The following is a 57671-nucleotide window of genomic DNA, read 5'->3' on the forward strand; positions in this document are numbered from 1 at the left end:
TTTTAAATTAATGGATGCCAGAGTTCTACTTTAGTACCTTCTTCATAAACGCTAGTATAAATTAATCCGTATTCTTTACCAAAAGACAAGCGAATTCGTTCATTAACATTAAAAATACCAAACCCTGCGGCGGCTGGTTCAACATGGTTGTTGTCAAGTAATTCTCGTATTTCTTTCAGTTTTTCTTTTGTTATACCAATACCATTATCTACTACACTAAAATATAATTTCTCCTCTTTTACACTACCAGTAATAATGATTTTACCGCCTCCCCGCCTAGCATTAATACCATGGTAAATTGCATTCTCGACGAGCGGCTGCAGGATTAACTTCAAAACTCTATAATGTATTATTTCCTCATCATAATGTATCTCGTAGGTCAATTTGTCTTCGTAACGAGCTTTTTGAATCGCCAAGTAACTGCCTACATGCTCCAATTCTTCATGGACTTGAATCATTTCTTTCCCTTTACTAAGACCAATACGAAACAGATTTGCTAGTGCACCTAGAATCTTAACTACATCTTGCGCCCCATGTTCTTGGGCCATCCACTGGATTGTATATAAGGTATTGTACAAAAAATGGGGCTTAATTTGTGCTTGTAAGGTTTTTAATTCTGCCTCGCGTTTTCGTCGTTGTTCTACATACACCATATCTATTAAATTACTGATTTCTTTTATCATATTGTTAAAACTATTACCAAGCTGACCAATTTCATCATTGTAACGACTATTAAAACGTACGCTTAAATCTCCTTCCTCCGCTCTTTTCATTAACATACGCAACTTACTTAGGGGTTTTGCGATGGATGCGGTAAAAAAGAAAGCGGCGATGACTGCCAGCACTAACGTAATGATTCCAATCATAATTGAATAGTGGCGAAGGTTTGTCACTTCTTGTAATGTTTCATTTAAAGAAAAGACACCAATCGTTTTCCAGTTCGTATAGGTTGAATCTTTATAAATAATCTGAAACTCACTACCTTGAATGGTTTTGACAATGCTATTGTTGTAATCAGTGAGCCATTCATTTTTGACTCGATACACAATGGGATTGATAGGAGCATATACAATACCGCCATTTGCATCCATAATATAAAGGAATCCATTTTTTCCTAGAGTAATGGCTTCAATCACTTGTTTGATTTTTTCTAATTTGAGATCAATTAGAATGACACCTAGTCGTCTACCTGTAAGAGGATCCATAACGGCCTTAGCAATAGAAACAACTTCATCACCACTATAATTTAAGGTTGCTTTGATATTACGACCAATGGGCTTACTGAACAGGTGTATCACCTTTGGTGATGCAAAGGCTCGTTTATACCATGACTCCTCCGTAAGAGGGTCACGAGAAATCCGATCCATTCCGTTGCTAATATAAAAATTGTTATCATTGACCACTAATATTCCTGCAACCTCTTGATGTACATCTGAATAAGTTTTGAGTACTCGCCTGGATTCTTGAATCATATCTTCACTATCGTTTTCATCATTTTGGTGTTTCATAAAGGCGATAATCTGAGGATCATCGGATAGATAGTAAATTATATTTTCCATATCGTGAATGTAAAATTCTACGTTACGAGTTACCTGCTCGATCATTTGACCCGTGTGAACCGTGGCCTGATCTTCTATTGACTTACTATAAATTACGTTTCCTAGTACTCCCAAGGTAACAGTGGGCAATAAAATTAAGGTAAAGAAATATAGCAGTAGTTTAAAACGAAGGTTTTCTCCCTTTAAGAAGGTACGGAAAGCTCCCAATATTGCACCATCCTAGGATTATTTTTCTGAATTATCTTACTTTCATTATACACAATATAACATAATAAATGGTAAATATTTCATTGGAGCAAAAAAATAATCTGTAGAACAATTGGGTTCTACAGATACTTTTTACTTGTTTTTTATGGTCCTATAAAATGCTTCTAAATTTACACCTTAAACTTTTCTACCGAGCCTTTTAATTGATGGGCCATAGCGCTGGTTTCTTCTGCACTAGCAGCTACCGTCTGCATTGCAGCCGATTGTTGCTGAGAAGAAGCGGCGATTTCCTCACCGTGAGCTGCAACGCTTTCAATCATTGTTGCAAGAGCATCGATTAATTTTATAATTTGTTCAGAACTTGCAACTTCTGAAGAAGTTACTTTGCCAATTTCCTGTGTTTCCATTACTGTTTTCTTTACCTCTAGCAAAATGCTATCCAAGGCTTTCCCGGCTGCATTAACGGTAGAAACTCCAGATTCAACCTCTACCACATTTTGGGCCATTGCGGCGACAGCTAAATTTGTTTTTTCAGTAACCACATTCACTAGGGAAGTAATCTCTTGTGCCCCTTGGTCTGACTGCTCTGCTAATTTTCGAACTTCTTCTGCAACTACAGCAAACCCTCGTCCATGTTCCCCTGCCCGAGCCGCCTCAATAGCAGCGTTAAGAGCTAAAAGATTGGTTTGTTTTGCTAAGTTAGTGATCGTATTCGTGATCTGAGAGATCTGCTGAGAGTAGGTGTTAAGTTCGCCAATGATTTGACTTGAATGCTGGGTCTGCTCTTTTATATTATCCATGCGCGTAACAGAATCTGTTACTCTATGTCGCCCATCTTCCGCGGCGACCAGTGTAGTTTCTGAATTTTCCACTGTATTATCAGCCTTAGATTTTGCAATTTGTATCAGACTAGATAACTCAACCAGCGCTTGTGATGCCTCTAACATGGACCGATTTCCTAAATCCGCTTCTTGCGCTAATTGTTGCATATTAGCAGATACTTCTTCACTAGAAGAGGTTACCTCTTCTGTTGATGCCGCCATTTCTTGCGAAGCAGCAGCCAATTGCTCGGACGCCGAACGAATATTACTAATCATCTCTACAAAATGTTTATGCATCTCTTGTAAAGACCCTGCCAGTTGCCCTATTTCATCTGAACTTGTTACCTCAATATCACCGCGTAAATCACCCTGTGCATATTGATGTGCAATGGCAGTAAGTTTTGTGATCGGCCGACGAATCATATTCGTTAATGTAATCGCAATAATGATACCTAACACTAAGACAAGCACACTAATAACCGTAGAGGTGGTCATTACACTCTTACCATTTGCAATACTTTGCGCAACAAGACCTTTTGATAACTCAACATTGATCGCGGCAAAACCGTCTAAGGCTTTTTCAATCGCTGCCGCTTGCGGTGCTACCCGTTTTGCGAATTCTACTAATTTCACTTTATACTCTTGCGCCGCAGAATAATTTCCTGCAGCTAGCAATGTGTTGTATTGTTTTGCATTAGGCACAAACTCAGATAAAACTGCATTTTTATATTTAGTGGTTTCATCAATAACATTTTGTACCTCTGCCTTTTTGTCCGGTCTAGCAAGAGCCAATAAATCCTTTTCTAATTTTATAACCTTCTCAAAGTCACTATCAATTTTACCTAGGTATGCATCATCACCGTAGGCAACATAGGCACGAAGGCCTGATACAGTTACTTTATATTGATAGGCAATGTCGTTAGCAAGGGTCATTCGAACATTTGCTTGCTCAATTTTTTCTAAATCATCTTTGGCATTTCCTAGTGAAATTAAGGAATTGATAGCCATAATCAAAATTAAGGCTATCACCACACCAAAGCTAGCTGCAATTTTAGTACCTATTTTAAGTTGTAATTTCACTTTATTTCATCACCTTTATATTATTTAATGGAGCATAATTCCCAAACCTGTGGCATCATCACGACATTCTCCACTAGTAACAATTTTTTCACACATTTCAAGTAAGCTCTCGAAATTGAGTTCCTGTTCTAACGGTTGTTTAAACCGCTCAAATAAGCCATCTGTTAAAAATAGGAAACCTTCACCTGGCTGAAAAGAATACGTATCTTGATCAAAAGTTTCTCCTTCTTTAATTCCTAAGAAAATTCCAGGAGCCTTTGTTATTTGCGCCTTTTGATTCTTGATACTTATAAAATAATTAATTCCTCCCGCCGAATAGGTAAGAGTATTACACGTAAAATCAAATTCAAATAAAAACACACCGGCAAATTCTCCGCCCGTAAAAAAGGGCATAACTTCCTTATTCATCCAGGCTAGCTTATCTTTTACGGATTTCTTTTTATCGACTACTCTTAAGAAAAGATATTTTAAAAGGTTCGTTTGAAACGCTGCTGCGAGTCCGTGTCCCATAACATCAATTACAATGCCATACAATTTTTGTGATTCTTCCTGAAACACGTAATCATATAAATCTCCGCTAATATAATTAGCGGGTTGGTAGATAGAAAAAGTACGAAATAAATGATTGTCTGTATCCCTTGGCAGCAATCTACGCTGCACCTTACCTGCCAGTTGAATTTCTTCGCGCATTTTACCATTCGATGTTAGATTTCGTACCACAGCGGCAAAAACAAACTTTCCATGTAAACTCATATAACGCGAGCTTATTTCTACTTTAAAAATAGAACCGTCCTTCTTAATATGATTGGCAGTAAAAACATAGCCATCTTTTTGTTTCTTAGCTAAATCCAGATTTTCCTGTATCAACCTGGCCGAATTGTGGCTAATATCTTTAACGAATTTTGTAAGACACTCTTCCTCTGAATATTGATACATATCTAATGCCTTGCGATTCATAAAAAGAATTTTTCCATTTTCAAAATCTATTAGTATAAAAGGATCATTAATCATATTTAACAGGTCAATGCGTTGGCAATAACCACAGCTCTCACCGAAAATATTCGAATGCAAAAAACTCACGTGTCCATCCCCTCATCTACGGTTGCATGGTAAAGACTTTGTTTAGTCTTGTTAGTTCAAAGAGTTCTTTCACGATACCTTTGGCACCTACCAGAACTACACCACCCTCTTTTTGTAATGCTTTTTTCTGTATAGCAACAAGGACACCTAAGCCCGAACTATCAATATACTCCACCTCATGGAGCTTAATGATAAATTGTTTGTGTCCCGACTCCATAAAGGCAAGCAACTTTTCTCTTAAAATTGCAGCATCTTCTACATACAAACTACCTACTAAATTAACCGTAACTTCTTCCCTGTTAGTATTCGTGCTAATTTCCATACTATTATCCCCTTTCGAAATCGCGTTTTTAAGCTTATATTTTTTAAAAAGATCTATACTGTATTAATTTTTTTCACAAATGTGACTTCATTTCCTAGATCATTTAACCAATAAGAGTCCACATAATGTTTTATTAAATTAATTCCTCTACCATCTTCTTGCCACAGCTCCGTTGTCTTGGACTCCTTTGAAACTAAAAATCCTTCGCCTTCATCGCGAATCGTAATTTTCATTTCATTCGGTAGTTTCACCATAGAAAGATGTACTTTTTTAGAAGCATCTTGTTTATTACCATGAAAAATTGCATTATTAACACCTTCATTAATTGCAAGAAATAGGCGAAGAGCATCCTCTCCGCAGTGTCGATCCAACTCTTTTTTGATCGAATCCCTCAAAGTCGCAAACTCTGCAAGTGAGGAAAAAGAGTACATTACTTTAACCTCCTCTAGTAAGATTATTATTTTTATTTAATAAGAATAAACCTATTACATCTCATATTTGTGCGTCTTACAGTACAAGGGTATAAACATTGTTAATGTGGCATACTATCGCAACACCGTTTTACACTTTACTAAATTTCGCCATTAAATTACCTTTTCCTTCATTCATTAGCAAATACTTACAAACCAAAAAATTTCTAACCTATTTCATTACTTGCAGATCCATAATTTTTATTGCAATTAATTATAGTTGTATACCACATTTGACCTTGCCTTGCAAAAATTCCCTTGGTAAAATGGTAAGTGAAACTATTTACAGGAGACGAACCATTATGAAAAAAAGCATCTTCAGGAAAATAACATCTAGTTTTCTCGTCGCTTTTATTCTTTTACTGTCTAATTTCACAAATTTGGGTAAGGTAGAAGCAGCCAGTACTATGCAAACTTTGCTATACGGTGGTTTGGCCTTTGCCTATATTAATGGACAGTTAAACAATCTAAACGATAATCACCAGAAGGATTTATTACAGCAAACTCAGCGTCAAACTGGCGTTTATGAAAATGAGGCAATGACGACTAAGGTGGATAGTATCGCTAACAGACTTATGTCAAATGGAATTGTAAAAGAGCACTATGCCGTATATGTTACGCCTGATAAATCTTTTAATGCCTTTTGTACTTTAGGACATATAGTTGCAGTCAATCGAGGGGCCGTAGAATTATTAAATGAAGATGAATTAGCTGCTGTTTTGGGCCATGAAATGTCTCATGGCGAGCACAAAGACCCGGTTGAAGGAACTAAAAAAGCAGTGGGAATTGGTGTCTTGGTCGACTTATATATACAAAACAATCCGAATACAACCAGCACCGTACTGAGTAGTGCCGCAGGCAACTATGTAAATAATGAAGTCATTACCATGCAACAGGAATGGAATGCAGATAATGCAGGATTTGCGAATGCAGTGGCTGCGGGTTATAACCCAGGAGGAGGCGCTGCCTCCATGGTTGTACTCCGTGCCAAACTGGGCGAGCTCTGGCATGAAGGATTAAGTAAAGTGATTAATCCTAATAATCATCCAAAAACTAGTGACCGAATTAATAATTTTGCCAAACATATGACAGACTTTAGTGGCGGAGTAGTTACGGTAAAAAAAGATAAAACAGTACAACTTAAAGGCCAAGATATTGTCACTCCAACAAAGGCCTTTGGACTGATGGCTGAAGAAAGAGCGTATTTAGTTGCTGGAAATCTTGCTAAAGTATACCATAACAATGCTCTTAGCACTGCCTATGTAGACAGCGACGGTGCAGTTTATATTGGTGATCAACGGATTATGACCCCTGCGGATAATGATGAAAGCGGCCAAGATATCGCAGACAGAATTAATCGAATTACAGGTCAGTAGAATTACTTACATAGCAAAATAAAAATAGAACACAAAGTGGGCACTTAAATCCCTTCTTTGTGTTCTATTTTTCATATTGGAAATTACTTTTCACTACTTCTGCATTAGTGCCTTCTTAACCAGTTACTTTAGGGCACATGGCGTTACTTATTTACAATATTAACAGGTGTATTTTCTAAGAATTTTGCTAGGTTATCAACTGCAATATCCATCAGTCTTGATCTGGATTCTTTAGGTGCCCAAGCAATATGTGGTGTAATAATGCAATTTTTAGCCGTAAGTAGAGGATTATCTGCTTTAATTGGTTCCGTTGACACAACATCAAGAGCTGCTGCATATACTTTACCGCTATTTAAGGCTTCTGCCAAATCTTCTTCCACAACGAGTGGACCACGAGATGTATTGATAAGGATGACGCCATCTTTCATTTTCGCAATATTGCTTTTGTTAACAATTCCTTTTGTGCTGTCAAATAAAGGACAATGTAGTGATATAACATCCGAGTTAGCCAAGAGTTCATCAAGGCTTACATATTGCAGCGTATCGCTTTTCAAAGCGTCAATTTCATAGGAATCAAAGGCTAATACTTTCATGCCTAGTGCTTGGGCAATTTTAGCTGTAGCTTGCCCTATTCTACCAAAACCGATAATACCTAACGTTTTACCCGCAAGCTCGATGAGAGGATAATTCCAATAGCACCAATCTGGGCAATTGGTCCAATCACCATTCATAACACTTTTGCTGTGTTCCCCAATATGATGACATACTTCGAGGAGCAGTGCTATGGTAATTTGAGATACGGCTGTTGTTCCATAGGTTGGAATATTGGCTACAGGAATACCTTTTTCCTTAGCAATATCTACATCAACAACATTATAGCCCGTTGCTAATACACCAATAAACTTTATGCCTGAACAAGCAGCAAATATTTCTTTATTAATCACCGTTTTATTAGTGAAAACGATTTCTGCATCCCCAATTCTTTCAATCGTTTTCTCGGCAGGAGTTCTATCATAAACAGCTACATCACCTAATGCTTTTAATCCGTCCCAGCTCAAGTCACCAGGGTTTAAAGTATAACCATCTAATACAACTATTTTCATATTAACACTCCATTATTATTGTTTACAGTAAAGCCTCCCATCAAAAGATAAGGAGCCTTACTATTTTTTATCGTTTTACTTCAATTTTAGCCATTTTCTCGTGGTATTTCACTAAGCTACCATGATCGGCATCGCCCATACCTCTGCTTTGAGGGTTTGGGCTGCCGTTAGTGGAATTAATACGCCAAATTCATAAAAGGCTTTAGTATAGTCATCGAGATAGATTGTTATTAAGTACTTCCAATATATCCATAGCGTTCGGTGGACAGCCTACTACCGATTGGGTACATTTATTGGTACAACGTCCAATTCCAATGCCCTCCAATTCCTGCCCTTGAAAATCTTGTCCTATATAAATAGGTTTACATATAGATTTTAACATATCTATATCATCCAGACGTTGTAAGGCATGAACCAAACTACCATAGCAAGCCGAGCAGGCACTTTTGGCAATTACCTTTTTTGTCAAATGTCTTACTTGATTTGAGGTTTTAAATTCACTGTTTCTTTTGAGTCCTACATCATATTCTTGTATGTTTGCCATGGCAAGATTACTCGAACCTACTCCCATACCCTCAGCAATGCCAATATATTCAATATCTTCTTTCGTATATCCCAACAAGGACGCGGCATAAGTATCCAATAATACTGGATCTTTCCCTATAATAATTCGATCCATCTGTACAGGGTTACCGCCTTCTTCAAAAGTAAGATCACCTGCCATGCCATCAACAATAATAAGGCCCATGGGAATTGCCTTTGCTAAGTAACCAATTGGTTTCGTAAGGCCAAGAGTATGGAACCTTCTCTTTTCTTTATCAGGAATACAGCCCTTTAAATTTTTTAAGGCACAAGTCATCAATGTCTGGCAGTGAGCTTTCAACACTGGAATGTTAATCAAAAAGTCAACTTGCAATGGCCTTTGACAAACATGCAACTCTAGATCTCCTACTTGCCTTACTACAGAAGAATCATCTTTTAAATCATAAAGAGGTACATTGTACTTCTGGGCAAGATCTTCATAACCGCATACTTTAAAGGCCCGTTTCGTACTATCCCCTACCCAGGAGCCTTCCATGATACTAATGTTCTTACACCCATGATTCTGCAAATATTGAATTACGCCTTCCACAATAGACGGAGAGGTCGTTGCCCCTTCTTTGGCAGGCTTCGCGACAACCAAATTTGGCTTTATACCAATATGCATATCCACATTCAGGTCCTTGATAAGCTGAATGCTCTCCAGCATTTCATAAATCATTTTACGGCAATCACTGCCATAAATAACGTGAATTTCATTTCTCTTCATTGTTTTTCTCCCTTTGGTTTTTAACAATGTATCATATTTTTCTGTAAATTTCCATGATTAATTATAATTGCTCCTGCTGTCTGAATTTGATTAACTTAATTAGCTGCAGTCGAAGTGCCACCGGAAGTTGTACCTCTTTTGAAAAAATAAAGATCGCAACCTCAATATAAGGAAGCGACCATTTCATCATCAGCTATTTATTTACTAATGGTTAGTCTAAGTGCATCAATGGAAGTTTTCACTCCTGCTAGTGGTGTCATAGTCATGTCCTCCATCTCTAGAGATACATAATCGTCGTAGGCTGCCATACGGCAAACTGAAAAGAATTCTTTCCACCATAGCAAGTCGTGGCCGCATCCTACTGCTACATAATTCCACGAACGCTCCGCAAAGCGGTCAATCGTTTTCGTGTCTAGTACGCCATTTGCCCCCACCAATCTGCGCTCCAGCCTAGAATCTTTGCCATGAATATGATAAAGTGCTTCATCTAATACACGTACAGCCTCAATAGGGTCTCCTCCCATCCAGAACATATGCCCCGGGTCCAAATTCATACCAATCATCTTACCAACTTCGCCCCTGAGTCTGATGAGGGTTTCGGGATTGTAAACCAGCTGGCAGCCGTGATTTTCCAAGGCAATACGCTCAATACCACAGCTTTCTGCATCCTTTACTAACTTGTGCCATGCAGGAATAGCCACGTCCTCCCACTGATATTTGAGCACATCCTGTGTTTCGGGCGGCCAGCTTGTTGTCACCCATACAGGTGTGCTATCCCCCTTGCATCCCACTGGCAGGCCGCTCATCATAATAATTTTTTTAATTCCTAACATTTCAGCAAGCTGAAATGTCTTTTGGGTAACAACCATATCTTTTTCATATGCCAAGGGATTGCCTGAACAGTTCAGTGCGATCAGCTCAATATCTCGCTTTTTTAAGGCATCCATATATTTATCTCTAGCTATTTTACTGGTGATAAGCTCGTCAAGGTTTAGATGGGGTGCTTTTGACCAGTTGCCTGTTGGAATTTCCAAAGCCTGAACTCCAAGACTCTGAACCATGTCTAACATTTCCTCAAAGTTCATATATCCCAGTGAATCAGGTATATAAGATAGCTTCATCGGCAGCTTCTCCTTTATTTACTATAAAATTGTGGACACTCAGGCATTTCAATCGGCACAATGGTACCCTTTTCTCTGGCCTCAGTACAAGCATCCGCTGTAATACATGCAGCATATCCATCCCATGCAGTGGGTCCTGTTACCATACCCTGTTTTACCCCATCGATCCACTGCTGAAATTCTATGTCGTATGCTTCAATAAATCGATCTGACCAGTCAGAAAAAATTTCATAGGAAAGTGCCCCTTGCGAGCGCATCACAATAGCAGCAGGATCTGGGAGACGAACCGTACCCGTTTCACCTACTACTTCGCACTGAACATCATAACCATACTGACAATTAACAAAGGATTCTATATCGATCCGAACCCCACTCTGTGTTTCCAATAGCACAATCTGTGGATCACGCAAACCATCTGCTGCAAGACGGGAACTTCTCGGTATCAATACTTGAGCAGTCTTATATTCTTCGCCCAATAGCCAGCGCAATACATCAATTTCATGAATAACAGAATTCTTAATACTCATTTCTGTAGTATGTTTAGGTCCAGGAATACGATTTCTATGCACACAATGAAGCAGCAATGGCTCACCAATTTTGTCGTCTTCAATAGCAGATTTAATTTGTCTGTAGCCTCTATCAAAACGTCTCATAAAACCAACCTGTACCAGCTGCTTGCCTTCGGCAATTTCAGCTTCTATAATTTTTTTACAATCTTCTGCCGAAGTAGCCAACGGCTTTTCGCATAAGACAAATTTTCTGGCCTTAATAGCAGTAAGTACATATTGGGCATGCGTTGGATCCCAAGATGCAATAACAATAGCATCTACCTCTGGTGCTGCAATAACTTCTTCACCAGTTACATAAACCTTTGCATTATATTGGTCGGCAATTTTCTTAGCACGATCTATATTTATGTCAGATAACGCTACAACTTTTGCTCCCGTAATGACATCCGTGAGTCTGCGGATATGATCCTCTCCAATGGCTCCAGTTCCAATTACGCCAATACGCAAATCCATAACAGTACCCCTCCTAGATTTACATAAATGAAACAACCAATATGGCAATATCGCTTTTTATTCTAATTTTTTTCTATTGCTACACACGGAATTTATTTACCGCGTTACTTAACTGCTCTGCCAATTTTGCCAGTTCCTGACTAGCTATTGCAATTTGTTCCATAGAAGCAGACTGTTCTTCACTTGCTGCCGAAAAACCTCATATGTATGAATATTGTCAACAACGCTTTTTGATTCCACGGAAAAGTTATGATAAGCAAAGCCAATATAAGAACCTAAAGCTTAAAGCTCTAATAATTCTCTAGCTACTTTCATAGAAGTTCGCGTAGGAAGAAGTTCAAAACCTACAACTCCATCATAACCAAGCTGCCTGAATCGCTCCATTACATTTTTATAATTTATTTCTCCAGTGCCCGGTTCATTTCTGCCTGGAACATCGGCTATATGTATATAACCGATTAATTTTATATATCTAGTTATGGAATCAATGATATTCCCCTCATTTATTTGCATATGATAGACATCATATAAAATCTTAATATAATTTGATTTAACCATAGTAATTAATGCCGCAGCATCCTTGGTATAGGCTAAAAAATTATTCACATGATCTACCTGAGTGTTCAGTGCTTCTAAAACCAATGTAATCTCATTTTGCTCGGCAATCGGTGCTAATCTGCTTAAAACATGAAACATATTATCAAATTTTTCGTATGTACTTATTTCAGGAAAAGCATTCACTACTTTTCCACCCGCGCCTAAAGCATTAGAGTGCAGCACAAGATACTTACAGTCAAGAAATAGTGCAGTATGTATTGATTCCACAACAAAAGAAATATAATCTTCATTCTCCTCTTGATGAATCATAGAAAAATCCTGATCACCCGAAAAACTGGCAATTCTCAAGTCATATTTCTCACATAAAGATTTTATCTTTGCTATATCTTTATCTTTCCATGACCAAAATTCAATATAATGGAATCCCGCCTCTTTTGCCAAAAAAAATCTTTCTTCGAAAGGAACTTCTGTAAACAGCATTTCAATACATGCCGATTTTTTCATATCATCCACGTCCGATCATAGTTATAACTTTAGCAGAGTTAGTCCTTTTAAAGTACAACACTGCATACTATTAAAATAAAAAGTAGCTCTCTCCCTCTTTTGCAAGCGCACGCATCTATTGCGAAAAATATCATTGAAATAAGTGTAACTGATCGTATATGCATGCGCTTGTAAAGATCATCAGATTCTTTTTTAAATTTTATTTACCCAAAATCTTTTTTAAATCATCACTTTTTTGCTTAATATTTTCAGCATTAACAATTTCCGTACCAGTATCTATACGTTTTTCAATCGTTTCACCTTTAGCGATTTTAACAGCCGCTTCTACACTTTTAAAACCTATATTATATGGACTTTGTGCTACAGATGCATCCAGTTTTCCAGCACTAATGGAAGCCAATGCATCAGGAGAACCGTCGAAGCCAACCACAATTATTTTCTTCCCAGCATCTTCTAAGGCTTTGGCTGCTCCCAGTGCCATCTCATCATTTGTGGCAAAGACAGCAGCAAATTCCTGTTTACTTTGCAGAATATTTTCAATTACAGTTACTGCCATGGAACGTTCGCTATTAGCAGGCTGCGTTACAGCCACTTCCAAACCTGCAGTTTTTAAACCTTCGATACAGCCGTTGACTCGCTCGTCATGAGTGGGATCACCTAAAGCACCACGCAAAACAACTATTTTTGATCCCTTCGGAAGTTTTTTCCCAAAGTATTCCCCTGCAAGTTTACCACCATTAAAGTTACCAGTACCTACAAAAGAAGCTTTCGCCTCCCACTCTGCATCCGTATCAGCAAGAATCACAGGAATTTTAGAATCTTTGGCTCGATTGAAAACGGGGATGGCACTAGCGGCTTGGGAAGGAGCTACTACTAACGCACTTACTTTCCTAGTTACTTGATCTTCAATCAAAGAAATTTGCCCAGTTACATCCGTCTCTGCATTAGGACCAAGAACTTTTACTTCAACACCATATTTTTCTCCTGCTGCTTTAGCTCCAGATTCTACTATTTTCCAATAATCACTATTTAATGCTTTCACTACTACACCTATTTTCATTTTCTCAGGTTCTTTTTGCGTTTGGGTTTGGGTACTACCACAACCAGTGGCTATAAGAGCAATTATCAAAAACAACGCTACCGCCAAAGGAGTGTACTTTTTCATCCTAACCCCTCTTTTCTCAATTTAATAGTTCCAGAGCTTTAATGATCAGTTTATTTCTATTCTCATTTTCACCTCCTTATCATGATAGTCTTCAGTGTCTATACCATGCTTATTTTTCATGCCTTAACTCTTGCAGCTGCCTTATGGCGCAGTACATCTACATATACTGCAAGGATAATAACAATACCAATAGCAACGGTCTGCATTTCAGCAGAGACACTCAAAAGGTTCAAGCCGTTTCTTAGTACCGCCATAATCATGGAACCAATTAATGTTCCCCAAACGGTACCCTCACCTCCCATAAAACTTGCACCGCCAATAATACATGCTGCAATCGCATCAAATTCATACCCCAAACCAGCTAAAGGGTATGCTGAATTGACTCGCCCGACTAGAACCAGTCCGCCTAAAGCTGCCATTAAGCCACTGATGGTATAAACGATAATTAGAACTTTATCAATGCTTATTCCAGACAAACGCGTTGCTTCCGGATTACCGCCTACGGCATAAATATAGCGCCCAACAGTAGTATAATTAAGAAAAACGTGGAAAAGAGCATACACTACTAATACCAAAATAAAGCTAACCGGTATAGGTCCTACAAAAGATGCCCCCAGAAATTGTATTGATGTCGGGAAATTCGAAATTGGCGAAGCAGCTGTTACAATTAAGGCCAAGCCACGAGCCACATTCATCGTTCCTAATGTAGAAATAAAAGGATGTGGCAGCGACATTTTAGTTAACATAATTCCATTAAGCCACCCAAGAAGTATACCTATACCTAAACACACAAGTACGCCAATGATAGGAGACATTCCCATCTTTACAACAACAATTCCCATCATAACGGTACTCAATGCTAAAATTGAACCAACTGATAAATCAATCCCAGCTGTTAAAATCGTTAATAACATTCCAATCGCAATCAGACTGTTAATAGCTGACTGCCTGGCAACATTCATAATATTATCCATCGTTAAAAAATAAGGAGATGCAAGTGTCAACACAAGGGATAAACCTAATAACCCAAGTAAGGAACCCATTTTTTTTACCAGCTGAAGAAATTGTGTTTTTTGCGCCCCCTCATAACTCTGTACTTCAGGCATGTTTGTATTCATTATTAATACCTCCTGTAGCAGCTTTTAAAATTTTTTCTGGTGTAACTTCTAAACAGGAAAACTCACCTGTTATTTCTCCACTATTCATCACTAAAATGCGATCACTAATTCCCATAACTTCAGGTAATTCAGAAGAAATAACAACCACCGCCGCTCCTTCACCAACCAGACGATTGATAAGATTATAAACCTCGACTTTAGCACCAACATCAATACCACGGGTCGGTTCATCAAAAATAAATATTTTTGCCTTTGAGCACAACCATTTAGCAATTACCACCTTCTGCTGATTACCACCAGATAACAAGCGAGTAGTCATCTTTGGAATAGCAGGGTGAATCTGTAGTTCTCGCATCATTTTATCGACTTCAGCAGTCAACATCTTTTGGTCAATAAAGTAGCCAAACTTGCAAAATTTCTTCAGTCCAGTCAAAGTGGAATTTACAATAATATCATGCATCAGAATCAGTCCTTGACCCTTGCGGTCTTCTGTAAGAAAAGCCATACCGTGTTGAATAGCATCCTTTGGACTATTAATTTCTACCTTTTTCCCAAATATTTCGATAATTCCACTGTCAATTTTATCTGCACCAAAAATCGCCCTTGCTAATTCAGTTCGCCCTGCACCAACTAGTCCCGCAAATCCAATTACCTCTCCTTTATGTAAATCAAAGGACACGTTATTTAGTATTCCTGCTTGATTTAGATTCCTAACCCTTAAAGCGATATCTCCTTTTTGAGTTTGGTGTCTAGGAAATTTTTCTTCCAGAGTACGTCCTACCATTAAGCGAATGATTTTTTCTTCATCCGCTTCACATCGCTCCATCGTTGCAATTTTGTAGCCGTCGCGGATCACTGTAATACGGTCAGCTATGGCCAATACCTCTTCTAACCGATGGGAGATATAAATAACTGCAATACCTTTTTCTCTTAGCTTATGTATGTTTTTCAACAAAACCTCTACTTCGCGGCCTGATAGACTAGACGTTGGCTCATCCATAATAATTAGCTTTGCATTGGCAATTAGTGCACGAGCAATTTCAATCATCTGTTGATACCCCAGCATATATTCACTAGCTGACTTAGTCACATCAATATCAATCCCAAGTTCCAGTAAAGCACGTTTCGCCAAATGATTCATTTTATGATAATCTAGTAACCCGACTCTTGGAATTCGTAACTCCCGACCTAAAAAAATGTTTTCTGTAACAGTCATATTAGGGACTATACTTAATTCTTGATAAATTGCTGTAATACCTAAAGAAAATGATTCTTTTGTATTATTAAACTGAACGACTTTATCTTCACAAAACATCTCACCATCATTACTCTGATACACACCGGTTAGTATTTTGATAAACGTGGATTTTCCCGCTCCATTTTCACCGCAAAGAGCATGAATTTCACCATTTTTGATATCCAAACTGACGTCTGTCAAGGCATTCACACCAGGAAACCTTTTACAGATTCCTTTGAGACTTAAAAAGTATTCACTCATGCTTAACCCTCCCAATACATCTAATGCTTTAAAGCAATAAATCATCAACTACGTTATTACATATCAGCCGTTTCCTGTATATCCTTGCAAGCTTTTTATGTATACCTAGCGGAATAAATGTATTATAAACCAAAGGTATTTTTGATTTCAGCTATTGTAACGGGTCTATTTTCATCCAAAGATTTCTTAGCAGCTAATCCTATAATAACCGGCTCTAAACCATCTGTAACACTCACCGGAACAGCAGTATTATTCTCTATTGCAACAACAAATTCTTGAATTTCAGTGGTATAGGCCTGCATATATCTTTCCAAGAAAAAATGCAATGGTTTTTCAGCTACAACACCATCAATCGTACTCAATAACGTAGTCGAAGAAGTATCGTTACCAATTTCTACTGCTCCTTTAGAACCAAAGACTTCTGCTCGTTGGTCATAACCATAAGACGCACGTCTACAATTATCAATTACCGCCATAGCACCATTTTTCAGTTTCATGGTGATTATTGCCGTATCAATATCGCCAGCTTTACCAATCGAAGGGTCCACTAATACGCTACCTACAGCATAGACTTCCACGACTTCACTACCCGACAAATAGCGAACCATATCAAAATCATGAATCGTCATGTCAAGAAACATTCCACCTGATACTTTTACATAACTAATAGGTGGCGCTTCGGGATCACGAGAAGTAATTTTAATAATATGCTGTGTCCCAATTTTACCTGCTGCTACAGCTTCTTTGACTGATCTGAAATTGTGATCAAAACGGCGATTAAAGCCAACCTGATATTTGTATTTAGAACTTTGCACTGCTTTCATTACTTCTTTAATTTTTTCTACATTATGATCAACAGGTTTCTCACAGAATACGTGTTTACCAGCTTTAATCGCTTCTAAAGAAATCTGTGAATGAGTGTCAGTCGATGAACAGACCAACACAGCATCAATTTCTGTATCTGCCAAAATGCTACGATAATCCTTACTAATATGTTGAATGCCTAATGATTTCGCCCATTGTTCCCCAGTTTCGTCCAAAAATGGATCCGCAATAGCCGTTACTTCTGCTCCCTTCACATATTTACTGATACCTTCCGCATGTACTTTACCAATTCTACCTACTCCGATAATACCAATCTTTAACATAATTATGCCACCTCTCCTTAGCTAACTGCTTATTTACAACCATGGTCTAAACGATACTCTGTACTTGATTTGAAGTAAATACAATCCATTGTGATACAAGGTAAAAATGCTCCAACTCAAGTTCACCTTTTTACATAAACTTAATCAAATCACCACCAAAACTTATCCAAATACATTAAATCCAATTTATTTTTTTGTTATATTTCGATGACAAGTGATGAGTTGTTGATCAACTCATACTCAAATTACTATAATTCCCAATATTTGTCAATATGCATTTCTTAATATTGCAATTTATATTTACTTGGATATACTAAGGACTTACTAATTTTCAAGCTGAAGCTTCTAAACAATGTTCTTAGTAAACTTCTTCAAAATAACAAATCTCACTATTATTGTAACTCTTTTAAACAGGGGTACTTCATTATTCATTTTTAGTTAAGTCATTTACTATATAGCCATAGAACATTATCAAAAGTTACTCATATTTTTACAATTAAGCTTGAATGATGAGTTATTATTGCATATAATATTAGAAGAATAAGTAATGTGAGGTAATAAATTGAAAATCAACCGAATTAGCGAAATTGAAAAATATACGCGTCAATTAGAGCACGTTTCTTTAGATCGACTATGTGATGTTTTTAAAGTTTCAAAAAATACAATTAGAAGAGATATTAGCGAATTAGCAAAAAAAGGCGTCATAAAAAAAGTATATGGTGGCATCACTATCAATCAGAAAAACGCTGTTGAATCTCGCGAACCATTTGAATCCAGAGAGATAAAGAATCAGACAGAAAAAAAACAGATCGCAAAACTTGCAAGCGATCTGGTAGATGATGATAATGTTATTTTTATTGATTCCGGAACCACGACTAAACATATGATCCCATTTCTTGCCACTAAGAGAAATATAACGATTATCACTTCCAATATACATGCTATCATTGCTGCCATCCCTTATCCAAACTTAAATATAATTTCTACTGGCGGCGTGGTCTATCGTGGAACTAATTCACTCACAGGCAATGAAGTAACAACCTTTCTTAGAAATTATAATATCGAAAAAGCATTTTTAGCATCAACAGGGGTATCTTTAGCAAAAGGTGTAACAAATATATCCCCTCTTGAATCTCAGATCAAAAGGTATTTAATCGAAAACAGTACAACAACAGCTTTATTAGTTGATCATACCAAAATTAATGTTGCTTCTTTAATGACATATGGTAGGTTAGAAGATTTTAATTATTTCATCACTGACATACTTCCCCCTAATGAATATGTGGATTTTTTCACGGCAAATAATATATCCCTATTAACTCCCTGATGTAGTTATCTCCCTAATTAACTATTTATAGGGAAAGCCTCCTATATTAAAAGGCATATAAAAATATCCCCCAGTGATGAAATTTAACACCGAGGGGATATCTTTATGCACCAGGATCTATCTAGTTCAAAAATGAGCTGGCACCATTACAAAATGATGCTAGCTCATATCTTTTTAGGATTTTCTATTTATTAATACTCTTATTTATTATCGAAATATTTCCTTATAGCAGCTTCTGTCTTTCTTACTAATTTTGATTGCCTCTTCCCATAGTACTGGTCTGAATAATTCCACTGATACCATCTCTGAAAGCCTCTTATGACGTTATGGTCCAGCAGCAATACCTAGCAATTATCTGACTTATAGTAATTCTTTTTTTATCCTTGCTAGTATCTCAGGTGCTTGATAAGCTATTTTTTCTGGGAATCCAAATAAAGAAACAGAAGCAATGGTATCTTCTCTCTGCGCAAACTTCATTTCACGAAGTTTCTTGAAGAAAGCGTCAAAATCAACATCTCCTTCACCAAGTCCTACATGCTGATGAACGGTAGCACTTACACCTGGAGGGTTTACAATATAACGGCAATTCTTTGTTTGATTTAACGTGTCCGCGATAATAACATGTGATAAATCATCGCCAGCATAATCAAGCATACCTGCAATATCTCCTACACCATTGTCATAAAAGAAAGTATGAGCTGCACAATAAAGATATTTTACATGATTACTGCGCAAAGATTTAACAATATCAACTGTCTCATTGCCATTTTCACAAAAATCATAGGGATGAGATTGTATGTCGAGTCGAATACCTTCTCTTTCAAAAATTGGCAGCAGCTCTTCCATGGATTTGTAAAACATTTCTTCACAAATAATTGGCTGATGCGGATCTCCAGCAAGCTCCGTATTCATTACATTAACATTTAGTTCAACTGCAATTTCAATAGCACGTTTCCAATTCTTAACAGCAGCTTGCCGACGTTCTTCGTCTGGACCTGACCAGTTGTAGATCGGAATCATCGAAGAAATCGCAACGCCGGTTTCTTTTAATGCTTTCTTATACTCTGCAATAATTTCCTTACTTGCTTTCGGATGCTTGTAGAATGGTAAAATTTGAGGATGGGGCGATTGCTCTATATACTCAAACCCCATCTCTGAGATCTTGTGTACCATTTCAGTGATTGACAAGTATCTGATAACGTCGGGATCAAATGCAATCTTCATTTTGTATTTTACCTCCATTTGCCTTATCTAATGAAAAAGGCAATCCTTCGGCCCCCGCATAAGCGTTTTAATCAGGATAGCGTAAAGTTAGCAAATACATCGGTAAGATTGCTTATACGCTAAAACGAACTTTATACATTAGAGATTTAATAAAATTATTATTTGCAGTCTGCTTAGTTAATTATAAACATACTAGCCGAGCTCAAAATAAATTTGTTTGATTTATAGGCTTATGCTTTGCTTCAATGCATCTACCGATGTTTTAATTCCAGCTTCAACAGACATTGTTAAGTCCTCCATTTCGAGGGAAACATGTTCATCATAGCCCAACATTTTTACAACGGAGAAGAATTCTTTCCACCACTGTAAATCATGACCGCAACCTACGGCAACATAGTTCCATGCACGATTTGCACAATCTTCTACTACTTTAGTTTCAAGTAAGCCATTAACCTCAGCAAGACCTCTTTCGATTCTTACATCTTTTCCATGTACGTGATGGATGGCATCACCTAGCGCACGTGCTGATTGAATTGGATCAGCCCCCATAAACATTAAGTGAGATGGATCTAAGTTGAGTCCAATCATAGGATCAACTGCATTTCTTAATTTAAATAATGTTTCTGGATTGTATACTAACATGGATGTGAAGTTTTCTAAGGCAATTTTTTTAACACCACATGATTTAGCTTTTTCTACAACTTTTTTCCAATAAGGAATAGCAACTTCTTCCCATTGGTATTTCATTACATCTTGTAAAGTTGCAGGCCAACTTACAGTATACGTAATCCAGTTAGGAACTGTGTCCTTTGCATTTGCCGCAGGAAGTCCTGACATGGAAACGATTTTTTCTACTCTTAATAGTTTTGCTAATTCCAATGTTTTATCAACCGCAGCACGGTGTGCTTCTCCCATTGGCCCTGGATCCAAAGGATTTCCTGAGCAGTTTAATGCAGCAATTCCCATTCCACGATCAGTAAGGGCTTTCTTAAAAGCTGCTAATTTTTCTTCACTGCCTAATAACTCATCAACACGTATATGAGGAGCCGGCGACCAACCACCAACTGTCATTTCTACATAGTCAATGCCCATACCTTTAACTTTATCTAACATATCCTCATAAGATAAATTACCCATACTATCAGTACAAATTGATAATTTCATTTTATTTTCCCCCAATCAATCTATGATTCGAAATCTATCCAAACTTATTTCATAATGTGCATCATTTTTTATGTAGCAATACTATTCTCGTACCCTACATGTCAACACCTTGGACCCCATCAACCTATTTTTTGTGGAGATAGATTATTTCCTGAACTAACTTTTTTGCCAGCATTGCATTCATTAGATAATCTAGCGAATGAGCAATCAAAACCGTGCATTGGTCCTTTTCTCCTTCGGCTTCCTTTTTAATCAATCCTGTCTGTACGCGATGCGCTTTATGCATTTTTTCTTCAGCCTCTACCATCAATGTATTGGCATGTTCATAATCTCCAATCTTTACCGATTCCAGCGCCTGCATCATTAACGCTTGCGCGTCACCTGCATCAGAAATCAGTGAAAATGCAATTTGTTCTAAATTTTCCATTATGTTTTCCATCCTTCTTTTTTAGAGTTCTTTTCATTGCGCTACTATAGTGCACATCAGTTTATCTCTGCTCCTGAGCCTCATACATGAGACTGTTTTGTTAATACCTTTAAACACTCACATCATTTTTATAGTAATTGCGAAAATCACTTTCTAGTTCTTCAAGGGTACGTCCTGTGGTTTCTGGTACATACATTTTTACAAAGATCAGTGAGATAATACCAATGGCAACAAAGATAAAAAATGTAATATATAAACCAAAGTTGCTTAATAAAGCTGGGAAAAAGAAGCCAATTATAAAATTAGTAATCCAAACAAATAGTACACAAACTCCCATGCCGAGACCGCGCAGACGTAGTGGGAAAATTTCTGCAAGCAGTAACCATAGTATCGGTCCAATTGCCCCCTGCATAAATGCTAAAAACATTACTGTCAAGCCAACTACGATATAAGGTAGTAGTGGCGACCCCTGCATCAGCATAGATGCCATGGCAATCAGGAATAATGCCAGAGTCGTTCCAGCCAGTCCGGTCAACAACATCTGACGGCGTCTCACTTTTCCTATCAGCCAAATGCCGATGCTAGTAGACACAACTGATGCTAGACCATTTACAGTATTGCCAATCAAAGCTGCTTTCGTAGAAAATCCCGCATCCTTCAAGATCTGTGTGCCGTAGTACATAATAGTATTAATACCTGTACATTGACTAGCAATGGCAACACCAATTCCCACAACAAGAAGCCGCCGCACCCAGGGTAAATTTAAATCTTTCCAAGTAGCTTTTCCCATTTGGGCTTCAGCCTCAACGTTATCCTGAATTTCATTAAATTCAGCAATGGCTTTTTCCTCGCTTTGACGTACCCTTCTTAAAACCTGCAAGGCTTCACTGATCTTTCCTTTCGAAATCAGCCAGCGGGGACTTTCGGGCATTCTCAGCATCCCGAAATATAATACAACGGCCGGAAGAGCAGCAACAACTAGCATATACCGCCACACATGTCCTGCATCACCTAGCATAACTCCAAAAATCGCGTTAACAACAAAAGCGAGAAACTGCCCTGATACGATCATCAGTTCATTTTGCGTAACCATGCGCCCCCGATTTTCCATCAGTGACATTTCTGCTAAATAGGTCGGCACAGTAACAGAAGCACCACCCACCGCCAAGCCAAGTAAAAATCGGCAGATAACCATGATCTCTACATTGGGTGCCAAAGTGCAGCCAATAGCTGCCAAAAAGAACATTAAGGCCAAATGAATAATATTTCTGCGGCGGCCGTGCTTATCAGCTAGCACCCCACCCACTATCGATCCCAGCGCGGCACCAAGGAGCAAAGAACTGACTACCAAACCTTCCGTAAGGGGCGTCAGATTCAATTGATCCGGTGCTGACATATATGGTAATGCACCGTTAATAACACCTGTATCATACCCAAATAAGAGCCCGCCAAAAGTCGATATAATCATAATGGTTCGTAGAAAAGACTGTGATGGTGGCTGTATTTCAGTTGTATTTACACTCATAAGGCTACCTCCTTAGAACTACTTCCTTTCAAAACTAAAATCTGTATTTTCTTTTTATTTTTAATTTTCAGATAATAATTTCCTTGACAATTGTCCGGCCAAGGAAATTATTATTGTAACTTTTTTCTTATCTATAGTGCTTGATGCTCCTCTATTCGTCCTTTATCCACCCAGCGTTTTCGATATTTGATTGGAGTCATCCCCACAATTTTGGTGAAAAGCGTATTAAAATAATTAGAGTTGTCATATCCTACCATAGTTGCAATGGTAGTCGCACTATACTTTGTGCCGAGGAGCAAGGATTGGGCTTTTCCGATCCTGCGGCACGTAATGTATTGAATCGGAGCATATCCTGTGGTTTTCTTAAAAACATTACATAAATAGGAGGGACTAATATGCAATGCCCTACTAATACATTCCAAAGTCAGATCCTCAAAACAATGCTCATCAATATATTTTTTTATGTTTTTATCCAACATATCTTCATTCGCTACTTCTAATACTCCAGCCCCATCAACTTGCTTTAGAATAATAGTGATAAGGCTACATAGCAAGTGATTACTGATTTCCTCTGCTCCCCCATTTTGGGAGTAAAGCTGCGAGTATATCATGCTAAATAAGCTTTCAATATCCTTACGCAATGCGCCACTAGGCAAAACTGGATTTGCACCGTCAATAATCAAGCAGTTTTCCCGCATACCCTCTAGTTTCAAATTCGTGACCGCGCAGTTATATACGCTCATTCCTGTTTGGGGATTAGCACGCTCATCATGGATAACACCGCTGTTAAAAATTAGAATATCACCTTCTTGGGTTTGATACTGTCGTCCGCCAATTGTATGAATTCCTCTGCCATGCCTGATAAATAAAATTTCTAGACGATCTTCATGCATCTGCATCACACAAGGCAGCTTTGTTAAATCAGCTTCTGCCTTGCAAGCATAAAGTAATTTGGGTAATTTATCAGCTTCAAATGTACGCGTGAAATTTCTTTTAACAAAACATTGCACTATTCATTCACTCCCAATTTCTATCAGATATAGATGAAGGCGAAAAGTGTACCTGTTCTACTCCCCAAGATAAAGCATATTCAATCTTACTTATTTAAAATCTACCCAAACAGACCCCTCATTGGCGGACCTTACACAATTTTCTATCCAGCGTACACCTTCCAGCCCGGCATTAATGTCAGGATATACAAAAGTTTTTAGGAACTCTTTATCACCTCTGTTTTGCGCATCTATTGCAATGGCAAACTTAAGATATATATTTGCCCACGATTCCGAAAGACCTTCTTCATGCAATGCACCCAAACGTTCCTCTGCTAAAGCTTCTTCATAAAGGTAAGGCATTCCGCGGAACAGTACTTGATTCGGTTTACCTTGCTCTTCAAAATGCAGCTGATTTGGACATGAGTCCCGCCATTCAATACTTGCTTTCGTTCCTACAATACGAACCCCTTGGGACATATGACAACCTGCATCAACCGCAGACACCCACATGGTACCCACCGCACCATTGTCATAATGCATAATAACATGCGCATTATCTTCCAGGGGCGCGCGACTTTTAATAAAACTCTGGCGATCACACATTAATTTTTCAACTTTCATAGTAGGCAACAGTAATTGTGAAATATAGTAAGTATGAGTAGAAAGATCACCTAAAACATAGCTAGGACCTGAAATTTTAGGGTCAACCCGCCATTTAGCCGCACTATTTTCCTTTTCTGCCGCATCAGCATGAAAACCATGAGTATAATGTAATTTTACAAGACGGATATCACCTAACTCACCATTTTCAATCATTTTACGAGCTTGTAATAGAATCTGGCTGCCGGAAAATCCATAGGTAACACCTATAATCTTTCCTTTTTCGTCAGCGAGTGCTTTGACCTCTCTTACTTCATCGCTTGTAAAAAATAAAGGTTTTTCACATATTACATGAAGCCCAGCATTGAGAGCCTCTTTACAGATTTCATAATGAGTGCTGTTAGGAGTAGCGATAGAAACTACCTCAATGCCATCCTCACGTTTTGCTTCTTCAGCGAACATGGTTTTGTAATCCGAATAGCAACGATTAGCATCAACCCCTAAGTTCTCTCCAAAATCTCTGCCTCTCTGTGCATCAATATCAAAGGCACCTGCTACCAGGGTAAATGCTGTATTATCTCTTAGAGCACCTGTTCTATGCTTGTACCCTACCTGACTTGTACGACCACCACCTACCATTGCCCACCGCAAAGGTTTTTGAATTCTCTTTTCACCATTTAACATGCTAACACCTCTTTTTAATATCTTGTTTTTCTGACAGTTATAATTGTAACATTTTCGCCTATAATTACCTCAAGGATCTTACTTTATGTATCTTAGCAAAGAGGCTCACTTAAATGATAACTCAACTTTATTTTTTCAGAAACTTCACAATCTTATTTTTAATCTGATTTTTAAGATTGTTATCTTTTTGCTATTTACTATTTATGTATTTTACCTCTAGTCCATCTTAGCGATGATTACTCATATAGCTTCCTCTTTAAAGCGTTAATTAACTTCTAGCAAAACATATAGTCTATAATCAATTATAGATATTTCCAATACACAAACGAAAGAGAAATAATAATCAATGTGCGTAGGTTAACTTCTGATTTGACCATCATTTACACTATTTTCAATTATTTCTAAACACTCTCTCTTTTATCTTGCCATTCTGTTATTTTTCCCACCTATCTGTACATCAAAAAGTGTTAGCTATTACAAAAACAAAAGCTGTTGCACATCACATCTGCACAACAGCTTTTATTTTCATCGCATGATTGGTTTACTTTGACATAATCCAATATAGTCCTGATAAGAAAGATAAACGCCCTTAACTCGATTTTGGAATTACTTCTTACAATAAATTCTCTTTAGGGGGTTCACATTTAATCAATTTACTATTTTAACTTTTGTCAAATACTTTTTATAACATTTTCAATATTAACTAAGATATTCTGTAAAATTTCAAAAATATAATCCATACCAAATGGTAAAGAATTTAGTCAAAAAATAATACTGGCATCATTTGAAAAACGATGCCAGCCAATATACTTGTCAGATATTAAATCCTTCTATTCAATATCAAAATATTTCCCAACTACCGCTTCCGTCTTTTCCTTACCAATTTGGATTGCCTCTTCAATATCTAATTCATAGTATTCGGGTCTGAATAATTCCACTGATACCATCTCTGAATATCCAATTTTCTTTAAAGTCTTCAAAATGGCATCAAGATCAATTACTCCTTCACCAGGCCATAGCCTATCTACATCTGTTAGTGCACCAATGGGAAAATCTTCTGTATCATCAATGTGTAATATAAATATTTTTGAACCATCCGCTCTTTCTAAATCTTCCATGCTGGATCCCATAGCATGGAAATGGAAACAATCTAAAACCAAACCTACATTGTCTCTATTTACAGCCTGTACAATATCGTAGGCTTGACCAAAAGTATTGATTGTGCATTGGGGATGACCTACGAATTCAATTGCAAGTCTAATACCATATTTTTCAGCAATATCTGCCAGTTCATTCAATACTTTTACAGAACTTTCTTTTATCTGACTTTTGGTAAATTTTTCGGGTCCTACAAGTGGAACGACAACTATATTCTTGCAGCCAATCTTTTGTCCCACTTCGCACATGTACTGCAGCTCGTCTTTTATTGCCTTATAACCAGCTTCATCTCTATTATTAAAAAAAACTAGAGCATTGAATGCATAGGGTTTTATTCTACTGGATTTGAAGTAATTGGCAAGATCTTCAATGGTGTGAGTCTCAAGATAATCTTTCAGCTTATCCATCGTTCTAATTTCAATTTGCTCATACCCGTATTTTTCACAGAACTCTAAATCTTTTTCTAATGTTGATTTTTTCATTGTTGTCGCTTGATTAAAGCATACTTTCATATTCTAGCCCTCCTAAAATTACCGCTTTCTATCTTATCTTCCACTCTTCCCAGCAATATCTGATAATTACCAGTCTATACGTGCCCGAGCTCTCTTTTGGTAAAAAATAAAGATTAAATTCATATAAATCATACAGTACATAAAATTTTTAAATATTTTCTCTTATTTTTATTTCAAGCTTCGTATATAACTGCTCTTTTTCCGGCATTTTATTTAGAAAAAAATAATCAAACAGAATCTTGATCGGTAGATATCCCTGCATCAAGGGTTCTTGTGTTATTGTGAAATTTATAGTTTTATCCTTCATCAATTCGATAGTCTCTGGAATCAAATCAAAGCATACAAATTTTACATTCTTTTTTTCCAATTGGTGAATTGCCCTTCCAACGCCTCCTATTCCTCTACCTGTTATAAAAATAGCATTAAGATTAGGATTTTTTTCAAAAAGTTCAATTGTCTTTAAATAAGAAGATTTCTTATCATTGTAAATTTCTATCGTGTCAATGATCTTTACAGTTGGATATTCTGCCGTAATCATTTCTTCAAAGCCTGCTTTTCTTTCCTCTAATGCTTTAATTTTTGCAGGTCCTGTTATGACTGCCACATCTCCACCATTGGGTAATAAATCACCAATTAGCTGCCCCGCTACACGTCCACTCTTTTTTAAATCCTGCCCAACAAAACAAATTTTGTTTATACCAGGCACATCCGTATTGAAGGTTACAATCTTTATATCTTTTTCTGCAAGTCTATTTAATTCATTCTTTACTACTTCTTCATCAAGTGGGGATAATGCAAGGGCCCGAATGTTTTTCTTTTCTAGCTCTTTTATGTATTTCAACTGCTCATCTACATCAAAGTTTTGCATTACGCAATACTCTATTATAATGCCTGAGTCTTTCAATTCATTATGAGCCAGTTTAATACCTTTATAAATTTCTTTAAATAAGTCATCTCTTTTATTTAAAATAATGACGCCTATTTTTATAGGATTCTTTTGAAAAGCCAGCACTTTACCAGCCAAATTCACTGTATATCCTAATCCCTTTGCTACCTTCCTAACTTTTTCTCTGACTTCCTCACTTACGCCAGGTCTATCGTTTAAAACTTTATCTACAGTTCCTCTTGAAACATTGGCAGCTTCCGCTACAGATTTAATAGTGATTCGCATAACTTCCACCTCGTCATAAATTATATGATTTTCTTCCAAAAATTACAATAACAAATGAAATGATCAATGAAAAATGAACCATTATGCGATTCATACAAATACCATAAAACACCTGACAATTATCTGACTTATAGTAATTCTTTTTTTATCCTTGCTAGTATCTCAGGTGCTTGATAAGTTATTTTTTCTGGGAATCCAAATAAAGAAACGGAAGCAATAGTATCTTCTCTCTGCGCAAACTTCATTTCACGAAGTTTCTTGAAGAAAGCGTCAAAATCAACATCTCCTTCACCAAGTCCTACATGCTGATGAACGGTAGCACTTACACCTGGAGGGTTAACAATATAACGGCAATTCTTGGTTTGATTTAAAGTGTCCGCTATAATAACATGTGATAAATCATCGCCGGCATAATCAAGCATACCTGCAACATCACCTACACCATTATCATAGAAGAATGTATGAGCTGCGCAGTAAAGATATTTTACCTTGTCACTACGAAAGGATTTAACAATATCAACTGTCTCATCACCATTTTCACAAAAATCATAAGGATGAGATTGAATGTCAAGACGGATATCTTCACGTTCAAAAATAGGGAGAAGTTCTTCCATGGATTTATAAAACATTTCTTCACAAATAATTGGCTGATGCGGATCTCCAGCAAGCTCCGTATTCATTACATTAACATTTAGTTCAACTGCAATTTCAATAGCACGTTTCCAATTCTTAACAGCAGCTTGCCGACGTTCTTCGTCTGGACCTGACCAGTTGTAGATCGGAATCATCGAAGAAATCGTAACGCCAGTTTCTTTTAATGCTTTCTTATACTCTGCGATAATTTCCTTACTTGCTTTAGGATGCTTGTAGAATGGTAAAATTTGAGGATGGGGAGATTGCTCGATGTATTCAAAACCCATTTCTGAAATTTTGTGTACCATATCAGTGATTGACAAATATCTGAGCACGTCAGGGTCAAATGCAATCTTCATTTGTGTCATACCTCCATTTGTTTTATCTTAATGTACAAGATAATAATCCCGCTTCTATAAGCGGCTTTTTAATCAAATGGAGTAGGCTCTCCATTTGATTAAATGACGCTTCGGCTTTGGAGTCCACTATTTATTATAAAATGCCGGGCGTTGTTTCATAGTCACAGGAACGATTTGACCAGTTTGCTGCGCTTTGACACATGCATCTGCTGTCACTGCTGCAGCATAGCCATCCCAAGCGGAAGGACCATTTGGCTGTCCTTGATTTACTGCGTCAATGAAGCCTTGCAGTTCAATATCATAGGCATCTATAAATCTTTGTTTCCAGTCAGTAAGAATTTCTACGGAACGCTTTGCTTCACTGCGCATAAGTACTTTTGCAGGTTCAGGTAACTTCGCTATACCCATTTCTCCCACAACCTCACATTGAATATCATATCCATATTGACAGTTAACAAAGACTTCTACATCAATTCGAATTCCCTTTGCTGTTTCTATTAAAACAATTTGTGGATCTTGCAAGTGACTTGATGATTTTTTTGATTTTCTTGGGTACACGACCTGAACGGAAACATAATCATCATCCAGTAACCAACGTAAAACATCAATTTCATGAATAATTGTATCTGTAATTGCCATATCAGTTGTGTAGTTATCTCCTACTACGGGGTTGCGATGTGCGCAATGCACCATTAAAGGCTCCCCAATCTTACCAGTAGCAACTACATCTTTCAATGCACGATATCCTTTATCATAGGGACGCATAAACCCAACTTGAACCAGACGTTTACCATGTTTAACCTCAGCATCAACAATTCTTGCACAGCCATCTGCAGTAGTTGCCAAAGGTTTTTCACAAAACACCGGCTTACCAGCAGCAATGGACGCTAAGACAAATTCCTCATGGGTAGGTCCCCAAGACGTAACTAAAATGGCATCAACCTCTTTAGACTGGATGATATCATGACCTGTTTCATAAAGCTTTGCATCTAGTTTCTGCTTCTTAATAACAGCCTTTGCCTGCTCAGTATTTACATCTGTCACCGCAACAATCTTAGCTCCAGACAATGTGTTGGTGATTCTGCGGATGTGATCCTCTCCAATTGCACCTGTACCGATAACACCTATTCTTAATGTCATAATGTTTCTCCCCCTTAAATTAAATATGATTATCTAAAGTTACAATGTAACTTTTATCTGAAATTTTTTATAAGCTCATTCATAACATTCAAAGTAACTGCTATTTACTATAGACAGTCGGAGAAATTTTGCATAAAAAAGCAATTCACATGATCAAAATTAAAACTATTATCTAATTCGCATCAACGTGCCCGAGCACGTTGATGCGAATTAATTAGGGCACGATGAGCTGGATGATCCAAATGAATTAATTTTTCCTACTCCTACAGCTTCTATCCTTATTTGTTACACTAATAAGTAATACTAATATCTTGAGCAGTTTCAATCTTTTTATCATAATGATGGAAATCATGTTCCACTTCTTCAAGCGTACGATCTTTTGTTTCTGGTACGTATATTTTTACAAATGTAATGGCGAAGACTCCCATAGCTACAAATATAAAGAAAGTTGATGATAATCCGAATTTTTCTAATAATACCGGGAAGCTTAAGCCGATTAAGAAATTGATAACCCATAAACAGAACACTGACACACCCATCCCGAGTCCCCGCAAACGTAATGGGAATATTTCTGAAAGCATAAGCCATACTACAGGTGAAATAGCCCCTTGTTGGAAAGCTAGAAACGTGACAGTTAAGGACAATACAACATAGGGTAGCATTGGAGATCCATGCATTGTTAATGAGAAAATTGCAATAAGCAGTAATGATAAGGTCGTTCCAACTTGCCCTGTCAACAACATAGGACGCCGCCCTACCTTACCTAATAACCAAATCCCTACAAAGGTGGCCAATACTGAGATTACACCATTTGCAATATTACCAATTAAAGCTGCTTCTGTACTAAATCCGGCGTCTTTAAGAATTTCTGTCCCATAATACATAATGGAGTTAACACCTGTACTTTGCTGAGCAAAACTAAGGCCAATCCCGATAAAGACAATGCGACGTATCCAGGGAATTGTCAGATCTTTATAAGTTGCTTTTTTGATTTCAGCTTCCTCTGCAATGGTGTCCTGAATCGCATTTAACTCTGCTTGTGCGCGATTTTCTTCACGCACTTGCTGAAGAACACGTAATGCATCACCAATTCTTCCTTTTGTCGCAAGCCAACGAGGACTTTCTGGCATTGCCAGCATGCCAAACCATAATACCACTGCTGGGAGAGAAGCAATGACTAACATATAACGCCAAACACCGGCATCATGCCCCATTGAAACACCAATAATAGCATTAAAAACAAACGCTAAAAATTGTCCTGTTACAATCATCAATTCATTTTGTGTAACCATTCTTCCCCGCTCTTCTGCAGGAGACATTTCAGCTAAATAAGTTGGTACCGTAACAGAGGCTCCACCTACAGCTAAACCCAGTAAAAATCGAAAACCAACCATGATGGGTACCGTCGGTGCTAAGGTACAACCAAGTGCAGCAATGAAAAAAATTATTGCTAAATAAAGGATGTTCTTGCGACGACCTTGCTTATCTGAAAAAAATCCACCTACCACAGCTCCTAGTGCAGCACCAAAAAGAAGCGAACTTGCAACCAAACCTTGGGTATATGCGTTAAGGTTTAATTGGTCAGGCTGGGACATGTACGGCAAAGCTCCATTAATAACGCCTGTATCATACCCAAAAAGAAGACCTCCAAATGTTGATATTACTGTGATATTTCTTAAAAAGGACTTGGGGGTACGCTGTTTTCCATTCGTTGATGGGTTCGGTTCCTTGGCTGCCGCTGCCTCGGTTTCGGAAGCTGTACTTACCTGTCTATTCATACTACTTTCCTCCCTATCCATTTTTCAATATTTATCCAACGGATTGCTCCGTTAAATACAGAAATTATTTAAATTCTAAGTACCCTATTATAATTTCCCTGGAAGTACCAGATGCTTCTATTGCACCAGTATAGCAGTTGTGATAATTCGAAAAACAATGATTAAATAAAATATTCGCAATATTTTAATGTTTTTTTTTGTATTGTCTGAACTATATACTAATTGTCTGTTTTAATTTGTTCATAATCCTATGGATGTGATCCTTACCAATCGCTCCTGTCCCAATGACTCCAATTCTTAATTCCATAAGTAACCTCTCCCTACCTTCATTTTTAACCCATAGTACCATGCTTACGAGCCCGGGCACGTTAATGCTATTTTTTTTGCAATGAAGACCAAAATTTCGGTTTTCATTGCTGGGTATTTGCATAGTTATTTAGATTTAAACGTTGGTACTTATTGCAAGCATCCTGTGAGTATTATTTAAAATAAACGCTTTATAAATCAACACTAAAACAGCGTAAGCCATGAAATAAGATACAAGTTCTAATCCTAGTTAGTTGAGCTATTAGGTCAAAAAGAGCTTCATAACTCAGCTAACTATTTCTGGCTTACTGCTTGTAATAGTAATGCAATTACATCCATCGCATTACTATTTTAGTGCATTACACGTAGCTTTCCATCCCATTATACACAAAAATCTAATACTCTCTGGCCTTATCAATATTCTTTCTTAATGTTTTATATGCTTCTTGAATCTTCTCACTAGTAGACACTTCAGCAACACCGACTCGCCACCATGAATTGTATTTATGTACCATGGTCTTAGGCAGTACTTTTACATCAATTAGTGTAGATACTTTTTGTTTTTTAGAATCAATTACTGCAGCTTTCAGCTCTTCTACTGTTTTAACAGTATAAGTCTTGCATCCATAAGAAGCCGCATTCATAGCAAAATCAATAGGAACAAAGCCGCCATCTAATTTGCCAGTAGCCTCATTTCTAAATCTAAATTCAGTACCGAAGCTTCCCATACCGTGTTCCATTTGAACATTGTTGATACAACCAAATGTCATGTTGTCTAACAGTATTACATTGATCTTTTTTCTTTCCTGGATAGAAGTTGGCAATTCAGAATGCAGCATCATATAGGAGCCGTCACCAAGCAATGTATATACTTCCTGAGTTGGTGCTGCCAACTTAACACCCAAGCTTGCATTCACTTCATATCCCATACAGGAAAATCCATATTCCATATGATAGGTATTAGGTCCTTTTGTACGCCAAACTCTTTGCAAATCTCCTGGTAAGCTTCCCGATGCACCAACAATGATGTCAGTTTCACCTAGCATTTCGTTCAGTACGCCTAAGACTCTTGACTGGGTTAGGCAGGAGCCAGTTACCTTTTTAAACTCTTCTAATACAGCGCGGTCAAGATGGTCATCGATTTCAGGGACAAAACCTTCCCCCGTATATTCTACGGCATATACCCTATCTACTTCTACTTTTAATTTATCTTTAGCGTCTTTTATTTGTGTTGTATATGCGGATCTATAGGCCGTTTTTTCTAGTTCTGTCGATAATGTTTCTAAAGCAGCTTTAGCATCGGCTACTACTTTTACGCCATCCAATTTATAAGCATCAAATGCAGCTACATTTATATTTAAATAATCCACCTCTGGATTTTGGAAGATCCATTTAGAGGACGTCGTAAAGTCTGTATAGCGAGTGCCTACGCCAATGACAAGATCCGTTTCTTTCGCGATAGTATTTGCCGCTAAACTGCCAGTTTCTCCTATACCACCAAGATTTAATTCATGATCCCAGATGATTGCCCCTTTTCCTGCCTGTGTTTCACTAAATGGAATGTTGAATTTTTCAGCAAAAGCCTTAAACACTGCTGTTGCTTCTGAATATTTTACGCCACCACCGCATATGAGAATTGGTTTCTTCTTCTTTGAGATAAGGGTAACTGCATCTTGTATCATCTCTTTCGTAGCAGGTCTTCTTTCAATTCTGTGAACTCTCTTTTGAAAGAAATATTCTGGATAATCATAAGCTTCACCTTGTACATCCTGAGGTAAGGCTATGGTCACTGCTCCAGTATCTGCAGGATCAGTTAATACTCTCATTGCATTAATACAAGCAGTCATTAATTGTTCTGGCCGAGAAATTCGATCCCAGTATTTGCTCACTGCTTTAAAAGCATCATTGGTGCTAATTGTAAAGTCATGAAATTGTTCAATTTGCTGTAGAACAGGATCTGGCTGTCTAGTAGCATATACGTCTCCAGGTAAGAATAGCACAGGAATTCTGTTGGCAGTCGCAGTAGCAGCTGCTGTAATCATATTAGCCGCTCCTGGTCCTACTGACGATGTACAAGCATATATTTGCTTTCTACATTTTTGTTTGGCAAAGCCGATAGCTGCATGCGCCATTCCTTGTTCATTCCGTCCCTGGTGAATGATTAAATCACCTGCATCCTGTTCTAATGCTTGACCTAATCCAATTACATTCCCATGACCAAAAATTGTGAAGATACCTTCGACAAATTTTCTTTGCACACCATCGAATTCAACATATTGATTATTAAGAAATTTTATAAGTGCCTGAGCAACAGTTAGTCTTATTTTTTTCATAGTGCCACCTCACCTATCATTTATTAGTTACCTATGAATGACTAAATTATCTACTATATAGAAATTTTTAGAACCCTATTTTGTCTTTGATATACTTTCTCGCTTTTTGTGCATATTCAAAGGCATTTGCTTTTGCAGGATCTTGTTCTGCCTCTACCAGCAACCATCCTTCATAATCATTTTCAGATAAAATCGTAAAGATCGGTCCAAAGTCGATATGTCCATCCCCTGGTACTGTAAATGCACCAACTCTAACGCCTTGAAGGAAGCTTAATTGTTCTTTTTTAACTTTTTCTCTCATTTCTGGCCGTATATCTTTCAAATGCACATGTTTGATTCTGCTAACATATTTTTTTAATATCGCGATAAAATCTTCCCCCGAATATGCTAGATGTCCTGAATCAAATAATAAATATACCAGTTTTTCATCTGTCATGCTCATAAGTCTATCTATTTCTTCCCTAGTCTGGACCACAGTCCCCATATGGTGATGATAGACCAATTTCATATTTTTTTCTTTTGCTAATTTACCTAATTTATTTAAACCATCGGCAAATTGTTGCCACTCTTTATCATTCAAATAATATTTTCCTTCAAATATTGGAATATCCAACTTTCCCTGTATACTATGACCTTGTTCCGATACGACAACGACTTTAGCCCCCATAGCATGCAAAAAATCTCGGTGTTGAATGAATTCTTTTTCTGTTTCTTCATATGGCTTTGTTGTCAAAAAAGCACTAAACCAAGCACTTGCTATTTGTAATCCCCTTAGCTCAAGAGCCTTTTTTAAAACACTCACATCTTTTGGATATTTACAGCCCACTTCTGAACCCGTAAAACCAGCAAGAGCCATTTCACTTATGCATTGTTCAAAAGTATTTTCTTTTCCCAGATCCGGCATATCATCATTCGTCCAAGCGATAGGTGCAATTCCAAGTTTAACTTTTTCTTTGCTAAACATACGATTCCTCCTACTTTAATGATTTTCCCGCATTTCTTTAATTTTACAATAAACCAATATATCCCATTGCCAAATATTGCGAAAATTTTTCACGTAATGTGTTTTCCTATTTTTCCGGCCATATTTTTACATTTTTATCTAATAACCATGTATGCTTTTCATCATCAATCCGATCCGTCCATGGATTATTCTCCAAATGCCTAATCATCCAGCAGTAATACATTGCATATCCAGGAGCTGCTGTTTGCGGATGAACCAATCCTCCCGGTATTGCTAAAAAGCTATTATCTTTTATTTTATAAGCATTTTCTCCTACCAAGCATAATCCAAAACCTTGAGGTTTATTAAATTTATAATAATACACTTCCGGCTGCGGATGATGATGCGGCGGGTAACTGGACCACTTACCCGGATATGTTATCACCTCGCCCATAACCATGTTTGAATAAGGGGCATTCTGATAATCAAACACTGTCCTAACAACTCTTCTAGCAACATCATTCCAGACGCCTTCACCAAAAATATCACTTTTGCAATCTGTAGGACCATATAGCTTGTCTTCAAAACTATTTGCATTTTCAGTACATTGAATGAGGATTTCACTTGCCTCTAGAAGCTCAATAGTGACCTCTGTCTCTTTCGGAACATGCAAACACCAAGGATTTTCATCAAAAACAGATCTTCTTTCAACTACTTCTTCTCTTGCTGACCATTTTATTTTTACTTTTCCATCTAATAGTAGAATCGCCATTTCTTTATGCTTCTGATAATAAGATTCCTTGGCCTCTTTATCTAACTTGACTATGGTAATATCCATTAACATTTCTTTATTTTTTCCATTGATTTCGCATAATGAATGGAACCCATAGTGCAGCTCACCTAAATCTTGCATCATAATAAAATCCCCCTATACTCTAGCTACCATATCCCCATGTTCCTCTTTGCTCTTTTTTATAAATGCTTTTACTTCATCTGCTGTCGGCATTGCTTCTGAACAACTATGACTTGCTACTAACATAGCGGCTGAAGCACTACCAAATTCCAAGCAATCTATCATATCCCAACCTTCAAGTAATCCATAAATAAAGGCTGATCCATACGCATCACCTCCACCAAAGGACTTAAGAAGTTTCACTGGGAAAGGCTTAATATTGTATTTTTTCCCATCTGTAGTATATGCTGTTGAGCCATCTCTTCCATGTTTGATTACTACTATTTTATTTCCATAGGAGAGCCATCTTTCAGCTGTCTCTTCATCACTACTATTCGTGGTTGCTAGGCCTTGCATCAAGTCGAATTCTTCTCGTGATCCTATTACCAGATCACTACTCTTGCCAACTATAGAATAATAAACTGCAATTTCATCCTTATTAAGCCAAGAATATCCGCGATAATCAATATCAAAAATAACTATCGTATTGTGTTTCTTTGCGTATTCCAAAGCTTTTAAGGTTGCCTCTCTTGAAGGACTTTTTGACAGTGCTGTACCAGAAATAACAATTGCTTTTGTATTTTTAATATACTCCTCACTAATCTCATTAACTTCTAAGCTTAAATCAGCAACATCATTTCTGTACATCAAAATACTACTTTCTGTTGGACTAAATATTTCTGTAAAAGTAAGACCTAAAGATTCACCATTTTGGGCTTCATAGATTTGTGAGGTATCAATTCCTTCTTTTGTAAAATAGTTAATAATAAATTCACCAAATCTATCTTTTGATATCTTTCCAATAAACCCTACCTTCTTGCCTAGTCTAGCTAAACCAACTGCTATATTAGCTGGAGATCCGCCTACATATTTTTTAAAAGTTGTACTTTCAGCAAGTGTCATATTAATATCCACAGGATTAAAATCAATTGCAGCTCTTCCTAGAGGCACAACATCAAATTTTCGGCTGCTATCAAATCCAATATATTTCATTTTATCCTCCTATATTTCTGCTTTGCCATAAAATAAGCACTTACTACTATTAATAACTATGACTAAATCTAAAGTGTTACCGGCTCCCATAATCCCTTATATATATTTATTATGTCTTCATTGCTTATATCTTTTATTGTATTTTGTGGACTGCCACTCTTTAAAGCATCTTCTGCCATCTTTTCTAAATTTTCAAAGAATTTTACTTTATCAATCCCCAACTGTGCTAATGTTTCAATCTGTAAATCATTACATAATTGATTTACTGCAGAGATAAACGCTTGCCCACCTTGTATATTACTCATACCATTTTCATAAACTCCTATTGTCTTTGCTAAATCACAAAATCGTTCTGGCGTTCCACTTAAAGCAAATTTCAAACAACCAAAAAGTAAGATTGCATTAGACAACCCATGTGGTACATGAAAAAGTGCCCCTATTGGTCTACTCATTCCATGCACTACGGTTACAGAGGAATTATTAAAAGCGATCCCAGCTTCTAGTGCAGCTATTGACATTTCTTTTCTTGCGTTAATATCCCTGCCATTTTTATAAGCTTTCAACAGATTCTTGAAGACTCTTTTAATTGCCGAAAGTGCAAAGGTATCTGACATAGGTTGGGATTTCTTAGATGTATATGCTTCTATGGCATGAGTCAAAGCATCAATACCAGTCGCCGCCGTAACTTTGGGTGGAGAGGTAAGGGTTAATCCTGGATCTACAATGGCCAATGTAGGTAATAAAGACGCTCCTTTTAAAAGCATTTTAACCTCGGTCTTAATGTCAGATATGATTGTGTATTGAGTTGCCTCCGAACCAGTCCCAGCTGTCGTCGGTATCGCAATTAAAGTAGGCAAAAGAGCAGAAATTTCTTTTCCCATATAGTCAGCTAATGTACCTGCGTTTGTTAACATTACTCCAATTGCTTTCATCGTATCAATTGGACTGCCCCCACCTATTGCTATCAAAAAATCGCAGTGATTGTCTCGATAGCTTTTGACTCCCTGATAGACCATTTGATCTGTAGGCTCACTATTGATTTCTGCAAACACCTGATATTTAATATTTTGTTCATCCAAAATGTTGATTAATTTCTGAACGTTTCCAATCGAAACCATAATTTGATCTGTAACAATAAGTGCTTTTTCCCCAGATCTTTTTAAATAGGAAGCCGATCTTTCTAATGCCTCTTCCCCCGCAATAATGGTGCGAGGAGTTAAAAATACATTTGCCACAACCATCATCCTCTTTTGTACATTTTTGATGTTTATTGTCACTTCATCCTATCTAAATGGTTATGTTATGATAATATTTTTGCTTTGTTTTTATCATTTTATAGTTATATTCTAATTCATACAAGAAGTAATTGCAATATTAAAATTACCATTCTTTTCAAATATTTATAAACCTATACTCTTCCAATACACCCAGTTAGTTGCCACCTAGATATTTCTTAAAGAACGCGGTAAACATCATATTTCTTTAGAAATTAAGATTTCTTGAACCACAAAAACACAAATGATTTTATCGCATTCCCTTGTGGGACGCACTAGCGACATTGAGTCTTTGTGGTTCATCCTTTTTCATCTATCTCCGATTATATAGAAAACCAAGATATAAATTAACTTATTTCCCAGTAAAACTAGGTTTACGCTTTTCAATAAAAGCAGTCATTCCTTCTTTTTGATCATCCGTTGCAAAACACAGGCCAAAAACTTCGGCTTCGTAGGCTACACCAGATTTAAGATCAACATCAAGACCTTCATTGACTGCTGCTTTACAAACTTGAACAGCAATCGGCGCCCTAGATATAATTTTTTGCGCCATCATCGTAGTTACATTTATAAGTTCCTCAGCAGACACTACTTTATTCGCAAGCCCAATACGATAGGCTTCAGCTGCATCAACCATATCACCTGTGAAAAGCAATTCTTTCGCTCGCCCTTTGCCTACCAGCCTCGCTAATCGCTGCGTTCCACCAAATCCAGGTGGTATGCCTAATGACACTTCAGGTTGACCAAACTTAGCTTTTTCAGAAAGGATACGAATATCGCAGGCCATAGCTAATTCACAGCCACCACCGAGGGCAAAGCCATTCACAGCAGCAATAACTGGCTTTGGCAAATTTTCAATTTTATTGAATACTGCTTGTGCCATTTTTGCCCAATTTCTTCCTTCGATAGCCGACATTGATTGCATTTCAGTAATATCTGCACCAGCTACAAAAGATTTTTCACCACTGCCAGTAATAACAACTACTTTCACTTCATTATTCTGGGCTAATGCATCAAATATACAATCCAGATCACGCACTGTAGCGGCATTTAGTGCATTTAACGATTTGGGACGATTAATCGTTACAAATCCAATCCCTTCTTCAATTTTTAATAATAAATTCTCATACTCACGCATAATATCCACCTCTTCTTTTCTTTTACAATGCTGGCAAAACCTTAACTTGCTTTTAGTTTCTTAAATTCCGCAGTCAAAAGGGGAAGTACTTCCATAACATCACCAACTATACCATAATCTGCCATCTTAAATATAGGTGCATCGGGATCTTTATTGATCGCAATAATGAGATCAGAAGATGACATTCCTGCCAAATGTTGAATTGCACCAGAAATACCACAAGCAAAATAAATCTTTGGTCCTACGGTTTTTCCCGTCTGTCCTACCTGATGCAATGCTGGCTTCCAGCCAGCATCCACAGCAGCGCGCGATGCCCCCACAGATCCTCCAAGTACGTTAGCTAAATCTTCCACTAGGGAGAAGTTTTCAGGCTTACACAATCCTCGACCGCCAGATACGATAATCTCAGCTTCTTCTAATTTGCAAGAAACAGTGCAAACACGAATAATATCAACAAGCCTAGTGCGAATATCTTCTGCTTTCACCTTACTGGACACGCAAATAATTTCTCCACTCTGATTACCATCTAATGCTGGTTTCTTAAATACAGATGGACGAATAGTGCCCATCTGGGGCCTATGTTCAGGACAAAGAATCGTCGCCATAATATTACCGCCAAAAGCGGGGCGAGTCCAAGTAACAAGTCCAGTATCCTCATCAATACCAAGTCCAGTACAATCAGCTGTCAATCCCGTACCAACTCGACAGGCTACACGTGGCCCAAGATCTCGTCCGTTATTCGTCGCACCTACAAGAATAACCGACGGCTTATACTGTTGAATTAGATCAACTACAGTAGCAGTATACCCATCCGTATTGTAATGTTCTAATTCCACGGCTTCTACTAAGTACAGTTGATCTGCGCCTGAAGCGAAAACATCTTTCGCCAAATCTTTTACATTATTGCCAATAAGAACACCTGACAGTTTCTGCCCCATAGCATCCGCTAACTTACGCCCTTCGCCAAGCAATTCTAGGCCAACGTTGCGTAACTTACCCTCTACAGTCTCTAGATAAACCCAAACATCCTTGTATTCACTTTTATCTATAGACACGTCTTTAACTTCTACCTCTTTACTAATTGCCTCCACAGGACAAGATTCAACGCACGCACCGCAAACAGTACAGGCTTCTGTTATATATGCTTTCTCGTCTTGCATCTGAATTGCACTAAATGGGCACGCAGAAATACAAACACCGCAAGCAATACATGCTTCTTTTATTACTTTTACCCCCATTATTCAACTTTCTCCCCTTTACACAATTTTTGCATCAGATAATCTTTTTATTAATTCAGCAACTGCTTCTCGTGCTGTCTCTTTGTGAATCACTACACCATGAGTACGCTGTGGTGGCGTAAAGATCCTGCGAACTTGAGTCGGCGACCCCTTTAATCCAAGTTTTTGTTCATTCACATCAAGATCAGCTGCTGTCCATACCAAAATCTCTGTACGATTGGCTTTCATCGTCCCTTTAATACTAGGAAGGCGAGGCTCATTCATTGATTTTACTACCGAAATAACTACTGGCAACTTCACATCAATAATTTCATACCCCTCTTCCTGTTCACGTTCTACACGAACAGTATCACCATCTGCATCAATCTTGGCAGCATAGGTGATTTGAGAGATACCTAGATGCTCCGCCATTTCTGGTCCTACTTGAGCAGTATCGCCATCAATGGCTTGTTTACCGCAAAAGATGATATCATAATTACCAATTTTTTGTACAGCTGCCGCTAATGTATAGCTAGTAGCTAAGGTATCAGCTCCACCAAAGGCACGATCACTAATGAGAATCGCAGTATCAGCCCCCATTGCAAGGCATTCTTTCAACGCATCTTTGGCTTGTGGCGGTCCCATAGAAATAACAGTAACCTTACCACCATGTTTATCTTTTAACTGCAATGCTGCTTCCATTGCATTTTTATCAAAAGGATTTACAATGCTTGGCACACCTTGACGAATTAGAGTATTTGTGACTGGATCAATCTTTACTTCCGTAGTATCAGGCACTTGCTTGACACAAACAACGATTTTCATTTTATTCCTCCTATTTTATTGATAAAATACTCTCAAGAAGGTAAGCACAATGTCTAGTACTAAAGATTAATGCTCTATATGTAGCTTTTGAAACATTGTGCCCCTTTCTTATTTTCAAGCAACAGATTAGAAATTACCGTAAAACGGCCCCAGAGATAACCATACGCTGTACTTCATTCGTCCCTTCATAAATTTGAGTAATTTTGGCATCTCGCATCATACGTTCAACAGGATATTCACGTGAAAAGCCATAACCGCCAAAAATTTGGACAGCTTCTGTCGTCACTGCCATAGCTGCATCAGAAGCAACCAGTTTTGCCATAGCAGCTTCCTTGGAGTAAGGAAGTTCATGAGATTTATGATATGCCGCCTTATATGTCAAGAGTCTTGCTGCTTCCACTTTTGCTGCCATATCCGCAATCTTAAAGGCAATCGCTTGATTGTTAGCAATTGGTTTACCAAATTGTATCCGCGCTTTTGAATATTGTATGGCTTGCTCAAGAGCACCTTGAGCAATACCAACCGCTTGTGACGCTACACCAATCCGGCCGCCATCCAGAGAAGTCATGGCAATTTTGAAGCCACCGCCTTCTTTACCAAGTAAATTTTCGGCAGGAACGCGACAATTCTCCATAATAACTTCCCGTTGTACGGAAGAACGAATTCCCATTTTCACTTCTTTTTTTCCAAAACTAAGTCCAGGAGTACCTTTTTCCACAATAAAAGCACTCAGTCCTTTTAGGCCAGCAGTTTTGTCCGTAGAAGCAAAGATTACTTCAATTTCAGCTTCTCCGCCATTGGTATTAAAAATCTTAGAACCATTGAGAATATAACTGTCTCCATCCCTAACTGCCACTGTAGTTGCCGCTGCAGCATCGGTACCTGCATTTGGTTCAGTTAAACCAAATGCTCCTAATTTTGTTCCTTCAGCCAATGCCCTTAAATATTTCTGTTTTTGTTCTTCTGTCCCATACTTAAAGATTGGCCAAGAAGCAAGAGATACATGGACAGAAAGTCCAATACCAGTCGATGCACATACCCGAGAAATCTCTTCTACTGCAATCGAGTAACTTAGAAAATCACTTCCTGCCCCGCCATATTCTTCAGGGTAAGGTAAACCTAAAATTCCTAACTCTCCCATTTGATCAAAAATATCACGAGGAAAATATTCCTTTTCATCTCTTTCAGCAGCAGTCGGAGCCACCGATTTTTCAGCAAATGCCCGTACCATTTTGCGAATATCTTCTTGTTCTTGCGTTAATACAAAATTCATAAATAATTCCTCCTAAATTTTTAACCCCTATAGGGCAATTTTTATCATTTTCCACACCTTGACAACATTTCGCTAAGTCCCATCTTTTCTTCTTTAAAAATACGAGCATCCATCATTTTAAGATCAGTAGCAATAATTGGCTTAAAATCCATAAGTGCTAAAATATCTTTATCCATATCTATCCCTGGAGCAATTTCTGTTAATACCATGCCTTCCGCTGTCAGGCGAAATACAGCACGTTCGGTAATATACATGACAGATTGATGATTATCTTGTGCATATTTGCCACTAAAAGTAATTTGTTCAACATGTTCCAAAAATTTCTTATTACGTCCTTCTATGATGATATGTAATTTACCGTCAGCAATCCTTATTTTCAACCCTCCAGCCATAAAAGTTCCAAGAAAGATAACATCTTTTGTATTCTGCGTAATGTTGATAAACCCGCCACAACCAGCTACGCAACCCTTAAATTTACTTACATTTATGTTGCCATGTTTATCCGTTTCCGCTAGCCCTAGAAAAGCCAAATCAAGACCACCGCCATCATAAAAGTCAAACTGATAAGGTTGATCCAAGATGGCCTCGGCATTACTAGAAGCTCCGAAGTTTAAACTTCCAGCAGGAATTCCTCCTACGGGACCAGCTTCAACAGTAAGCGTCATAATGTCCCCCATGCCTTCTTCATTGGCTACCATCGCTACCCCCTCAGGGACACCAATGCCAAGATTCACAATAGCATTAGGAATCAATTCCATAGCAGCACGACGAGCGATAATCTTGCGTTCATCTAATGCCATGACACAATGACTCGACAAAGATGATAGCTTTACTGCTCCTGAGTAGGCAGGATTATACTGTTCTGAATAAGTCTGCATATGATTAGATGGTTCCGAAACAACAATATAATCAACAATAATTCCCGGAACTTTTACATTCATGGGATGTAAACTTCCAGATTTAACAATACGCTCTACTTGCACTATGACAATACCTCCAGAATTCTTGGCAGCTTGTGCGATTGAAAGAATTTCCAGTGAAACAGACTCCTTTTCAATGGAGATATTGCCATTCTCATCTGCAGAGGTACCACGAATTAAAGCAACATCGATTGGAAATGGCTTATACCAAAGCCACTCCTCACCACCTAGTTGTATAATTTCCACAAGATCCTGTGTGGTTTTTTTGTTAAGTTTCCCCCCTTCTACTCTCGGATCAACGAAGGTGTTTAAACCAACCTTTGTTATAACACCCGGTTTTTTTCCGGCAATGTTACGAAACCAATGTGTAAGCGTTCCTTGAGGAAAATTATAAGCCTCAATTTTCTCCTCTACGGCTAAATTACTTAACTTTGGTGCCATTTTAAAATGTCCGCCAACTACTCGTTTTATCATATGTGCATGACCAAAATGATTGGCTCCGCAATTCTTTCCATCACCTTGCCCTGCACAATATACCAGTGTTAAATGATTTGGTTTGCCTTCCCTAAGAAATCTTTCTTCCAAAGCAGCAGTCAAGGCTTCGGGATTTGCACTACCAACAAAACCACTGGTAGCAATAGTGGTAGTATCTTTAATCAGACTAGCCGCTTCTACGGCAGTAATGATCTTAACCATAATACCCCTCCCTATAAAAGTCATTACAAAATGATTATCACCATGATTTCATTTGCAATTTTCAATCTATTTTAGAACTAGCCAAATTTATAAGAATAATAGCTAGTCGTGAACTTTATCCCTTATTTTGACTGCCAAAAATTAAAATATGATTTTTAACATTTTCATAAGTTGCTTCTAATACAGCATCCAAGTATTGAAAGAAAGTATTATTTTTAGATCTTTTCGCCACTTCGCCGACCTTATGTGCAATATTTTCAAACGATGCGGTAGCAATATTAACTTTCTTGATTTTATGCTGTATGCAATTTTTAAAATCATCAGGAGTCAGCCCTGAGCCACCATGTAAAACTAAAGGGCAATCAATTATTTGGGTAATTTCTTCTAAGCGTTTAAACTGCAGTTTAGGCTGTTCTTTATAATGTCCATGCGCTGTTCCAATTGCTATTGCCAAGGCATCAACTTGTGTATTCTCGTAAAATGTTTTAGCATCAGCTACAGAGGTGATAAGCATTTCCACACTTTTATAATCACCTTCACTACCACCAACTTTACCAATTTCAGCTTCCACAGAAGCCCCATATTTTTTCGCCATTTTTTTCACTTCGTTGGTCATATCAATATTTTTTTCTAGAACATATGCTGATCCATCAAACATTACAGAGCTAAATCCCAATTCTAATGCTTGTGCAATTACTTCCATGCTGAAACCATGATCAAGATGTACAACAACGGGAATACTTGCCGCTTTAGCTGCCGCTATCATCGCAGGACCAATCAAATGTAATGGAGAATAACGCAATCTCCCTTCGGCTACTTGAAGAATAATAGGTGATTTTAATTCCTCAGCTGCTTTTATCGCGCCCATAACCATTTCCATGTTTGCTACATTAAAGGCTCCAATACCATAACTTTCTTTACCGATTTTACTCAACGCATTTTCTAATGTAACTAAAGACATATTTGCCTCCTTTCATTTTTTATTATCATTATTTCAGATTATTTACGAGTCATAGTACCTTCCCAAGTATCCACTTTGGTATGTTTTTTATCTTCTTCACTAAACCACCGACTAGTTATAGACTTAGCTTCCGTAAAGAAAGCCACGCCATCCTTGCCCATGCAATGCAGGTCACCAAAAAAAGATTTTTTATGTCCTGAGAAGGGAAATACAGAAAGAGGAACAGGGATACCTACATTAATACCAACCATACCACCATGGGTTTTCGCAGCAAATTCCCGAGCATAGTAACCACTTTGCGTAAAGATACACGAACCATTAGCAAATGGATTTGCATTCATAACCGCAAGACCTTCTTCAAAATTCTGTACCCGTTTAATACATACCACAGGTCCAAAAATTTCAATGTCGCCAATTGTCATTCCCGGCTTTACGTGATCAAAAATAGTGGGCGCAAGGAAAAAACCACCTTCATAACCTTCAACAATAATATCTCGACCATCTAAGATAAGTTCAGCACCTTCTTCCACACCTTTGTTAATCCAATTTACAACACTCTCTTTATGTTCTTTTGATACAACAGGTCCTAAATCATAATGAGAATCATAGGCTGGACCTACTTTAAGTTCTTTGGCAAGTCTCACCAGATGCGCAACAAATTCATCAGCCACTTCTTCCTCTACACAAACTACCGGCAAAGCCATACAACGTTGTCCTGCACAACCAAACCCTGAGTTAATTACCCTTGTAGCCGCCATTTCCAAAGCAGCATCTTTAAGGACTAAAGCATGGTTTTTTGCTTCACATAGAGCCTGAACTCTCTTACCATGGGCTGCTGCAGTAGAATAAATATGAAGACCTACAGATGTAGAACCAACATAACAAATACCTGAAACATCCGGATGTTTTAACAAATTTTCTGCTTCATTTCGACTGCAAGTCACTAAGTTTACAACACCGTTAGGCAATCCTGCCTCAATCAATAGTTCCAACATTCGAATAGCTGTTTTGGGAACAGCACTGGCAGCTTTCAATACAAAGGTATTACCTGTAGCAATACAAAGAGGAATCATCCAGCCAAAAGGAATCATTGCTGGGAAATTATAAGGTACAATACCAGCAAATACACCTACAGGCTCTCTATACATAATAGTGTCATGACCATGAGAAACATTCATCAGCGAGTCACCTTGCATTAGGACAGGAGCAGAACAGGATAGCTCTACCACCTCAATTGCTTTTAGAACATCACCGCGAGCCTCATTGAGATTTTTCCCCAATTCAGTGGCAACCAGCAAAGCCAACTCTTCTAAATGGGCATCCAAAATGACTTTATATTTAAACATAAGCTGAGCTCTTGCTGACACAGGCGTCGAAGACCAGGAAGGAAAAGCACTTTTTGCCGCAGCAACTGCTTGATTCACTTCGTCAACAGTGCAGCATGGCGCCTCAGCGATCACTTTCCCGGTATTCGAATCTGTTATCGGCATATAGATAGCTGTCCTAGATTCCTTCCATTCCCCATTTACGCTAAACTTTAATCTTATCACTGCCATATAAACGCTCTCCTCTTGTAATACACTTTTTTAAATAGTGAATTTACTCTATTTTTATTTTTTGCCTAAAATGCAATGTAAAATAATAATCTTTACCTCGTTTACTTCATCTCCCAATCTCCTCACTTTCTTTCTCACGATCACTTCGTGGTGATGTTTTGAGTTTTTATTGATTATTTTTGGTATATTATTATTATCTTTTGGTAATATTATAGTATATTGCATTGCTTTAATGCAAGTCTTTATTTTTAAATAAATTCATTTTACTTTTATGGTCATATCATGATATTATGATAGTAATATTGTGGTTATATTAAATTTCATGAGTACTAAATCTCACTTGCTTCTTTGCTGTCAGTATTCTACTAATGATGATTTAAAGTAAAATTGAATTCTATACTATTATGAAATGGAGTTTATAAATTGAAAGAAGATAGAATAAGTGAACTTGAAAATTATATTCTCGAGAAAGAAAGAGCCTCTATAGAAGAGCTTTGCAGTGTCTTTAATGTTTCTAAAAACACGATGCGAAGAGATATTAATCAATTAGAATTAAAAGGTAAGATAAAGAAGGTCTATGGCGGCATTATTTTAACAGATAAAAAAACTACTGAGCCATTTGAGTCTAGAGAAGTAAAAAATAAATCTGCAAAATTAATTATTGCAGATTTAGCTAGTACATTAATTGAAGATGGAGATATTGTATATATAGACTCCGGAACTACTACGATGCACATGATACCCTATTTATCAGAAAGGAAAAATGTAACGATCATTACAAATAACTTACACGTTATATTAAACTCACTCCCTTATCAAAACTTAAATATAATTTCCACCGGAGGGACATTATTTAGAAGAACCAATTCATTTGTTGATGCAGAAGCTGTGAACTCTTTAAAGAAGTATAATATTTCCAAAGCATTTTTAGCCACAACCGGAGTCTCGATTGCAAAAGGAATAACCAACTCTTCTTCCCTGGAGTATGACATTAAAAGATATATAGTAGAACACTGCGATAAAAAGATACTATTAGCAGATAATACAAAACTAGAAAAAGTATCATTAATCACCTATTATGACCTAAAAGACATACAGGTTTTCATCAGTGAACAAAGACCAGAACAGGAATATGTCGACTTCTTTGCTAGTAATAACATAAGTCTGCTTACTCCTCAATAACCAGACTTATGCCCACCCTTTGTTGTACTATGCGACTTTATACCTTAAAAAGGACCTTCAATTCTATATAAGTAAGTTAACTTGAGTGCACTATTATGTACAAGAATTATCTTTAAAATGAAAAGACCAATATCTTTTTAAAAGATATTGGTCTTTTCATTTTAAAGAATAGGATATGGCTTATTTAACTCTTATTTGTTTTTACTGAATTTTAATAAAACCAGCATCTCCGCCTTTGATACTTTGTCCTTCCTGAATTTGAACCGTTTTACCCTCTGGAAGATTCGTAAAGACAACAGGCGTTATAATAGAAGGAACTTTTCCTTTTACATATTCAAGATCAACTTTTAACAATTTTTGTCCAACAGTAATTTTATCTCCTTGACTGACCAGCGCAGTAAATCCTTCGCCCTGTAAGTTGACCGTATCAATTCCAAAATGAACGATAATCTCTAAGCCATTATCCGCTGTAATGCCAACTGCATGCTTGCTATCAGGTAAGCTAGTAACAGTTCCATCAACAGGCGATATCACATTACCACTTGTAGGCTCAATGGCAAATCCATCCCCCATAATTTTTTGTGCAAATACATTATCGGGTACTTTTGTAATAGGAAGTATTTTGCCATCCACAGGAGCAACAAACTTACCTAGAACATCCGCTGCTGATTTTACAGTTGCGGCAACTTGAACATTACTGATAGTATCTTCATGTGTTTCGGCAACTTTACCTTCAATAATATCTTTGATCTGACTTTTTAGTTGATCTGATTTTGGTCCAAAGATAATCTGCAAGTTATCACCTACTGTCATAACTCCAGCAGCACCTAGGTTTTTTAATTTATTTTGATCAACAGTAGCAATCTTTTTCACACTTACACGTAGACGAGTAATACAAGCATCTAAGTTTCCAATATTCTCTTTGCCGCCTAATGCTTGGAGTACTCCACTTGCCAATCCATAACCAGTCGCATTGATGACAGTACCTGCTTCATCATCATTTTCTCTACCAGGAGTCATCAAGTTCCACTTACGAATTGCAAAACGGAAGCCGAAGTAATAAATTACGGCAAATACTAAACCTACGGGAATCACTAACCACCAGTCTGTACGGTTAGGTATTACACCGAATAGTAGATAGTCAATAACACCACCAGAGAAAGTCATGCCAATTTTCACGTTTAAGATATGCATGGTCATAAAGGACAAACCAGCAAAAATACAATGGATACCAAATAATACAGGAGCAACAAATAAGAAGGAAAATTCAATTGGTTCTGTAATACCTGTTAAAAAGGAAGTTAACGCGGCAGAACCCATAATACCTGCTACTAAAGCTTTCTTTTCAGGTTTTGCTTCATGGTAGATCGCAAGCGCTGCTGCAGGTAATCCAAACATCATAAATGGGAATTTTCCTGTCATGAAAGTACCAGCTGTGAAAGGCACACCATCTTTAAGCTGAGCAAAGAAAATGCTTTGGTCACCATTTACTACTTGCCCTGCTTTGTTTATATATTCACCAAATTGGAACCAGAAAGGATTATAGAAAATATGGTGCAGCCCGAAAGGTATTAAAGCCCGTTCAATGATACCAAAAATAAAGGCCGCTAATGTTTTATTTGTATCAATCATATTACGTGAGAAATAAGTCAGTCCATGTTGGATAGGAGGCCATGCAAAAACCATAACTACGCCTAGAATGAGGGCTGCTACAGCAGTCGCAATCGGAACAAACCGTTTTCCTGCAAAAAATCCTAAATAAGGCGGAAGTTCAATATTAAAAAACCTTTTATAACATAAAGAAGATAAAACACCGACAATAATACCGCCAAAAACCCCAGTTTGTAAGGATGGTATCCCAAGAACCATGGCATATGAAGGATCTTTTGCCGCTATTAGTTCGGGCGTAACGCCAGCAATAAGACCAATGGTTACATTCATAATAAGAAAACCTACAATGGCAGCTAAACCAGCAACGCCTTCACCACCAGTCAAACCAACGGCAACCCCTACTGCAAATAGAAGGGAAAGATTACCGAAGATAACGTTTCCTGCCTGTTCCATAACTTGAGCAAAACCATGAATACTTGCTAAACCAGGAAAAATATTTAAAAGAGCGGGATTTTGAAACGCATTACCAAAAGCTAATAACAAACCTGCCGCTGGTAATAATGCCACTGGAAGCATTAATGATTTACCAACCTGCTGTAAAACACCAAATGATTTTTTTAACATAATGTTTCTCCTTTCAATTTTAAAAGATAATTACACTAAATACGTTACATATAACGCCTAGTATAATAAACGCATTTGTCCTATTACATTGCAAGATGCATGCCAACTATAGTTTAGTATTGTTATTTTTTTAAAAATTAATCCCTTCTTGTAGATAAAACAGGACTTATAGGAAAATTTAAAACAATCTCTTTTTTTCTAATTCACCGCTATTCATTCCTTGTCTTATTCTTGTTTTATTTTTGTCTTATCTTTTTAACAAAGAATCCTCTCTTAGTAAATCCATTGTATTTACTAAGAGAGGATTTTTTGCACCTATAATTTTTTCTTTATTGCTTTTACTAAGGCAGGCCTGTCAGACTATAAATCCCTAAGCAAATAAATGCTACTGCTGGTTTCATTAATGTCAGCATAAATACATCATAGTAAGATTCTTTGTGTGTCAAACCACATACAGCAATCAAGGTCACCAGCGCCCCGTTATGCGGAACCGTATCAGCCCCTCCAGATGCCAAACAAATAATACGATGTAATATTTCAGGCTGCATTCCAATGGATTGTGCCCAAGCTAGCCATTCATTCCCAAGCATCCCCAAAGCAATAGTTAATCCGCCTGAAGCAGAGCCAGTAATTGCAGTCATAATATTAGTAGTAATAATTGCCGAGAACAGCGGGCCTTCTCCAATATTTAAATGCAGTAACGCATTCTTTATAATTTGAAATCCTGTTAAGCTGGCTATTACACTGCCGAAGGCATAACCGGAAGCGGTATTCAAAATAGCCATTATGGAAGAATAAGCACCGGAATTGATTGGCTTTATTATTCCCCCACTTGCCGTCAATCTTTTGCGGCCGATAACGATTCCACTTAAACTACCAATCACTAAGGCAATATTAATTGACCAAATCGATTGGACTCTGTCCACACTTGGGCTTAACAAGGATAGTTTTAATGATTTCAAAGGTTCCAAACTTCCCGTATTCCAATGATAAGCCCAACTCCAGTGGAAAGGATTGCTCATAAACAAATTAACACCTACAACAACTACCAAGGGCAAGGCCGAAATCGCCCAGTGTGGCAAGTTTTCTAAAATAGGTTCTGGTTCATTAACAGTGTGGCTTCCATAAGTTTCACCCTTTGCTGCAAGCCTCTTATGGCGATAACTAATCCAAGCCCATCCCAAAACAAAATACGCTACTGAACCAATCAAACCAGTCACCATTCCTGCCCACGTGGTAGTACCAAAAAAGGCAGTAGGAATTACATTCTGTATTTGCGGTGTACCTGGCAAGGCAATCATTGCATAAGTAAAAATCCCCATCCATAAGGTTGCTGGCAACAGCCTTTTGGGAATTCCAGCCTGACGAAACAAAATAGCTGAAAAAGGATACATAACAAAAGCAACAACAAATACGCTTAAACCGCCATAAGTTAAAGCCCCACATCCGAGTAGTACAGCCAAAATTGCTCTTTCTTTTCCCAAAGAAGATACAATCTTTGCCGCTACTGCAGTAGCCAAACCGCCATCTTCCATAATTTTAGCAAAAACAGCCCCCAGTAAGAATACTGGATAATACACCTTAATATATTCCGCTACCTTCGTCATATAAATTTCACTATAAACCGGCATGAAAGCATAATCGCCTCCAATTGACGCAATAATAGCTAAAATCGGTGCAAAAAGTATAATAGAATAGCCACGATAAGCAAAGAACATTAATAAAACCAAGCTTAAAAGAATCATTGTAATTTCCACTGGCATCTCCTTAAAACAGTTACTTTTTCATTTATTGTTACATATAAGATAGCAGATAACTCTTTGACTCTCATATTGTAAGATGTTTTTGCCATAATTGCAATTCCTTACACATAGGGAAAACGTCCTAATCTTTATATCTAACTTATAGAAGAAGAAGAAGACTGCCGTGGCTACATGCCTCAGCAGTCTTCTCTAACCCTATATGAATTAAGGTTTAACTGTTTCTTTATATACTTGCTTGCCATTTTTCATTTCAATTATAACCGCACTCTTGATTGCATCATGAGTCGCATTTAACGTCAATGCACCTGTTACACCTTGGAAATCTTTTGTTGCAGCAAGGGCTTCACGAATTTTTTCTGAATCTGTGCTGTTAGCACGTTTGATAGCATCTACTAAAGCATAAGCTGCATCATATCCAAGAACAGCCATTGCATCTGGCACTTGACCATATTCTTTCTGGAAGGCATCTAAGAAAGCTTTTGATTTAGGGCTGTTGTCTTCAACGGAATAGTGATTCGTAAAGAAAGTATTATTAAGAGCATCTGCTCCACCGATTTCAGCCAATTTAGGAGAGTCCCAGCCATCGCCACCAACAAATGGTACTGTGATACCAATCTCGCGGGCTTGTTTAATGATCTTACCAACTTCACCATAATAACCAGGTACATAAATTACATCTGGATTGGTAGCTTTAATTTTTGTTAACACAGTTTTGAAATCTTGGTCATTTTGTAAGTAAGCTTCTTCGATAGCGACTGTACCACCACCCTTAGTGAAGGCATCTTTAAAGAATTTAGATAATCCTTTGCTATAGTCACTGGAATTATCAATCATAATAGCAGCATTTTTAGCCTTTAAGGAATTTAAAACGAAATTAGCACCTACAGTTCCTTGGAAGGGATCAATGAAGCAAACACGGAAGGTATAGTTTTTTACTTTTCCAGAGTTTTCGTCTAAAGTCACTTTAGGGTTTGTTGTCGCAGCGGCAACGAATGGAATCTTATTTGCTTCTGCAACTGTAGAACCTGCAATACCGTTTGAGCTAGTTGTGAAACCAGTAACGGCAATTACTTTATCTTGAGAAATAACTTTCGTCATAGCATTAGAGGATTCGGATGGTTCACCTTTGTTATCGGCAACAGCGATTTGAATTTGTTTGCCTAAGACACCACCATTGGCATTAATTTCTTTAAATGCTAATTTAGCACCATTCGCAGCAGCTGTACCAAAAGATGCAGTGCTTCCTGTCAATTCATATACAACACCAATTTTAATATCTTTACTTGCACTTGAACCACATCCAGTTAACAGACCAGCGACTAAACTAGTACCAACAATTAGAGATAACCATTTCGCATTCATTTTTTTAAACACAATAATCCCCCTTTTTATTCCTATTATTTTTAAAATATTTTCTCCCAACCTCTTCCCTACCACCCCCACCAAGATATCGAAAAAGGTGCTTTAAACAAGAGATAATTATCCCTGTTTAAAGCACCATTGCTTTAATCTGTATTTAATTTTCATTATACCGTGCACTTCTCAACTTGACAAGTGTTTTTTCTAAAAAAACATTTTTTATTTTTTAGAACATTTTAAATACTTTTTTTATGCTCGCACCGTGAAAATAGTAACATTCTTTTACTATATCATCTGAATTGATGCATAAAATCTTTTTATATATTATAGTTTTTCGCAGATGGATTTTGCTTGTAAAAACAACAGTAAATAATCAGCGCCACCAGCTTTTGAATCCGTTCCAGATAAGTTAAAGCCGCCAAAAGGATGAACACCTACTAATGCGCCAGTACATTTACGATTAAAATACAAGTTACCTACATGAAACTCACGACGTGCTTGTTCTAGTTTTGCACGATTCTTGGAGTATACCGCACCAGTAAGACCATATTCAGTGCCGTTAGCAATGGCTAGGGCATGATCAAAGTCATCTGCCGGGATAACAGCTAGTACTGGGCCAAAAATTTCTTCTTGGGAAATCCGCGCTTCCGGTGCAATGCCTGAAAACACAGTGGGTTCTATAAAGTAACCTTGTTTACCAGCTGTAGATCCACCACATTCTAATTTTCCTTCTGTTTCGCCTATTTCAATATAACTTAGAATCTTTTTGTAGGAACTTTCATCAATTACAGGACCAATATTACTATCTGAACTGCTAGCAGCACCAATGCGAAGTGCCTTCGTTTTTTCAACTACTTTCGTTAACACTGCGTCGTAAACATCCCTCACAACAATTGCACGAGAGCAAGCAGAACATTTTTGTCCTTGAAAACCAAAAGCGGAGGCAACAATGCCAGCAGCAGCTTCTTCTATATCGGCTTCACTATCGACAATGATAGAATCTTTCCCCCCCATTTCAGCGACGACTCGTTTAATCCATTTTTGTCCTGGGGACAAATCTGCAGCTAATTTGTTAATACGGAGCCCAATTTCTTTGGAACCCGTAAAGTTGATAAAACGAACTTGCGCATGGGATACCAAATAATCGCCAATCGTTCCACCACTACCTGGAAGATAATTGACAACACCAGCAGGCAAAGATACTTCCTCCCAAAGCTCCATAAACTTAGCGGCAATTACAGGTGTAGAACTAGCAGGCTTCATAATCACTGTATTGCCTGCTACAATGGCAGCCGCAGTCATACCAGCTAGGATTGCCAATGGGAAATTCCATGGTGGAATGACAACGCCAACACCTAATGGGATATATGAACATTCATTCTGTTCTCCAGGATAAGGAGTGACTTCCATCCCTTTTGCGTATTTATCCATCTGACGAGCATAGTACTCCATAAAATCAATGGCCTCAGCAGTATCAGCATCTGCTTCTGCCCAAGTTTTTCCTGCCTCTTCTACCAACCAAGCGGAAAACTCAAATTTACGTCTACGCAAAACTGCTGATGCTTTGAACAAATATAGAGAACGTTCCGCAGGGCAAACATATTGCCAGGAAGCGAAGGCTTGCTTAGCAGCTTCTACTGCTTTTTCAGCTAAATCTACATTGGCCCGAGCTACCGTACCAACAATATCAACAGTATTGGAAGGATTGATAGACGTAATACGCGCTTCTGTGTTAATCTTTTCCCCACCAATCACCAAAGGATAATGAGCACCTTTTTCTAATTGTACCGCAGCCAATGCTTTCTCCATAGCCGCTTTGTTTTCAGGGATACCAAAGTTGGTAAACGGTTCATTTTTGTATTCTGTAATCATGTAGTATTCCTCGCTTTCTTATTTTAAAATACCAGACTATAATTATTTGATTATACGACAGAAGGTTCTACAAACAGCTCGCCTCGTTCAAAACGCCCTGCATCAAACATTTGAATTGGGAATGCCGTTGGTTTACCCACTATCATTTCAGCCATCAATTGTCCTGTAATCGGTGAAATCATGAAACCATGCCCACTGAATCCTGCCGCAGTATAAAAACGCTGCAATTGTGGACTATTACCAAGTATAGGAGTACGATCAGGACACATGTCATATAAACCAGCCCACTGCCTGACAATATTTAGCCCCGCTAAGGGAGGTAATATTTCCACCACTCGTTCTACCATATCACGTAAAAACTGCCAACTGGAATTGATATCGTATCCTTCTGGTTCGTTCGGATGACCAATTCCCATAATAAAGCTGCCATGAGGACTTTGTTGACAATATAAGTTATGATAAAAACTCATTACCATGGGTCCCATAGTAGGTTCTACAGGCTCTGTTACTAAAATTTCATGACGTTCTGGAAAGATTGGTAGTTCCACGCCAACCATACGGCCTACTTCTTTGGCATATCCTCCTGCCGCATTGACAACTGTATCTGTTTGAATATCCCCTTGGTTTGTACGGACGGACACAATCTTGCCATTTTCCGTTACAATTCCTAATACCTGTGTATTTGTATAAATTTCAACCTGTAGTTTTTTTGCAGCTTGGGCATAGGCTTCCGTTACTTTGAAAGGGTTACAATGACCATCTTCCGCGCAATAAGTAGCACCAAGCATTCCTTTTGTATTTAGGAAGGGCACAATCTCTAGGGACTCTTCGGGTGTTACCCACTTTGCTGGAATAGCAAGGGAATTTTGCAGAACTAAATTTTGTTTAAACTGTTCTGCCATCTTTTCAGAATAAGCTGGCATAAGATACCCGTTTTGCGTAAATTCAATATCTACATCTACATTGAGTAATTCAGGCAAATGGGATAACATTTTGACGCTTTCTCTCGATAATAGGCAATTGGTCTCCGTTCCCCACTGCATTCGCATGCCTGCACCACAACGGCCAGTAGATCCACTCGCTAGGTAGTTTTTCTCCAATACCACGACTTTTCCCGCCCCTAATTTGGCTAGGTTATAGGCCGTAGAGCAACCAACAACACCACCACCAATAACAACAACATCTGCCGACTTAATCATGTTTTTCCCCTCCTAACAAAGAAGCCATTTTAATCGGTAAGGTAGAGGGGCGGAATTTTGCCAAAGGAATTTCAGAAATGGGTTTTCCTGTTGCCTTAGCAATTTCGTTGGCAATGAGAGGAGCGCAGGTTCTTCCCTGGCAAGGCCCCATGCCAGCGCGACAGGCCCGTTTAATTTCTTCTATAGTGTGTTTTCCTAGTGCAATTTGTTCTCTTATTTCCCCTAATGTTATATCTTCACAACGACAGATAGTAATATCATTTTGCTCCATCACGTTCCTCCTTTCTCAGGCGAATGCTACGAACCTCCATAGCTAACTCCTGAGGTACAGATAACCAAATAATATTTGTTTTATTTGGTGAGTTCTGCACACGAATGACTTGAGCACTGCCTACACACTCGCCTTGACGATTTAATGCATCCACCTCTTCCTTAGCACTGGGCAAAGGAGAAAACTCATAAGGGATTTTGACTAAGGCAACTTCTTTACCATAGGTATAATCTACTACGAAAATTGAT

The 57671-nt window shown here is 37.8% G+C and carries 47 protein-coding genes and 1 pseudogene (1 of these 48 only partly in view); 3 read left to right on the forward strand and 45 right to left on the reverse strand.

All coding sequences use genetic code 11. The features are described 5' to 3' along the window. Positions 1-2 precede the first annotated feature (2 nt). From UFO1_RS15665 to UFO1_RS15685, 5 genes are all read right to left on the reverse strand, one after another. Positions 3-1766 carry a sensor histidine kinase gene (locus UFO1_RS15665; protein WP_038672297.1) on the reverse strand — a complete coding sequence of 588 codons (1764 nt, stop codon included), beginning with the start codon at positions 1764-1766 and terminating at the stop codon, positions 3-5. Positions 1767-1936: 170 nt separating this feature from the next. Next, a complete protein-coding gene (locus UFO1_RS15670) occupies positions 1937-3667 on the reverse strand; it encodes a methyl-accepting chemotaxis protein (protein WP_038672299.1) in 1731 nt (576 codons plus the stop codon). A 24-nt stretch (positions 3668-3691) separates the two neighbouring features. Next, positions 3692-4747 (reverse strand): SpoIIE family protein phosphatase, encoded by a 1056-nt coding sequence (locus UFO1_RS15675; RefSeq protein WP_236639218.1) that lies wholly within the window; start codon positions 4745-4747, stop codon positions 3692-3694. A 16-nt stretch (positions 4748-4763) separates the two neighbouring features. Then, complete coding sequence (locus UFO1_RS15680; RefSeq protein WP_038672301.1) at positions 4764-5069, reverse strand: STAS domain-containing protein; 306 nt, start codon at positions 5067-5069, stop codon at positions 4764-4766. 53 nt (positions 5070-5122) lie between these two features. Continuing rightward, complete coding sequence (locus tag UFO1_RS15685; RefSeq protein WP_038672303.1) at positions 5123-5500, reverse strand: ATP-binding protein; 378 nt, start codon at positions 5498-5500, stop codon at positions 5123-5125. A 341-nt stretch (positions 5501-5841) separates the two neighbouring features. On the opposite strand from UFO1_RS15685, the gene UFO1_RS15690 reads away from it, so the two are divergent. Continuing rightward, positions 5842-6915 (forward strand): M48 family metallopeptidase, encoded by a 1074-nt coding sequence (locus tag UFO1_RS15690; protein WP_051788966.1) that lies wholly within the window; start codon positions 5842-5844, stop codon positions 6913-6915. Positions 6916-7058: 143 nt separating this feature from the next. Here UFO1_RS15690 and UFO1_RS15695 read toward each other — a convergent pair whose 3' ends face one another. The 10 genes and pseudogenes from UFO1_RS15695 to iolG all read right to left on the reverse strand — a co-directional run bounded on the left by UFO1_RS15695 (position 7059) and on the right by iolG (position 17461). Next, on the reverse strand, positions 7059-8018 hold the full coding sequence (locus UFO1_RS15695; RefSeq protein WP_038672305.1) for a D-2-hydroxyacid dehydrogenase: 960 nt from the start codon (positions 8016-8018) through the stop codon (positions 7059-7061). Positions 8019-8229: 211 nt separating this feature from the next. After that, the gene (locus UFO1_RS15700) at positions 8230-9327 is read right to left on the reverse strand and encodes a DUF362 domain-containing protein (protein WP_038672307.1); all 1098 of its coding nucleotides are present in this window, start codon (positions 9325-9327) and stop codon (positions 8230-8232) included. Positions 9328-9524: 197 nt separating this feature from the next. Further along, on the reverse strand, positions 9525-10448 hold the full coding sequence (locus UFO1_RS15705) for a sugar phosphate isomerase/epimerase (RefSeq protein ID WP_038672309.1): 924 nt from the start codon (positions 10446-10448) through the stop codon (positions 9525-9527). 14 nt (positions 10449-10462) lie between these two features. Continuing rightward, a complete protein-coding gene (locus tag UFO1_RS15710; protein WP_038672311.1) occupies positions 10463-11470 on the reverse strand; it encodes a Gfo/Idh/MocA family protein in 1008 nt (335 codons plus the stop codon). Between the two features lie 79 nt (positions 11471-11549). Next, positions 11550-11663: pseudogene (locus tag UFO1_RS26230) on the reverse strand (methyl-accepting chemotaxis protein); the annotation flags it as partial. Between the two features lie 89 nt (positions 11664-11752). Next, entirely contained in the window at positions 11753-12532 is a 780-nt protein-coding gene (locus UFO1_RS15715) for a hydroxypyruvate isomerase family protein (protein WP_038672313.1), read from the reverse strand. A gap of 199 nt (positions 12533-12731) precedes the next feature. Next, positions 12732-13697, reverse strand: coding sequence for a sugar ABC transporter substrate-binding protein (locus tag UFO1_RS15720; protein ID WP_038672314.1), 966 nt, complete (start codon positions 13695-13697; stop codon positions 12732-12734). A 116-nt stretch (positions 13698-13813) separates the two neighbouring features. Continuing rightward, on the reverse strand, positions 13814-14815 hold the full coding sequence (locus UFO1_RS15725) for an ABC transporter permease (RefSeq protein WP_038672316.1): 1002 nt from the start codon (positions 14813-14815) through the stop codon (positions 13814-13816). Then, the gene (locus tag UFO1_RS15730) at positions 14796-16313 is read right to left on the reverse strand and encodes a sugar ABC transporter ATP-binding protein (protein WP_038672318.1); all 1518 of its coding nucleotides are present in this window, start codon (positions 16311-16313) and stop codon (positions 14796-14798) included. The genes UFO1_RS15725 and UFO1_RS15730 overlap by 20 nt, the downstream gene beginning before the upstream one ends. A gap of 122 nt (positions 16314-16435) precedes the next feature. Then, positions 16436-17461, reverse strand: coding sequence for an inositol 2-dehydrogenase (gene iolG, locus UFO1_RS15735; protein ID WP_038672320.1), 1026 nt, complete (start codon positions 17459-17461; stop codon positions 16436-16438). A 562-nt stretch (positions 17462-18023) separates the two neighbouring features. Between iolG and UFO1_RS15740 the strand changes: the two genes are divergently transcribed. Then, complete coding sequence (locus UFO1_RS15740) at positions 18024-18788, forward strand: DeoR/GlpR family DNA-binding transcription regulator (RefSeq protein WP_038672322.1); 765 nt, start codon at positions 18024-18026, stop codon at positions 18786-18788. A gap of 360 nt (positions 18789-19148) precedes the next feature. Here UFO1_RS15740 and UFO1_RS15745 read toward each other — a convergent pair whose 3' ends face one another. The 23 genes from UFO1_RS15745 to UFO1_RS15855 all read right to left on the reverse strand — a co-directional run bounded on the left by UFO1_RS15745 (position 19149) and on the right by UFO1_RS15855 (position 47542). Beyond that, the gene (locus tag UFO1_RS15745; RefSeq protein WP_038672323.1) at positions 19149-20012 is read right to left on the reverse strand and encodes a sugar phosphate isomerase/epimerase; all 864 of its coding nucleotides are present in this window, start codon (positions 20010-20012) and stop codon (positions 19149-19151) included. Between the two features lie 222 nt (positions 20013-20234). Beyond that, positions 20235-21176, reverse strand: a complete 942-nt coding sequence (locus tag UFO1_RS15750; RefSeq protein WP_038672326.1) for a sugar phosphate isomerase/epimerase — start codon at positions 21174-21176, stop codon at positions 20235-20237. Between the two features lie 124 nt (positions 21177-21300). After that, positions 21301-21603: a PTS lactose/cellobiose transporter subunit IIA gene (locus tag UFO1_RS15755; RefSeq protein WP_038672328.1), complete on the reverse strand. Its 303-nt coding sequence runs from the start codon at positions 21601-21603 to the stop codon at positions 21301-21303. Positions 21604-21712: 109 nt separating this feature from the next. Further along, positions 21713-23128, reverse strand: a complete 1416-nt coding sequence (locus UFO1_RS15760; protein ID WP_038672331.1) for a sugar porter family MFS transporter — start codon at positions 23126-23128, stop codon at positions 21713-21715. A gap of 131 nt (positions 23129-23259) precedes the next feature. Further along, positions 23260-24138, reverse strand: coding sequence for an AraC family transcriptional regulator (locus tag UFO1_RS15765; protein ID WP_144390890.1), 879 nt, complete (start codon positions 24136-24138; stop codon positions 23260-23262). A gap of 90 nt (positions 24139-24228) precedes the next feature. Beyond that, the gene (locus tag UFO1_RS15770; RefSeq protein WP_038672335.1) at positions 24229-25404 is read right to left on the reverse strand and encodes a Gfo/Idh/MocA family protein; all 1176 of its coding nucleotides are present in this window, start codon (positions 25402-25404) and stop codon (positions 24229-24231) included. Between the two features lie 830 nt (positions 25405-26234). Next, positions 26235-27074 carry a sugar phosphate isomerase/epimerase gene (locus UFO1_RS15775; protein WP_038672337.1) on the reverse strand — a complete coding sequence of 280 codons (840 nt, stop codon included), beginning with the start codon at positions 27072-27074 and terminating at the stop codon, positions 26235-26237. 148 nt (positions 27075-27222) lie between these two features. Then, on the reverse strand, positions 27223-28245 hold the full coding sequence (locus UFO1_RS15780) for a LacI family DNA-binding transcriptional regulator (RefSeq protein ID WP_038672339.1): 1023 nt from the start codon (positions 28243-28245) through the stop codon (positions 27223-27225). Between the two features lie 128 nt (positions 28246-28373). After that, positions 28374-29237, reverse strand: coding sequence for a sugar phosphate isomerase/epimerase (locus tag UFO1_RS15785; RefSeq protein WP_038672341.1), 864 nt, complete (start codon positions 29235-29237; stop codon positions 28374-28376). A 126-nt stretch (positions 29238-29363) separates the two neighbouring features. After that, positions 29364-30377 carry a Gfo/Idh/MocA family protein gene (locus UFO1_RS15790; RefSeq protein ID WP_038672343.1) on the reverse strand — a complete coding sequence of 338 codons (1014 nt, stop codon included), beginning with the start codon at positions 30375-30377 and terminating at the stop codon, positions 29364-29366. A 290-nt stretch (positions 30378-30667) separates the two neighbouring features. Beyond that, positions 30668-32155 (reverse strand): sugar porter family MFS transporter, encoded by a 1488-nt coding sequence (locus UFO1_RS15795; protein WP_051788968.1) that lies wholly within the window; start codon positions 32153-32155, stop codon positions 30668-30670. A 701-nt stretch (positions 32156-32856) separates the two neighbouring features. After that, complete coding sequence (iolD, locus tag UFO1_RS15800) at positions 32857-34794, reverse strand: 3D-(3,5/4)-trihydroxycyclohexane-1,2-dione acylhydrolase (decyclizing) (protein WP_038672346.1); 1938 nt, start codon at positions 34792-34794, stop codon at positions 32857-32859. Positions 34795-34861: 67 nt separating this feature from the next. Further along, positions 34862-35758 carry a myo-inosose-2 dehydratase gene (iolE, locus tag UFO1_RS15805; RefSeq protein ID WP_038672347.1) on the reverse strand — a complete coding sequence of 299 codons (897 nt, stop codon included), beginning with the start codon at positions 35756-35758 and terminating at the stop codon, positions 34862-34864. A 106-nt stretch (positions 35759-35864) separates the two neighbouring features. Further along, positions 35865-36653, reverse strand: a complete 789-nt coding sequence (locus UFO1_RS15810) for a 5-deoxy-glucuronate isomerase (RefSeq protein ID WP_038672350.1) — start codon at positions 36651-36653, stop codon at positions 35865-35867. 12 nt (positions 36654-36665) lie between these two features. Further along, positions 36666-37682 carry a 5-dehydro-2-deoxygluconokinase gene (gene iolC / locus UFO1_RS15815; protein ID WP_038672352.1) on the reverse strand — a complete coding sequence of 339 codons (1017 nt, stop codon included), beginning with the start codon at positions 37680-37682 and terminating at the stop codon, positions 36666-36668. A gap of 68 nt (positions 37683-37750) precedes the next feature. Next, positions 37751-38917 carry an iron-containing alcohol dehydrogenase gene (locus tag UFO1_RS15820; RefSeq protein ID WP_038672354.1) on the reverse strand — a complete coding sequence of 389 codons (1167 nt, stop codon included), beginning with the start codon at positions 38915-38917 and terminating at the stop codon, positions 37751-37753. 391 nt (positions 38918-39308) lie between these two features. Continuing rightward, on the reverse strand, positions 39309-40094 hold the full coding sequence (locus UFO1_RS15825; protein ID WP_038672356.1) for a short-chain-enoyl-CoA hydratase: 786 nt from the start codon (positions 40092-40094) through the stop codon (positions 39309-39311). Between the two features lie 41 nt (positions 40095-40135). After that, on the reverse strand, positions 40136-41332 hold the full coding sequence (locus UFO1_RS15830; RefSeq protein ID WP_038672358.1) for an electron transfer flavoprotein subunit alpha: 1197 nt from the start codon (positions 41330-41332) through the stop codon (positions 40136-40138). An 18-nt stretch (positions 41333-41350) separates the two neighbouring features. Continuing rightward, on the reverse strand, positions 41351-42136 hold the full coding sequence (locus tag UFO1_RS15835) for an electron transfer flavoprotein subunit beta/FixA family protein (RefSeq protein WP_038672359.1): 786 nt from the start codon (positions 42134-42136) through the stop codon (positions 41351-41353). Positions 42137-42269: 133 nt separating this feature from the next. Then, positions 42270-43409, reverse strand: coding sequence for an acyl-CoA dehydrogenase (locus tag UFO1_RS15840; RefSeq protein WP_038672361.1), 1140 nt, complete (start codon positions 43407-43409; stop codon positions 42270-42272). A 44-nt stretch (positions 43410-43453) separates the two neighbouring features. Further along, positions 43454-45025 carry an acyl CoA:acetate/3-ketoacid CoA transferase gene (locus tag UFO1_RS15845; RefSeq protein ID WP_038672363.1) on the reverse strand — a complete coding sequence of 524 codons (1572 nt, stop codon included), beginning with the start codon at positions 45023-45025 and terminating at the stop codon, positions 43454-43456. A 115-nt stretch (positions 45026-45140) separates the two neighbouring features. Beyond that, the gene (locus tag UFO1_RS15850; protein ID WP_038672364.1) at positions 45141-45986 is read right to left on the reverse strand and encodes a class II fructose-bisphosphate aldolase; all 846 of its coding nucleotides are present in this window, start codon (positions 45984-45986) and stop codon (positions 45141-45143) included. A 38-nt stretch (positions 45987-46024) separates the two neighbouring features. Next, positions 46025-47542 carry a CoA-acylating methylmalonate-semialdehyde dehydrogenase gene (locus UFO1_RS15855; protein WP_038672366.1) on the reverse strand — a complete coding sequence of 506 codons (1518 nt, stop codon included), beginning with the start codon at positions 47540-47542 and terminating at the stop codon, positions 46025-46027. Between the two features lie 423 nt (positions 47543-47965). Between UFO1_RS15855 and UFO1_RS15860 the strand changes: the two genes are divergently transcribed. Beyond that, on the forward strand, positions 47966-48724 hold the full coding sequence (locus UFO1_RS15860) for a DeoR/GlpR family DNA-binding transcription regulator (RefSeq protein WP_038672368.1): 759 nt from the start codon (positions 47966-47968) through the stop codon (positions 48722-48724). A gap of 201 nt (positions 48725-48925) precedes the next feature. On the opposite strand, the gene ptsG is transcribed toward UFO1_RS15860, so the two are convergent. The 7 genes from ptsG to UFO1_RS15895 form a co-directional block, all read right to left on the reverse strand. Further along, entirely contained in the window at positions 48926-50959 is a 2034-nt protein-coding gene (gene ptsG, locus UFO1_RS15865) for a glucose-specific PTS transporter subunit IIBC (protein ID WP_038672370.1), read from the reverse strand. A gap of 341 nt (positions 50960-51300) precedes the next feature. Beyond that, positions 51301-52704 carry a GntP family permease gene (locus UFO1_RS15870; protein WP_371256730.1) on the reverse strand — a complete coding sequence of 468 codons (1404 nt, stop codon included), beginning with the start codon at positions 52702-52704 and terminating at the stop codon, positions 51301-51303. A gap of 222 nt (positions 52705-52926) precedes the next feature. Continuing rightward, complete coding sequence (locus UFO1_RS15875) at positions 52927-54096, reverse strand: ABC transporter substrate-binding protein (RefSeq protein ID WP_038672376.1); 1170 nt, start codon at positions 54094-54096, stop codon at positions 52927-52929. A 309-nt stretch (positions 54097-54405) separates the two neighbouring features. Continuing rightward, a complete protein-coding gene (pruA, locus tag UFO1_RS15880; RefSeq protein ID WP_038672378.1) occupies positions 54406-55953 on the reverse strand; it encodes an L-glutamate gamma-semialdehyde dehydrogenase in 1548 nt (515 codons plus the stop codon). 50 nt (positions 55954-56003) lie between these two features. Then, a complete protein-coding gene (locus UFO1_RS15885; RefSeq protein ID WP_038672380.1) occupies positions 56004-57152 on the reverse strand; it encodes an FAD-binding oxidoreductase in 1149 nt (382 codons plus the stop codon). Next, positions 57145-57423, reverse strand: coding sequence for a (2Fe-2S)-binding protein (locus UFO1_RS15890; RefSeq protein WP_038672382.1), 279 nt, complete (start codon positions 57421-57423; stop codon positions 57145-57147). The genes UFO1_RS15885 and UFO1_RS15890 overlap by 8 nt, the downstream gene beginning before the upstream one ends. After that, on the reverse strand, positions 57410-57671 hold the 3' portion of the coding sequence (locus UFO1_RS15895; RefSeq protein ID WP_038672384.1) for a 4Fe-4S binding protein. It continues 191 nt past the right edge of the window; only the last 262 of its 453 coding nucleotides appear in the window; its start codon lies off the right edge, out of view — the gene reads right to left on this strand; the stop codon is at positions 57410-57412. The genes UFO1_RS15890 and UFO1_RS15895 overlap by 14 nt, the downstream gene beginning before the upstream one ends.

This window comes from Pelosinus sp. UFO1, from assembly GCF_000725345.1.
Taxonomy (GTDB): Bacteria; Bacillota; Negativicutes; order DSM-13327; family DSM-13327; genus Pelosinus.

Bases quoted from the DNA above. Each gene is read 5' to 3' on its own strand.
- UFO1_RS15680 (WP_038672301.1), bottom strand. From the start codon at position 5,069: ATGGAAATTAGCACGAATACTAACAGGGAAGAAGTTACGGTTAATTTA.
- UFO1_RS15685 (WP_038672303.1), bottom strand. From the start codon at position 5,500: ATGTACTCTTTTTCCTCACTTGCAGAGTTTGCGACTTTGAGGGATTCG.
- UFO1_RS15690 (WP_051788966.1), top strand. From the start codon at position 5,842: ATGAAAAAAAGCATCTTCAGGAAAATAACATCTAGTTTTCTCGTCGCT.
- UFO1_RS15695 (WP_038672305.1), bottom strand. From the start codon at position 8,018: ATGAAAATAGTTGTATTAGATGGTTATACTTTAAACCCTGGTGACTTG.
- UFO1_RS15700 (WP_038672307.1), bottom strand. From the start codon at position 9,327: ATGAAGAGAAATGAAATTCACGTTATTTATGGCAGTGATTGCCGTAAA.
- UFO1_RS15705 (WP_038672309.1), bottom strand. From the start codon at position 10,448: ATGAAGCTATCTTATATACCTGATTCACTGGGATATATGAACTTTGAG.
- UFO1_RS15710 (WP_038672311.1), bottom strand. From the start codon at position 11,470: ATGGATTTGCGTATTGGCGTAATTGGAACTGGAGCCATTGGAGAGGAT.
- UFO1_RS15715 (WP_038672313.1), bottom strand. From the start codon at position 12,532: ATGAAAAAATCGGCATGTATTGAAATGCTGTTTACAGAAGTTCCTTTC.
- UFO1_RS15720 (WP_038672314.1), bottom strand. From the start codon at position 13,697: ATGAAAAAGTACACTCCTTTGGCGGTAGCGTTGTTTTTGATAATTGCT.
- UFO1_RS15725 (WP_038672316.1), bottom strand. From the start codon at position 14,815: ATGAATACAAACATGCCTGAAGTACAGAGTTATGAGGGGGCGCAAAAA.
- UFO1_RS15730 (WP_038672318.1), bottom strand. From the start codon at position 16,313: ATGAGTGAATACTTTTTAAGTCTCAAAGGAATCTGTAAAAGGTTTCCT.
- iolG (WP_038672320.1), bottom strand. From the start codon at position 17,461: ATGTTAAAGATTGGTATTATCGGAGTAGGTAGAATTGGTAAAGTACAT.
- UFO1_RS15745 (WP_038672323.1), bottom strand. From the start codon at position 20,012: ATGAAGATTGCATTTGATCCCGACGTTATCAGATACTTGTCAATCACT.
- UFO1_RS15750 (WP_038672326.1), bottom strand. From the start codon at position 21,176: ATGAAATTATCAATTTGTACTGATAGTATGGGTAATTTATCTTATGAG.
- UFO1_RS15755 (WP_038672328.1), bottom strand. From the start codon at position 21,603: ATGGAAAATTTAGAACAAATTGCATTTTCACTGATTTCTGATGCAGGT.
- UFO1_RS15760 (WP_038672331.1), bottom strand. From the start codon at position 23,128: ATGAGTGTAAATACAACTGAAATACAGCCACCATCACAGTCTTTTCTA.
- UFO1_RS15770 (WP_038672335.1), bottom strand. From the start codon at position 25,404: ATGTTAAATGGTGAAAAGAGAATTCAAAAACCTTTGCGGTGGGCAATG.
- UFO1_RS15775 (WP_038672337.1), bottom strand. From the start codon at position 27,074: ATGAAAGTATGCTTTAATCAAGCGACAACAATGAAAAAATCAACATTA.
- UFO1_RS15780 (WP_038672339.1), bottom strand. From the start codon at position 28,245: ATGCGAATCACTATTAAATCTGTAGCGGAAGCTGCCAATGTTTCAAGA.
- UFO1_RS15785 (WP_038672341.1), bottom strand. From the start codon at position 29,237: ATGAAGATTGCATTTGACCCTGACGTGCTCAGATATTTGTCAATCACT.
- UFO1_RS15790 (WP_038672343.1), bottom strand. From the start codon at position 30,377: ATGACATTAAGAATAGGTGTTATCGGTACAGGTGCAATTGGAGAGGAT.
- UFO1_RS15795 (WP_051788968.1), bottom strand. From the start codon at position 32,155: ATGAATAGACAGGTAAGTACAGCTTCCGAAACCGAGGCAGCGGCAGCC.
- iolD (WP_038672346.1), bottom strand. From the start codon at position 34,794: ATGAAAAAAATAAGACTAACTGTTGCTCAGGCACTTATAAAATTTCTT.
- iolE (WP_038672347.1), bottom strand. From the start codon at position 35,758: ATGTTTAGCAAAGAAAAAGTTAAACTTGGAATTGCACCTATCGCTTGG.
- UFO1_RS15810 (WP_038672350.1), bottom strand. From the start codon at position 36,653: ATGATGCAAGATTTAGGTGAGCTGCACTATGGGTTCCATTCATTATGC.
- iolC (WP_038672352.1), bottom strand. From the start codon at position 37,682: ATGAAATATATTGGATTTGATAGCAGCCGAAAATTTGATGTTGTGCCT.
- UFO1_RS15825 (WP_038672356.1), bottom strand. From the start codon at position 40,094: ATGCGTGAGTATGAGAATTTATTATTAAAAATTGAAGAAGGGATTGGA.
- UFO1_RS15830 (WP_038672358.1), bottom strand. From the start codon at position 41,332: ATGGGGGTAAAAGTAATAAAAGAAGCATGTATTGCTTGCGGTGTTTGT.
- UFO1_RS15835 (WP_038672359.1), bottom strand. From the start codon at position 42,136: ATGAAAATCGTTGTTTGTGTCAAGCAAGTGCCTGATACTACGGAAGTA.
- UFO1_RS15840 (WP_038672361.1), bottom strand. From the start codon at position 43,409: ATGAATTTTGTATTAACGCAAGAACAAGAAGATATTCGCAAAATGGTA.
- UFO1_RS15845 (WP_038672363.1), bottom strand. From the start codon at position 45,025: ATGGTTAAGATCATTACTGCCGTAGAAGCGGCTAGTCTGATTAAAGAT.
- UFO1_RS15850 (WP_038672364.1), bottom strand. From the start codon at position 45,986: ATGTCTTTAGTTACATTAGAAAATGCGTTGAGTAAAATCGGTAAAGAA.
- UFO1_RS15855 (WP_038672366.1), bottom strand. From the start codon at position 47,542: ATGGCAGTGATAAGATTAAAGTTTAGCGTAAATGGGGAATGGAAGGAA.
- ptsG (WP_038672370.1), bottom strand. From the start codon at position 50,959: ATGTTAAAAAAATCATTTGGTGTTTTACAGCAGGTTGGTAAATCATTA.
- UFO1_RS15870 (WP_371256730.1), bottom strand. From the start codon at position 52,704: ATGATTCTTTTAAGCTTGGTTTTATTAATGTTCTTTGCTTATCGTGGC.
- pruA (WP_038672378.1), bottom strand. From the start codon at position 55,953: ATGATTACAGAATACAAAAATGAACCGTTTACCAACTTTGGTATCCCT.
- UFO1_RS15885 (WP_038672380.1), bottom strand. From the start codon at position 57,152: ATGATTAAGTCGGCAGATGTTGTTGTTATTGGTGGTGGTGTTGTTGGT.
- UFO1_RS15890 (WP_038672382.1), bottom strand. From the start codon at position 57,423: ATGGAGCAAAATGATATTACTATCTGTCGTTGTGAAGATATAACATTA.